The sequence below is a fragment of the Arthrobacter melezitosi genome (genome assembly GCF_054511055.1).
This window is the reverse complement of the sequence record NZ_JBTNDJ010000002.1, coordinates 1-57,671: the sequence shown is the minus strand read 5'-3', so window position 1 is coordinate 57,671 and position 57,671 is coordinate 1. Positions and strand designations below refer to the sequence as shown.

Below are 57,671 nucleotides of genomic sequence, written 5' to 3'. Positions count from 1 at the left end.
CCTGGGCATGAGCCCAGGACACCGATCCGAGCCGAGCCTGCTCAACGGCGAGCGTTTCAATTACCGCGACGGGCGAATCATGTGAATCGATGACAAGCTGACGCGTCCCAACCGCGGGCAGCGGTTCTTCGTCGATTGCGTACTCCATAAGAAGGGACGTCGTAGTGGTTTTCGCGCCGGACAGGATCGCAGCCACAAGTTTGTCCCGGAGCGGCCCAGGGAAGCCAAACTCCGCGGTGGGCAGTGGCGATGAAACGGTCATGGCTCTCACTATGCCAAATGCCTCTATGGCCATGAACAGTGACGCGCAGCCCCGCCTCGGATCAACTTCGCGCTGGTCACCCGGGAGCGGGGTATTCGAGGACTGCGCCAGCCGTTCGCCCGGCCGGTTGATCGGGAAGCAGGTCGGCCCGGATTTTCCCGGTCAGTCGGTCAGGGCCCTCACCTCCATGCCGGAACTGCCGAGGGAGACGGTGAAGCTGCCAAGCCGGTCGGTCCGCGCCGCGTACACGGACTGCCGGCGGAGGCCTGAGAGCACCTGGGGGTGCGGGTGGCCGTAGTCGTTGCCCTCCCCTGCGGAGATGAGGGCAACGCCCGGGCGCAGCGCCTCGACGATCGCGGTGCCCCCATTCCGGGCCCCGTGGTGCGGGACCTTCAGAATGTCCACCCCGTTCCCCGCCAGCCCCGGATATCCGGCGAGCAGCCGCCGTGAGGCGTCCTGTTCAATATCACCGGTGAACAGCGCCGTCACCGGCCGCGTGGGTCCTGGAATCCGCACGAAGAGGACGGCACTGGCGTCGTTTTCGCTGCCGGAGGATGCCGTTCCACCGGCCGGACCGGCACCGGGCGGGCCGGCGGCGTCCATGGGCGGCCACAACGCCTCCCACTGCACTCCCCCGGCCTGCCCGGACGCGCCCGCGGCGATGCGCAGGGGCTCAAGGCCCGCGTTCCGGGCCAGGGCGCCCAGTCCGCGCGGCAGCGAGGGTTCAGCCGATGAATAACGCAGTTCCTTCACCTGCCGGCCCTCGAACACGCCGGCCGCTCCCCCGTAGTGGTCCTCATGGAGGTGGGTGATCACCAGCAGATCCACGACGGTGACAGCCAGGTGCCCAAGGCACTCGTCGACCGCTCCGGGGTCCGGGCCCGCGTCGATGACCACCGCGTGGCCCCGCCCGGTGTTGAGCACGAACGCGTCGCCCTGGCCGACGTCGCATCCCGTGACCACCCAGCCGTCCGCTTCCTCCCGCCGGGTGCTGAGGAGGAACACCGCCGCCACGCCGAGGACGGCTCCGCCTATCAGGCACAGGGCAATTGTCCCGTGCCGGGCCATCACGCGGTGAAGTGCCGGGGAACGATCCTCCGGCTTCCTCACCCCGAACACGATGCCGAGCACGAGCAGCAGGGACAGTGCGGCCGCGAGGATGGCGCCGGGGAGCCCCGGCACCCAGGGCACCTGCCCAAGGGGTGCGGCGCTTCCGGCGCGGGCCACTGTCGCGACCCACCAGGAGCCGACCTGCCCGACCGCCAGGAACGGCTCAACAGCAGGCGGGAACACGGCAAGGGCGGCCACGGCGAGCATGCCCGCCACCGTCACGAACGGCACCACCGGAGCCGCCGCGAGATTGGCAGGCACCGCATACACGGACAGGGAGGGCTGCAGCAGGATCAGGATCGGCGTGCAGGCCAGTTGGGCGGTCACCGGCACGGCGAGCAGCTGGGCCGCCCACACCGGGAGGACCAGCGCGAAGCGCCCGGCAAGGACCGGCCCGAGGAGAATCAGCCCGGCCGTGGCCGCCACGGACAACACGAACGCATAGGAGGAGTGAAGCCAGGGATCGGCGGCAAGCAGCGCGAGCACAGCCAGGAACAGCAGCGGCAGGGACACCCGGCCCCTGCCGCTGAGCACCGCGAAGATCCCGATGGCTCCCATGACGGCGGCACGCAGCACGCTCGGCTCGGGACGGACGAGGAACACAAAGCCACCCAACGCCACGAGGGCCGCACCGGCGGCGACCGGCCTCGGCAACCGGACGGCACGCGCGGCAAGGAACACAAACGCCAACACATACGAGCAGTTCGCACCCGAAACGGCCGTCAGGTGGGTCAACCCGGTGGCCTTCATCGCCTGGTCGAGCCGGGCGTCGAGCACCGTGCGGTCACCGATGGCCATTCCGGGAAGCAGCCCTCCGTCTCCGGCTCCCCGGGCGAGGGCCCGGCTGCTGAATTCTCTCCGGAGATCGCGCGTGTAGTCCTCCGCTCCCGCGGCGCGCTCCACCACCGGCGAAGCGGCCGGAATGAACAGCGCCACCTCCCTGCCGGGGCGGTCCGGGGAACGCAGCGTCCCCACGGCCCGGACGGTATCGCCCCTGCCGATCCGCTTCCACTGCCGGTCTGCGAACACCACGACGGGTGACGCCGCGGTGAAGGACCGGCCTTCCCGCGAACCGGCGGAGACGGTGGCCCGCAGTAGAAAACGTTCCTCCCCGTGGGCGGTGGGAAGAGGTGCCGCATCGGTTGAGGGGTGGAGGATGACGGTCACGGTCTCCCCGCCGCGCGCTGCCTCATCGACCGGGCCGTCGGTGAACGCCGCGAGGCTTCCGGCAGCTGCGAGCGTCACCAGGCACCCCGCCGCCAGCGGCAGGAGAAGCGGCACCAGCAGCGCAGTCCGGTCCCGGAGCGTGAAACAGAACCCGCCTGCTCCGAGTGCAGCGCAGGCAAGCAGGGCACCCCACGCCAAGGCATCGTCTGCCGGCAGGCGTGTGGCCACTGATGCCGCCGTCCATGCCGCGGCAGTGGCCGGAGCCAGCCGGAAATCGGTCGGGCGGGCAGGAGGAGCCTGCGGGTCGATCCGCTGGCCCGAACGGCCTGGGGCCGTAGACGGCCCGCGGTGCAAGGGGTGCACGCCCGATCACCGCACCACCACGAGTGGCAGGAGTGCTTCGAGTAGCGCGGGCCCGATCCCCGGGACCGCGTCGAGATCCTCGGCCTGGGCGAACGGGCCGTGCTCGGTCCGCCACGCAATAATCCGCTCTGCAAGGACCGGCCCTACGCGGGGCAGCGACTCCAGGGTGGGCGCGTCGGCGGTGTTGAGGTTCACCGCGCCAGCCGATGTCCCGGTCCCGGTGGTGTCGGTGCCGGTGATGCCCGCTCCGCCTGTTCCACCGCCCGGTACCCGACCGCCGGCGGCCGGCCCTCCGGAGCCCGCCGGCGGCCCCGGCGCAACCGTTTCCCCCTTCCGCGGCACATGGACCTGGCCCCCGTCCACCACGACCGCCGCGAGGTTTACGGCGGCGAGGTCCGCCTCCGGTGTGGCGCCTCCGGCGAGCTCAAGAACCTGAAAGAGTCTCGAGCCCTGCGGGACCTCTCGGACCCCCGGTGAGGTCACCGCGCCGGTCAGGTGCACGAAGACGCCCCCGGGGTCGGATGGAATGTCAGCCCCCTCAAGGGGCGTCTCCGCCACCCTGCCGGCGGAGGCATCGACTGCGGATCCGGGTGTTTCGGGCGCAGATCCATCGGGCGACACCGGGCCCGGTGCCGCTGATCCCGGTACGGAGCCGGGTGCTGCCTCCCTTCCACGCTCCGTCTCCTCCCCGGAGCCTGACCGGCGGTCCTCGGATGAGAGCTGAATTGTCGCAACAGGAGGTGCGGCCTCGCTGCGGACGAAGAACAGTCCGACTCCCATGGTCACCGCCAGGGCTAGGAACACCAGGGCTGCCCCGCGGGCCACGGCCCACCGGCGGGTCCGCGGGGGCGCCTCCCCGGCGTCGACCTCGGCCGCGCCACCGGGTCCGCCTGACGTGCCGACCGCGCCACCGGTTGCGGTGGCGACGGTATCGACCGGGTCGTCGGATCTGTCGGTGACCGAAGCAGCCACGCCGTTCCACGCCGCCCCCACGGTGTCGGCCGTCGGCCCCAACGCTGCGGTATCAACGTCACCGGTAGCGGTGGGGCGACGCGTGCGGCCTGATGGGAAGGCACCCGCGGCACCACCTCCCCCACCGGCGGGCGGGAGCAGCGGAAGGACGGGAGCGGTCGTGGCCCAGCGGTGTCGTGGCATAGGCCACGGTAGGCAGGAGCCCCACGTCGGGCACGACCGCGCCGGCGTTATGTGGATAACGGGCGGGATGTGCCGCTGTCCGCGGGCCGTTGCCGGCACCATGCCGGTCCGGGAACGGCCCGACCCGACCATCTGGAGGTAGGCAACGACCCGGAGGGCGCCCAGGTGGGTCGATTGCAGGTGACGGGTTCGGCCCGCGGCCGTGACTTTCGGCCCTTGCAGTGGCCGGTCCGGCAGCGGACGCTGAGAGTACGTCAGTCCGGGGCAGCCCTGAGGGGGTAGCGCCGCCGAGACCGGCCCGCGGGAGGAGATCGATGAAAACCCGTTCCATCATCCTGCTCGTGGCGGGCATTCTCCTGACGATGGCCGGGCTCGGCGTGGTCCTGGGCGGCATCGGTGCGATCTGGGTGAGTGCCGCCCAGAACGACGACGGGTACCTCAACTCCCCCCAGGAACGGTTCTCCGTCGATTCGCGCGCCATCACCGCCGGGGAGGTCGACGAGCTCCGGAACGAGGACCTGCCCGACTTACTGCCCTTTGACGTGGGCAGCATCAGGGTGCTGGCGCAGTCCGCCAACCCGGGACAGGAAATTTTCGTCGGTATTGCTCCCCGGGAGGAGGTGGAGCGTTACCTTGCCGACTCCAACTACTCCCAGTTGCTGGAGGTGGACAACCGGCCCTTCCGCGTTGAGTACCGGGAGGTGGAGGGAGCGGCCGAGCCGGAGCCGCCGGCGGAGCAGGATTTTTGGGTGGCCGCCGGCTCGGGGCCCGGCCAGCAGAAGATCGACTGGAACATTCAGCCGGGGTCCTGGACGGTTGTCGTGATGAATGCCGATGCCAGTCCGGGTGTGGCCGCGGATCTGCAGGCAGGTTTCCGTTCCGAATTCTTCGGCCCTCTCGCCGGCGGGTTGCTTATCGCAGGCTCCGCACTGTTCCTCGTCGGCATCCCGCTGCTGATCCTGGGAGCCGTCGGGCTTGGACGGGATGCCGCCCCTCCGGCCGCTCCGGGCGGCTCCGCCGGACCGGCAGGACAAGGGGCGCCACTGCCCGGGTCGGGGCCAGCCCGGCCGGAGGTGGATCGGGCCTTTGGAGCCAGTGCGGCACCTGCCCCGCCCGTCGAGGTTCCCGGCGTGGCCGCCGGAGCCGGGTACTATCCTGCCAGGCTCATCGGACAGCTGGACCCGGTTCTTTCCCGATGGAAGTGGCTGGTCAAGTGGTTCCTGGCCATCCCGCACTTCATCCTGCTGTTCTTCCTCTGGTTCGCGTTCGGAATCACCACGATCGTCGCCGGCTTTTCCATCCTGTTCACCGGCCGCTACCCCCGGCCGCTCTTCTACTTCAATGTGGGGGTGCTGCGCTGGAACTGGCGAGTGGCGTTCTACGCTTATGCGGCTGCGGGAACGGACAGATATCCGCCCTTCACTCTGGCCAGAACGGACTATCCAGCCGACTACGACGTGGAGTACCCGGCGCGGCTCTCGCGCGGCCTGGTGTTGGTCAAGTGGTGGCTGCTGGCCATACCGCACTTGCTGATCGTGGCTGCCTTGACGAGTTCGAACACGACCCGTTGGATTGAGACCGAAGACTGGGGGGTCACGTATGAAACCGGTGCGGGGCCGTCCCTGCTGGGACTGCTTGTCCTCATCGCCGTGATCATCCTGCTGTTTACCGGTCGGTATCACCGGCCCCTGTTTGACTTCATTCTCGGCATCAACCGCTGGGTCTACCGGACGATCACCTACACCGCCCTGATGCGCGACGAGTATCCTCCCTTCCGTCTTGACCAGGGTGCCGACGAGCCGGCGCTCCGCGACGGGGCCGGAGAAGTCGGCCACCGCCCGCCTCCGCGGTGACCCGACCGAGACAGCCGGAGGGTGCGGCTGCCGACCGATGGAATGCCACAGCGGTCCCGCCCTTCACCACCGTGCCCGTCGCTCCGCGCCGCCAGGCAGGGACCGCGGGCGCAAGAGCGCGCTCCGGCGCTATGGAGACAACGGGCGGGGGACGACAGCCACGGCCATCACGCCGAGGCCCGCGTGCGCGGCCAGGACCGCCGGGCACCGGGCAAGCGAGACAGGGGTGCCGGGAAGTCCGGATTCGAGCCGGTCCGCGAACCCGGCGGCCTCGTCGTCGTTCCCGAAGTGGTGGATGGTGATCTCGGTGCCGCCGGATCGGGCAGCGGCTGCGCCTTTCACTAGTTCCAGGAGCCGGTCGAGGGCCTTGTCGGCCGTGCGTACCTTTTCCACCGGAACGACGCGCCCGTCCTGGATCTTCAGGAGCGCCTTGACCGAGAGGACATTGCCCAGCCAGCCCGCCGCGGCGCTGATCCGCCCGCCGCGGCGCAGCTGGTCGAGGCTCGGGACGTAGAAGTAGAGCTCCGAGGTGCGGCAGACGATTGCCGCTTCGGCGGCGCTGCGCTCAAGGCTCGCGCCCTGCCGCAGGGCCTGCAGAGCCGCGACCGCGGCGTAGCCCTGCGGCATGCCGGCGGTGCGGCTGTCGATCACTTCGACGGGGATGCCGACCGAGGAGGCCGCCAGGCGCGCGGCGTCCACTGTTCCGGACAGGGCCCCGGACAGATGGATGGAGATGATCCCGGGGTGGCCTTCGGCCTCGAGGGCCCGGTAGGCGCGCTCGAACTGCCCCGGCGACGGCCGGGAGGTGCGCACCTCCGAGCCCTGCGCCAGGGCGATGGTCAGGGGCTCGACGAGCGAATCCCCGCCGTCGCCGTAGATCTGGCCGGCGATCATCACCGGAAGGGGCACCACAGTGACTCCCCCTGCGCGGCCCTGCCCGTCGAGCCAGCCCGGCGGGAACCCGGCCGCGGAGTCGGTGACGACCGCGGCCGGGAGTGCGTCGCTGGCCATCCTCAGCTGGGCACGATGTTGACCAGCTTGGGCGCCCGCACGATCACCGTGCGGATGCCCCTGCCGTCGAGGATGCGGGTCACCTGCTCACTCCCAAGGGCCAGGGCCCGCAGCTCGTCCTCGGTGATGTCAGGGGAGACAGTGAGCCGGTCCCGGACCTTGCCCTGGACCTGCACGACGGCGACGACGGACTCCTGCGCCAGCAGGGCCTCCTCGGCGGCCGGCAGCGCCGCCATGGCGACTCCGGGGGTGTGGCCCAGCCGCTCCCACAGGTCCTCGGCGGTGTACGGGGCGAACATGCCCAGCAGCACGGCGATGGTCTCGGCAGCCTCGCGGACGGCCGGGTCGCCGCCGCCCGGTCCGGAATCGATTGCCTTCCGGGTGGCGTTGACCAGTTCCATCAGCCGGGCGATGACCACGTTGAATTTGTGAGCGCCCATGAGCTCGGGCACGTCGGCGAGGGTCCGGTGGGTGACCGAGCGCAGGCCCTTATCGCCGGCGGCGAAGTCGACGCCCGGGGCGCTGGTGACGTCGGCCCCCAGCCGCCAGGCGCGGGCCAGGAACTTTGCCGAACCCGACGGCGAAACGTCGGCCCAGTCGACGTCGTCCTCCGGCGGGGAGGCGAAGATCATCGTCAGGCGCACCGCGTCGACCCCGTACTTATCGAGCTGCTCGCCGAGGTCCACCCCGTTGCCCAGGGACTTGCTCATGGCCTTGCCGCCGTTGAGCACCTGCCCCTGGTTCAGCAGCGAAGCGAACGGCTCGGTGAAGTCCACCAGGCCCAGGTCGAAGAGCACCTTGGTGAAGAACCGGCTGTAGAGCAGGTGGAGGATGGCGTGCTCGACGCCTCCGACGTACTGATCGACCGGCATCCACCGGTTGACGGCGTCGGTGTCGAACGGAGCCGTCTCCAGGTCCGGGGTGATGAACCGCAGGAAGTACCAGGAGGAGTCCACGAAGGTGTCCATGGTGTCGGTGTCCCGTTTGGCGGGCCCGCCGCAGGACGGGCAGGCCACGTTGACCCAGTCCTCGACGGCGGCCAGCGGCGACACGCCCCGCGGCTTCAGCTGCGCCCCCTGCAGGCCCTCGGGCAGGGTGACCGGCAGCTGTTCGTCGGGCACCGGGACCTCCCCGCAGGTCGCGCAGTGGATGATGGGGATCGGGGTTCCCCAGTAGCGCTGGCGGGACAGCAGCCAGTCGCGCAGCCGGAAGTTGACCGTCTCCTCCCCGGTGCCCTGGGCGGCGAGCAGCTCGATGGCGCGGGCGATGGCCGCGGCCTTGTCCAGTCCGCTCAGCTCCCCGGAGTTGACCAGGACGCCCTCGCCGGCGGTGGCGGTTCCGGTGACCGCCGGGTCCTCGGCACCGGTGTCGACGACGGTGCGGACCGGCAGTCCGAATGCCCGGGCGAAGTCGAGGTCGCGCTGGTCATGGGCGGGAACCGCCATGATCGCCCCGGTCCCGTAGTCGGCCAGCACGTAGTCGGCGGCCCAGACGGGCAGCTTCTCCCCATTGAGGGGGTTGATGGCGTAGCGGCCGGTGAACACGCCGGTCTTCTCCCGCTCGGTCGACTGCCGCTCGATCTCGGAGAGCTGCTTGACCTGCTCCCGGTATTCCTCGAGGGCAGCCCGGTGCTCGGCGGTGACCAGGTCCAGGGCCAGCTGGGTGTCGGCGGCGACCACGAAGAACGTCGCCCCGTAGAGGGTGTCGGGGCGCGTGGTGAACACGGGCACGTCGTGCGCCGGGCGGTTGTCGGCGGCCTCGATGGCGAAGCGTACGGTGGCGCCTTCGGACCGTCCGATCCAGTTCCGCTGCATCGCCAGCACGCGCTCGGGCCAGGAGCCCTTCAGCTGGTCCATGTCATCGAGCAGGCGGTCGGCGTAGTCGGTGATCTTGAAGTACCACTGGTTCAGGTCCTTCTTGGTGACCATGGTTCCGCAGCGGTCGCAGGCCCCGTTGATGACCTGCTCGTTGGAGAGCACCGTCTGGTCCTTCGGGCACCAGTTCACCGGCGAGTTCTTCCGGTAGGCCAGGCCCTTGTTGAAGAACCGGGTGAACAGCCACTGGGTCCAGCGGTAGTACGAGGGATCGGAGGTGTGGATCCGGCGGGACCAGTCGGCGCTGATCGCATAGCGCTTGAAGGAGTGGGCCTGGGTATCGATGTTGGTGTAGGTCCACTCCGCCGGGTGCGCGTCGCGCTTGATGGCCGCGTTTTCGGCGGGCAGCCCGAAGGAGTCCCACCCGATCGGGTGCAGCACATCGTAGCCCTGCATCCGGGACCAGCGGGCGGCGACATCGCCCATGGCGAAGGCTTCGGCGTGACCCATGTGAAGGTCACCCGAGGGGTAGGGGAACATGTCGAGCACGTACCGGCGCTCGCGTGAGCCGTCGTCGAGCGGCTTGAACAATTCAAGCTCGTCCCACACCGCCGGCCATCGGGCCTCCAGAGCGGCGAAGTCGTAGGTGTTCTCGTCGGGCTGTCCCGCCTCGGAAGGTGTGCTCACTGTCATCGACCCTGTTCTGTCATTCTTCGCGATTGCCTTGTCGTCGCCTGTTCCCCCATGCCGGCCGCCGCGGTTTCCGGCCCGGACACACAAAAGCCCCTCGTCCAGGGAGGGGCCGCCGCACGCTGATCGCGTGCGGCTAGGGAAGAAGTCGCCGAGTTGACATGGAACAACTCTAGCGCAGAACGCCGGGCTTCCCCGGCGATTTCGCTGCGGGAGCACAGAGGCGCCCGTCCACCGGTACCGCTGGTGGACGGGCGCCTGCGCTCCGGAGGGGATCCGGGGCTAGGAAACGTCCTCGTCGACCCAGTCGAAGGTCTTCGTGACGGCCTTCTTCCACAGGCGCAGCTGGCGGTCGCGCTCGGCATCGTCCATTGAAGGATTCCAGCGCTTGTCCTCGGACCAGTTGGTGGCGAGCTCGTCGGTGTCCTTCCAGAAGCCGACGGCGAGGCCCGCGGCATAGGCGGCACCGAGCGCCGTGGTCTCCGTGACCTTCGGCCGGATCACCGGAATGCCGAGGATGTCCGCCTGGAACTGCATCAGGGCGTCATTGGCGACCATGCCGCCGTCGACCCGAAGGTCCTCCATGTTCACCCCGGAGTCGGCGTTGGCCGCATCCAGCACCTCGCGGGTCTGGAACGCCGTCGCCTCGAGCGCCGCACGGGCGATGTGTCCCTTGTTCACGAAGCGGGTCAGGCCGACGATCGCGCCGCGGGCGTCCGCACGCCAGTACGGGGCGAAGAGGCCGGAGAACGCCGGAACGATGTACACGCCGCCGTTGTCCTGAACCGTCATCGCGAGCTGCTCCACTTCGGGGGAGCTCTTGATGAGCCCGAGGTTGTCGCGGAGCCACTGGATGAGGGACCCGGTGACGGCGATCGAACCTTCGAGCGCGTAGACCGGCTTGGCGTCACCGAGGCGGTAGCAGACCGTGGTGAGCAGCCCGTTCTTCGAGTGGACGATCTCCTCGCCGGTGTTCACGATCATGAAATTGCCGGTGCCGTAGGTGTTCTTCGCACCGCCCTTGGCGAAGGCGGCCTGGCCGAAGGTCGCCGCCTGCTGGTCGCCGAGGATGCCGGCCACCGGAACCTCGCGCAGCAGCTGCGAACCGTGGACCTTCCCGTAGACCTCCGACGACGACTTGATCGCGGGCATCATCGACACCGGAACACCGAAGTCCGCGAGGATCGATTCGTCCCAGGCGAGCGTCTCCAGGTCCATGAACAGGGTCCGTGAGGCGTTGGTGACGTCGGTGATGTGCACGCCGCCGTCGGTGCCGCCGGTCAGGTTCCAGGTGACCCAGGAGTCGGTGTTGCCGAAGAGGAGGTCCCCGGCCTCGGCCTTCTCGCGGGCGCCCTCGACGTTGTCGAGGATCCACTTGATCTTGGTCCCGGAGAAGTAGGTGGCCAGCGGCAGGCCGACCTTGGCCTTGTAGCGCTCGACGCCGCCGTTGGAGGCCAGCTCATCGACGATGTTCTGGGTGCGGGTGTCCTGCCAGACGATGGCGTTGTAGACGGCCTTGCCGGTGGTCTTATCCCATACCACCGCGGTCTCACGCTGGTTCGTGATGCCCACGGCGGCGATGTCGTGGCGGGTGAGGTTCGCCTTCGAGAGGGCGCTGCCGATGACCTCGCGGGTGTTGTCCCAGATCTCGGCGGGGTCGTGCTCAACCCAGCCGGCCTTCGGGAAGATCTGCTCGTGTTCCTTCTGGCCCGAGGAGACGATGTCCCCCTTGTGGTCGAACACGATGGCCCGGCTCGACGTCGTGCCTTGGTCGATAGCGATGACGTACTGCGACATGTCTTACTCCTTTGTTGAGATGATGTCGGGTTGTGCCCGGCGCGGACGGCGCCGGGCGGGCAGGTGTCGACCCTACGCCGGGAGGGCGGGGAACTCGACCAGCTGGACGATCAGGCCGGCCAGGACGCCGCCGATGATCGGGCCGACCACCGGCACCCAGGCGTAGCCCCAGTCTGAGCCTCCCTTGCCCTTGATGGGCAGGATGGCGTGGGCGATGCGGGGGCCGAGGTCGCGGTTCGGGTTGATGGCGTAGCCGGTGGGCCCGCCTAGGGAGGCGCCGATGCCTACGACGAGGAGGGCGACGGCCAGCGGGCCAAGCCCGGTCGGCGTCGAACCGAAGGCGATGACGACGAAAACGAGGACGAAGGTGCCGATGATTTCGGTGACGAGGTTCCAGCCGTAGGAACGGATGGCCGGTCCGGTGGAGAAGACGCCGAGCTTGTTGGCGGGGTCCGGCTCGTCATCGAAGTGCTGCTTGTAGGCCAGCCAGGCAATGACGGCGCCGAGGATGGAGCCGATCATCTGGGCGGCGAGGTACCCCAGCGCGTTGCCGAAATTCTTGTCGACGCCGCTGGCGAAGGAGTCGATGTCCCCGTTCACCCATAGGCCCACGGTCACTGCGAAGTTCAGGTGGGCACCGGACAGGGCCGCGACGTAGACGCCGGCGAAGACGGCGAGCCCCCAGCCGAAGTTGACCATCAGGAAACCGCCGTTGTTGCCCTTTGTGCGTGCAAGGGCAACGTTGGCTACGACACCACAGCCGAGCAACAACAACAGCAGGGTGCCGAACATTTCGGCGACAAATACTTCAAGAGACATCTTTGACTCCTAGTGTGTATTTACTTGTGTGCAGGTGCCGCCGCCTGAGCGGCCCCGTTCCCCCGGCAACACCTGCCGTTGGATGGCCCCGCTGCCGGTGGCAGCGGGGCCGATCGCCCGCGGACCTTCCGCTAGGCGATCAAGCTTCGAACCTCGACCCGGTGCGCGTCGGCGAGGACCGCCTCGGCGTGGCGGATCTCGGCGGCCGCTGCCTCCTTGTCCCAACCCAGCAGCGGTGCGAGCACCGCTGCCAGCTCGGCCAGGAGTTCGGCGGTCACCAGACCACGGAAGGCAAGCGAGGTGCGCCGGATCAGGACGTCGATGAGATGACCCACCTGCTCGTTGCGCACCATGTACTCCACCTCCCGGGTACTTAGTTCCTTAGTGGAACTGAACACGGAATCTTGTCCCTGCGCAAGGAACTCGAGCACGTCGGTGGCACGTGTCCCGTAACGCGTGAGCAGAACCTCGACGCGCGCCGCGTCGAAGCCGGGCCGGACCGCCGCGGCGATCCACTTCTTTTCGGCCTGCTCCCCCGCCGGGAAGCCCTTGCCGCCGCCGATCGCGAGGTCCGCCGTCGAGGTCTTCCGGGACGAGCCAAGCACGGCGAGCGTGTCGTTGGCGAGGTGCTCCGAAAGCGCCCTGAACGTCGTCCACTTCCCGCCGACGAGGCTCAGCGTGGTCACCGTGCGGCCCCCGCGGCGCTCCTCGCGCTTTTCGATGCGGTAGTCGCGCGAAACGAACCCGGGCGACGTGTCATCGTGGCGCGGCAGCGGGCGGACCCCCGAGAAGCTGTAGACGATGTCCTCCCGGCCGACCTTGACGGTGGGGAAGACGTGTCCCACCAGGTCGAAGAAGTAGTCGATCTCCTCGTCGGTCGTCACCGCGGGAACGCTCATGTCGGCATCGACGTCCGTGGTGCCGACGAGCACCCGGTCACCCATTGGGTAGATCAGCACGATGCGCCCGTCGGTGTGCTCGAAGAAGATCTCGCGACCGTGGGTGGCCTCGAGCAGCGCCTTGGAGTCGAGCACGATGTGGGAACCCTTGGTGCCGCCCATGAAGGAGCTGGCGGCGCCGAGCGCCGCGTTGGTGCCGTCGACCCAGGCTCCGGTGGCGTTGATGACGACGTCGGCGTCGAAGGTGAACGTGGTGCCGGTGAGCTCGTCGCGCAGGAGCACGCCGTCGTCCGAGGCGCCGATTGCGTTGACGTAGTTCACGGCGCGCGCCTGGGGGTTGGCCACCTGGCCATCGCGCAGGACGTCGAGGGTTAGGCGCTCCGGGTTGTGCACGGATGCGTCAAAGTAGGTGGCCGTGTACTTCACGTCGGGGCGCAGGTCCGGCATGAGGGCCAGGGACTTCTTCCGGCCCACGAACTTGTGGCGGGGCACTGTGCCGCCGTCGCGCGAGAAGGAGTCGTACAGGCTCAGCCCGACCTTGATCAGGAAGGCGCCGCGCTCGGTGGGCTTGCCCTGCTTGTGGGTGAGGAAGCGCATTGGAGCCGCGAGGATGCCCGAGAAGGTGCTGAAGATGGGGATGGTTGTCTGCAGGGGCTTCACGTAATGCGGTGCGACCCGCAGGAGGCGGTTCCGTTCGACGACGGACTCGCGGACCAGCCGGAACTCGCCGTTCTCGAGGTACCGGATACCTCCGTGGATCATGTGCGAGGACGCGCCCGAGGCGCCCTGGGAGTAATCGCCGCGTTCGACGAGGGTGACGTCGACGCCCTGCAGCGCAAGGTCGCGGAAGGTGCCGACCCCGTTGATTCCTCCGCCGATGATGAGCACTGAGGCCCGGGGGCGCTCCTGAAGCTCTTTCACTTGGCTCCGCGTTTCGCTGACATTGCCGGTGGCACTGTTGCTGTCGACGGTATTCATTAAGGCACTACTCCGTAACCTAGGGGTTCTGCTGATGGGAACTGCACGACCCATTCTTCGAATCGTGGGAATACCAGTCAACCGATTTGCACAGATGTGCACGGGAGGTGGGACAATGGAGCCGTGCCACACAGCGAGTACACGTACCGCCGCCGGTCACCGGGCGGCAAGGAGGCCGGCGGATACCGGTCCCGGGACGCGCTGCGCGCGGCCCAGATGTACTACCTCCAGGACCTGACGATGGACACCATCGCGCGGGAACTGCGCACCTCCCGCTCCACCGTCTCCCGCCTGCTGTCCATGGCCCGCCGGACGGGTCTTGTGCAGATCTCGATCAACAACCCCGCCGAACGCGCGCCCGCCCTTGAACAGCAGATCCGCCGCCGCTTCGGCGTCGAGGCGCACGTCGTGCCGGTGGCCGAGAGTGTCAGCGACGCCGAAGCGCTGGACCGCGTGGCCATCCAGGCCGCCCGCACCATCGGCCCGCTGATGGATTCGAACGCGATTATCGGCGTCGCCTGGGGCTCCACCCTCAGTGCCGTGAGCCACCACCTGACCCGCAAGGACGTCCACGACAGCACGGTGGTGCAGTTGAACGGCGCCGGTAACACCCAGACGACCGGCATCACCTACGCCAGTGAGATCCTGCGGCGGTTCGGCCAGGCGTACGGGGCGCGCGTCGAGCAGTTTCCCGTACCGGCCTTTTTCGACCACGCCGAAACCAAGCGCGCAATGTGGAACGAGCGGAGCGTTCGGCGCATCCTCGACCTCCAGCACCGGATGACAGTGGCGATCTTCGGCGTCGGCTCGATCGACGCCGGCATCCCCAGCCACGTGTACAGCGGCGGGTACCTCGACGACGATGATCTGGCCCAGCTCGCCGAAGACGAGGTGGTCGGCGACGTCGCCACCATGTTTTTCCGGGAGGACGGCAGCCACCGCGACATCCTGCTGAACCAGCGCAGCACCGGGCCGGACCTCGACCAGCTCCGGGAGGTCCGGCGCCGGATCTGCGTGGTGTCGGGGGAGACCAAGATCAACGGGCTGCGCGGAACGCTCGCCGCGGGCCTGGCCACGGACCTGATCCTTGATGAGGGCTCCGCCCGCCGGCTGGTTGAGCTCTCGTCCGCCGACGAGCCCGCGGCCGGCGCTCCAGCGCGGTTGCCCGCCGCGGCCGGCCCCGATCGGTAGAGTCGGTTCATGCGACGAGCCCCCAAAGTCCTCCTGAACAACGGCGTCGAGATCGACGCCGTGGGATACGGCGTCTACAAGGTGCCTCCCGCCGACACCGCGGCCCTGTGCTCCCTCGCCCTCGGGGCCGGCTACCGCACCCTCGACACCGCCGCGATGTACGGCAACGAGGCAGGAGTGGGTGAGGCGGCGCGCGGCGCGCTGGCCGGGGGCCTGACGCGCGGCGAAATCTTCGTCACCACGAAGGTGTTCAACCGGGACCAGGGCTACGACTCGACGCTCCGCGCCTTCGACTCCTCGCTGGGGCTCCTCGGCCTCGACCATGTCGACCTTTACCTGATCCACTGGCCCCTGCCCGCCCGGGACCTGTACCTCGAGACCTACCGGGCGCTCGAGCGGCTCTACCGGGACGGCAGGGTGAGGGCGATCGGGGTGTCGAACTTCCAGACGTCCCACCTCCAACGGCTCCTCGACGAGGCCGACGTGGTGCCCGCGCTCAACCAGGTCGAGGTGCACCCCTACCTGCAGCAGCACGAACTCCGGGCCTTCCACGCCGAGCACGGCATCGCCACGCAGGCCTGGAGCCCCCTCGGCCGGGGCCACGTGCTGGAGGACCCGGTCATCGTCCGCATCGCCGGGGAACTCGGGCGAACCCCGGCCCAGGTGGTCCTGAGGTGGCACCTCGACGGCGGCAACCTCGTCATCCCCAAGGCGAGCAGTGCCGCGCGGATCGAGGGCAACCTCGACCTCTTCGACTTCTCCCTCGACCCCGCCCACCGGGCGGCCCTCGACGGGCTGGAGCGGGGCCAGCGGTTCGGCTCACACCCCGACAAGGTCAACTCGTGAGGCGCCGCAGCCCCGGACTCGAGGCGGCACCGGCCGACGCGGAGACGGCCCGCAGCGTGCAGGTGCGCATCGTGCCGTGGGAGGGGAAACTCCAGAGGTACTGGGACTTCGCACCCACGGAGCCCGGCGTCCGGCCGGGCTCCCGCGGGGGTGCGGAGGAGCCGGCGGTCTTCATGGTCCATGGGTTCCGCGGGGACCACCACGGGCTGCTGAGGATCGTGGAGGGGCTGCCCGGGCACCGCATCATCGTGCCGGACCTTCCCGGCTTCGGGGCCTCCGAAGCGCTGGCCGGCCCGCACGACACCGCGGCCTACGCCCGCTTCGTCCGCCACAGCCTCGAGGCACTCGACCTGGGCCCGTCGACGGTCCTGCTGGGACACTCCTTCGGATCGGTCATCGCGGCGCGGTTCGCCGCCGAAAATCCCGGCCGGACCGGCGCCCTGATCCTGGTCAACCCCATCTGCGAGCCCGCCCTCGAAGGATCGAGCCGCCTGGCCTCCCGGGCCGCGGAACTCTACTACGCCGCCGCCGCCCGCCTGCCCGAGCGGCCGGGGATGGCGCTGCTGACCAATCCCGCGATCGTGCGGGCCATGAGCATCTTCATGGCTAAGACCCGGGACCGGCCACTCCGCGCCTACATCCATGACCAGCACGCCCGCTACTTCAGCGCCTTCGCCGAGCGCAGGGTCGTGCTCGAAGCCTTCCGTGCCTCCATCGCCGGCACGGTGCGCGACAGTGCCGCCGCCCTGTCCGGCCCGGTCCTGCTCATCGCCGCGGACCTCGACGACCTCGGGTCCATCGAGGGACAGCGCCGCCTCGCGGCGGGCATCCGCGGGGCGCGGCTGGAAATCCTCGAAGGAACCGGCCATCTTGTGCACTATGAGAAGCCGCTGGAGGCCGCGGCCCTGATCTCGGCCTTTTTGAAGGAGAACGCGCAGTGAAAATCCTCATCGACGCGCGGTTCACGCGGACCGACCAGCATGACGGGATCAGCCGCTACGGGGCCAGCCTGATCGGTGCCGTGGCGAAACTGGCCGAGGTCACCATGCTCATCAGCGACCCCCGCCAGCTCGCGTTGCTCCCCGAGGTGCCGTTCGTGCTGGCCAACAGCCCGCTCTCCCCCGCCGAACTCCTGGTGGCGCGGACGGTGAACCGGTTGGAGCCCGACGTCGTCGTCTGCCCCCTGCAGACGATGGGCACCTGGGGCAGGAAATATCCCCTGATCCTCACACTGCACGACCTGATCTACTACACCAATCCCACGCCCCCGCCGTTCCTTCCGCCGCCGGTGCGGGCCCTGTGGCGCCTCTACCACCTCGCCTACTGGCCGCAGCGGCTGCTGTTGAACCGGGCCGACGTCGTCGCCACCATCTCCGAGACCACCGCCTCCCTGATCCGGCAGCACCGCCTGACCCGGAAGCCGGTGCACATCGTCGGAAATGCCCCGCAGGAGGCCGCCATCGTCCGCGGCCCGGGGCGCGCGCCGGAGAAGACCCTCCTCTACATGGGCTCCTTCATGCCCTACAAGAACGTCGAGACGCTCCTTGCCGGGATGGCGGGGCTGGAGGACTACACCCTGCACCTGCTCAGCCGCATCGGCGCCCAACGCCGGGCCGAGCTTGAGGCCCTGGTGCCGGCCGGGGCCTCCGTCGTGTTCCACAATGGAGTCAGCGACGACGAATACAACCGGCTCCTCGCCTCCGCCACGGCGCTCATCACCCTGTCGAAAGCCGAGGGCTACGGGCTGCCGGTGATCGAGGCGATGGCGGCCGGGACCCCGGTGATCGCGAGCGACATCCCGATCTTCCGGGAGGTCGGCGGAGGCGCCGCCCTGCTCGTCGATCCGGATGACCCGGAAGCCCTGACGGCCGCCGTGCGCACCCTGGGCTCCGCCGAGCGGTGGCGCCGGGCATCCGCGGACGGTCTTGCGCAGGCCGCCGGCTACACCTGGGACCGGTCGGCCCGGCAGCTGATCGACGCGGCCGAAGTGGCCATCAAGGAGCACCGGAGCCGGGCGGCAGGCAGCGGCAAGCGCGTCGGCGCGGACCGGCCGGGCGGCCACCGGTCCTGACGCGCACGGGCCCTAGGTGGACGTGAATCGTCCGGGTTCCACTCCAAAGGCCGCCGTGCGATGTGGAAACGAAAAGGACTCCCACGCCCGCAATTGAATCGAACCTCACCCGTAACTGCGCCTGTTCCTATTCCTTTGGCGGCCCGGGAATTGCTGAAAAATCCGCTCCGCCGGTGCCCGGCACGCCGCCTCCGGTGCCGGCGCGGGGCGTCGAGGGGCCGGCACCCCTGGGTCACCCGGTGCGCCGGGTTCCCGCCAGGAGCTGCACGGGCACCTCCTGGCCGGGCCAGGTGCCGACCAGTGCGATCGGCCCCTCAACCAGCCCGGAAACGTCTGGAACCCTGAACACCGTGAAGTCGACGTCCACTCCGGGAACAGGAGTGTGCATTCGCGCCGCGCCACCGGCCGGGAGGCCGGGACGCGGCTCGGCCGGTCCGCCCAGGACCGTGATGACCGCGGACTGCGGGGACGGTTCGAGGCGGCCGTCGACGTCGAGGAATTCAGCCGCCTGCGCCGGGCCGCCGAGCAGCGCCGCCGACGCCGCCGCGCGGTAGACCGGGTCGACGCAGGCATCGTAGACCCATCGTTTCCCGAGGACCGAGTGGTCCAGGACGCCGACGAACCCTGCCTCCGCTCCGGCAAGGGGTGACCCGCGGTAGGTCAGGGGCACCTGGACAACCTCCCGGTCGGAGGTGACAAGGAGGGTCTCGACGCCCACCTCGCCGTCCGGGTCGTCGAAGCGGAAGGAGCAGACCTTCTGGAGATCCTCCACGCTCGAATTCCTCCACCAGGGCTGTGCGGGAAGCCAGGTGGCGAGAAGTTCCAGCTTGGTGGGACGCAGCGACGCTTTGTGGAGAATGGCCATGGCCCCAGCCTAGGGATTTGCTGAAACAATTACAGGACTTTAACCGGCCGAAATTCTACGAAAGCGGAATTTGGTGCGGGAAATTGTGCCGGGCAAAGGCCCACGGCGCCTCAGCGCAGGAGGCGCTCGATGGCGGCCGCGGCCTCCGAGACGCGGGCGCCGATCTGTTCCACCGTGAAGCCGCTGCTCAGGTAGACGACGGCAAGGGCGGCCGGAAGCTGTCCCTGGACCCGGATGGGGGCACCGACGGAGCTGACACCCGGAATGACCTCGTCGCGGCTGACCGCGAACCCGGTGCGCGCCGCCGTGCGGGACTCCTCGCGGTAGGGCCTGCCCGGTGCCAGTTCGTCCCACTGTGCCGCGGTCAGGGCCGACTGGATCGCGATCCCCGGCGCTCCAGCATCGAAGGAATGCCGGGTTCCCGGGCGCTGCACCAGGGTGCCGTCGCCGGAGGGTGGTTCGACGGCCACGAGCGTCACGCAGTGGCGGCGGTCCCACACGGCGATGAAGGCGGTCATCTGCAGCGCGGCGGACAGAGACGTCAGTTCCGGCAGCGCCGCGGTCTGCAGCTTCCGGGCCACGCCCCTGGCCAGGGCGGCAAGGCCCGGGCCGGACTGGAAACGGCCGGCGGCGTCCCGGAGCACGAGGGAATGATCCTCGAGGGTCCGGAGGATGCGGTAGGCGATCGAGCGGTGGACCCCGAGGGAACCGGCCACCTCGGCGGTGGTCATGCCGCCGGAGGCCTCCGCCAGGACCTCCAGCACCGTGATGCCCCGTGAAAGGGTCTGGGAGGTCGCCGCCGCGGCCGCCCGGGGTCCGGAACCGGCACGGGTTCCCGCCCCCGGGCCCGGCTGGATCACGCCGTCCCGATCCGGCGGGCCAGGAGCTGCGGCGCGAAGAACGCGGCAAGCTCGGAGGTGGCGGTCAGGGGAAGGACGTTCGCCACGTACTGGTCGGGGCGCACGACGACGACGGCACCGGTCCGGTCGATGCCCCGCAGTTCGAAGATGTCGGACGCCGGATCGGTCGCGTAGATCTTCTCGTAGTCGGTGAGCTGGAACGGTCCGACCGAGGGTCGGAAGACGCCCGGCACGCGCCCGATGTCGATCTGCGTGTGCTTCTGCTGGTAGATGACCACCACGTCGAACCACGCATCGGGGTCCGCCCCCTCCGGGGTCGCGGCGAGCGGGGAATCCGGCGCGTTCGCGATCCAGTCCGCGAATCCACCGGCCGCCGAGTCAGCACCCGGTTCGGCGGCGTCGGCGAAGACGTAGATCCGCCACCGCCCGTCCGCCCGCGCCTGGTGGCCGAGGTGCTTGGGAACGCCGTCGCACACCCGCACGACGGGCGCGGACTTGAAGCGTTTTCCGATGGGGAACCCGGGCGCCCGATCCTGGTGCACCGGCTCGGCGACCAGGACCGAGGGTGCGTACTGGGTCATGAAACCCATCGGGAATTCCCCGGTGCGCACGTAGAAGTCCTCGAGCTCGGAGGGGTCCTCGAACTCCTCCGGCCGTCTCGCCATCAGCGCCGACCACTCCTTGTCGAACTCGATGAGGTTCTTCGCCACGACCTGGCGTTCCGCCGAATAGGTCGACAGCAGGCTCTTGGGACTGCGGCCCTCGAGCACGTGCCCGAGTTTCCAGCCGAGGTTGAAGCCGTCCTGCATCGACACGTTCATGCCCTGGCCCGCCTTGGCGCTGTGGGTGTGGCAGGCGTCGCCGGTGATGAACACGCGCGGGGTGCGGGTTCCGACCTCGTCGGGAAGGACGTCGTCGAACCTGTCGCTGAGCCGGTGGCCCACCTCGTACACGCTGTGCCAGGCGACATGCCGCACGTCGAGCGTGTAGGGGCTCAGGATCCGGTTGGCCTTGGCGATGATCTGCTCGAGGGAGGTCCTCCGCACGGCACCGTGATCGTCGGGCGCCACCTCGCCCAGGTCGACGTACATGCGGAAGAGGTGCCCTCCCTCGCGCGGGATCAGCAGGATGCTCCCGCCTTCACCGGACTGGATCGCACACTTCAGGCGGATGTCGGGGAAGTCCGTCACGGCGAGGGCGTCCATCACGCCCCAGGCGTGACGGGCCTGGTCGCCGGCCAGGGTGCATCCGATCGCCTGCCGCACCCTGCTGCGGGCACCGTCCGCGCCGACGACGTACTTCGCCCGCACCGTCCGCTTCGAGCCCGTCCGCTCCCCCGCCGTGTGCGCAAGGGTCACGGTCACCGGGTATTCACCGCCGGTCACCTCAAGGCCCTCGAACTCGAGGCCGTAGTCCGGGGTCATCCGGGTTGGGGAGTTCCTCATGAACTCCGCGAAGTAGTCGAGGACACGGGCCTGGTTGACGATGAGGTGCGGGAACTCACTGATGACCGTCGGGTCGTCCTCGGGGCGGGCCGTGCGGACGATGCGCGACGGATGTGCGGGATCCGGCTTCCAGAACGCCATCTCGACGATGCGGTACGCCTCATCGATGATCCGCTGCGCGAATCCGAAGGCCTGGAAGGTTTCCACGCTGCGGGCCTGGATGCCGTCGGCCTGCCCGATGGCGAGCCTGCCCGCGCGCCGCTCGATGATCCGCGTGGTGATGCCGGGAAACTGGGACAGCTGGGCCGCGGCGATCATGCCGGCGGGCCCTGTGCCCACGATCAGCACATCCACCTCCTCCGGCAGCTCGGCGGGCCGATCGATGCCGACGCCGGCCGCGGGCTGAATGCGGGGGTCGCCGGAGACATATCCGTGGTGGTGGAACTGCACGGCGTTTCCTCACTTCGTTGTGGTGGATGGCTGCCGTCGCCGCCAAATTCGATTATCGAACGGGTCGTTCGATAATCGTACGGCTGATGCTAGCCCTGCGGCCGCCGGGCAGACAAGACCCCGGCCGTGGGCGCCAGCGGGAGCCGGCCGCCTTCCCTTGACGGGCACCCCGCCCCCTCCTAGGCTTCGTATACGATTTCGTACTCGATGAGGAGCGCTTGGTGGATCAGGTCAATGAGCACATCCTGGCTGCGGCCGGCAAGGTGATCGCGGTGCACCTCAACTACCCGAGCAGGGCCGCCCAGCGCGGCCGCACCCCCGCCCAGCCCTCGTACTTCCTCAAACCGTCATCGTCCCTGGCCCTCACCGGCTCCGCCGTCGAGCGCCCGGCCGGCTGCGAGCTCCTCGGCTTCGAAGGCGAGGTCGCCCTGATCATCGGCACGCCGGCACGCCGCGTCGGCACCGAGGACGCGTGGAAGCACGTGGCATGGGTCACCGCCAGCAACGACCTCGGCGTCTATGACCTGCGGTACGCGGACAAGGGCTCAAACCTGAGGTCCAAGGGAGGCGACGGGTTCACCCCCCTCGGCCCCGAACTGATCGCGGCCGGCTCGGTCGATCCCGCCGCGCTGCGCCTCCGCACCTGGCACAACGGGAACCTGGTCCAGGACGACACCACTGCCGACCTGCTGTTCCCCTTCGCCCGGCTCATCGCCGACCTGTCCCAGCTGCTTACCCTGGAGGCCGGCGACATCATCCTTACCGGCACCCCGGCCGGCGCATCGGTTGCCGTGCCCGGCGACGTCGTCGAGGTCGAGGTTTCCACCACGGGAACACCGGAGGGCGGTCCGGGCGCCACCTCCGGTCGGCTGCTCACGAGGGTCGAACAGGGGTCGGTCCCGCTGGCGGACTTCGGCGCACTCCCCCGGGCCGACGACCTCCAGCGGGAGGAAGCATACGGCTCCCGGGAAGCCGCCGGCCTGCCCGCCCCGGAGCCGGGGCTGACACCGGCCCTGAAGGCGAAACTCGAGACTGTCTCCACCGCAACCCTGTCCTCCCAGCTGCGCAGGCGCGGCCTGAACAACGTCAGCATCGACGGGCTCACCTCAACCCGCCCGGAACGGCGGATCGTCGGCCCGGCCCGCACCCTGCGGTATGTCCCCAACCGAGAGGACCTCTTCGCCGCGCACGGCGGGGGCTACAACGCGCAGAAGCGGGCCATCGACTCCGTCGACGAGGGCGAGATCCTGGTGATGGAGGCACGCGGCGAAAAGGGGACGGGGACCGTCGGTGACATCCTGGCCCTCCGCGCCCAGGTCCGGGGTGCCGCGGCCATCATCACCGACGGCGGAGTCCGCGACGTCTCGGCCGTCGCCGCCCTGGACATGCCCACCTACTACGCCAACCCCCATCCCGCCGTCCTCGGCCGCCGGCACATCCCGTGGGACACCGACATCACCATCGCCTGCGGAGGCGCCACCGTCCAGCCCGGAGACATCATCGTCGCGGACTCGGACGGGATCCTGGTGATCCCGCCGGCCCTGGCCGGGGAACTCGCCGAGGACGCCATCGCCCAGGAACGCGAGGAGGCCTTCATCGCGCAGATGGTCGAACAGGGCCACAGCGTCGACGGCCTCTACCCCCTGAATGCCGACTGGCGCGCCCGCTATGAAGCATGGAAGGGCGCGGGGAACCATGCCTGAGGCGGTCCAGGCGTCCGCCGGGCTCCCCGTCCCGGGCAGCAAATCCGAGCAGGCCTACGCACTGGTCAAGACCCGCATTGTCGACGGAACCTACGCCCCCGGACACCGGCTGGTGCTGGCAAGGATCGCCGGGGACCTTGGGGTGAGCGTCGTGCCCGTCCGGGAGGCCATCCGCCGTCTGGAAGCCGAAGGCCTCGTGACCTTCGAACGCAACGTCGGGGCCACGGTGGCGGGGATCGATCCCACCGAGTACCTCTACACCATGCAGACCCTGGGCATCATCGAGGGGGCGGCCACCGCGCTGGCCTCCCCCCTCATCGGCCCGGCGGATCTCGCCCGCGCCCGCAGCGTCAACGACGAGATGCGCGCCTGCCTGCAGGACTTCGACCCCGACCGCTTCACGCGCCTCAACCAGGAATTCCACAGCATCCTGTTCGCACGCTGCCCGAACCCGCACATCCTCGACCTCGTGCACCGGGGCTGGAACCGGCTGGCCTCCCTGCGCTCGTCGACCTTCCGCTTCGTCCCCGGGCGCGCCTCCGCGTCCGTCGAGGAACACGGCGAGCTGCTGCGGCTCATCGAGACGCAGGCCCCCGCAGACGAAATTGAGAAGGCCACCCGTCGCCACCGCAGCGCCACCCTCGATGCCTACCTCGCGCAGTCCAACGCTCCCGACCCCCTGAGGAACCCCCAATGACGACTCCCAGCAGCACCGCGACCGAGCAGTTCGTTCCGGAGGGCCTTCCCTCCTCCATCCGGCACTACATCAACGGGGAATTCGTGGACTCGGCCGGCGGAGAGACCTTCGACGTCCTGGATCCGGTGTTGAACACCACCTACGCCACCGCGGCCGCCGGCCAGAAGGAAGACATCGACCGGGCCGTGGCCGCCGCCCGCGAGGCTTTCCTCAACGGTCCGTGGCCGCGGATGAAGCCGCGCGAGCGGGCCCGGGTGCTCAACCGGATCGCCGACGCCGTCGAGGCCCAGGAAGCGCGGCTGGCCGAACTTGAAACCTTCGACACGGGCCTTCCGATCACCCAGGCCAGGGGCCAGGCGCTGCGGGCGGCGGAGAACTTCCGGTTCTTCGCCGACCTCATCGTGGCCCAGTTCGACGACGCCATGAAGGTGCCCGGGTCACAGCTCAACTACGTGAACCGCAAACCGATCGGCGTCGCCGGACTCATCACGCCGTGGAACACCCCCTTCATGCTGGAGTCCTGGAAACTCGCCCCGGCACTGGCCACCGGCAACACCGTGGTCCTGAAGCCGGCCGAGTTCACCCCGCTGTCCGCCTCGCTGTGGGCGGAGATCTTTAAGGGCGCAGGGCTGCCGGACGGCGTGTTCAACCTCGTCAACGGCCTCGGCGAGGAGGCAGGGGACGCCCTCGTGAAACACCCGGACGTACCCCTGATCTCCTTCACCGGCGAAACCACGACCGGGCAGACCATCTTCCGCAACGCCGCCGCGCACCTCAAGGGCCTGTCGATGGAACTCGGCGGCAAGTCCCCCTGCGTGGTCTTCGCCGACGCCGACCTCGACGCCGCCATCGACTCCGCCCTGTTCGGGGTGTTCTCCCTCAACGGCGAGCGCTGCACGGCCGGTTCCCGGATCCTCGTCGAACGCGCGGTCTACGCGGAGTTCTGCGAGAAGTACGCGGCCCGGGCCAAGAACATCGTGGTCGGCAATCCGCACGATCCCCGGACCGAAGTGGGGGCCCTGGTCCACCCCGAGCATTACGAGAAAGTCGCCTCCTACGTGGAAATCGGGAAGTCCGAAGGCCGGCTCCTCGCCGGTGGCGGGCGCCCGGAGCACCTCCCGGAGGGCAACTACATCGCGCCCACGGTGTTCGCCGACGTCTCCCCGGAGGCGCGAATCTTCCAGGAGGAGATCTTCGGCCCCGTCGTCGCCATCACCCCCTTCGAGGACGACGCCGAGGCCCTCGCCCTGGCGAACAACACGCGCTACGGACTCGCCGCGTACATCTGGACGCAGAATCTGACCCGCGCCCACAACTTCGCCCAGAGCATGGAGGCGGGCATGGTTTGGCTCAACAGCCACAATGTCCGCGACCTGCGCACTCCTTTCGGCGGGGTGAAGGCCTCGGGGCTGGGCCACGAGGGCGGCTACCGCTCCATCGACTTCTACACCGACCAGCAGGCCGTCCACATCACCCTCGGCACCGCCCACACCCCGAAATTCGGCAGCATCAAGGCCGCGGCAGCCAACGAGGGCTGACCCGCGCCGGACCCGACCCGCCTCCAACGAGAGAAGACGCAATGAGCAACGCCATTCCCAAGCCCTCGGTCCCTGCGCCGGACATCGTCCGCTGCGCCTACATGGAGATCGTCGTCACCGACCTCGCGAAGTCCCGTGAGTTCTACGTCGGTGTCCTCGGCCTGCATGTGACCGAAGAGGACGAGAACACCATCTACCTGCGCTCGCTCGAGGAGTTCATCCACCACAACCTCGTGCTGCGGCAGGGGCCGGTCGCCGCCGTCGCCGCCTTCGCCTACCGGGTGAAATCGCCGGCGGAGGTGGACGCCGCCGAGGCCTACTATCGGGAGCTCGGCTGCCGCACCGAGCGGCGCGCGGGAGGGTTCACCAGGGGAATCGGCGACTCCGTGCGCGTCGAGGACCCGCTGGGCTTCCCCTACGAGTTCTTCTACGAAGCCGAACACGTCGAACGCCTGACCCAGCGCTACGACCTCTACTCCGCCGGGGAACTTGTGCGCCTCGACCACTTCAACCAGGTCACCCCGGATGTGCCGCTCGGCCGCCAATACCTTGAAGACCTCGGCTTCCGGGTCTCCGAGGACATCCAGGACTCCGACGGCGTCACCTACGCCGCCTGGCTGCACCGCAAGCAGACAGTGCACGACACCGCCCTGACCGGCGGGGACGGACCGCGGATGCACCACGTCGCCTTCGCCACCCACGAGAAGCACAACATCATCCAGATCTGCGACAAGATGGGCGCCCTGCGCATCAGCGACCGCATCGAACGCGGACCGGGCCGGCACGGGGTCTCCAACGCCTTCTACCTCTACATCCTGGACCCGGACGGGCACCGCATCGAGATCTACACCCAGGACTACTACACCGGTGATCCGGACAACCCCACCGTCACCTGGGACGTCCACGACAACCAGCGCCGCGACTGGTGGGGCAACCCCGTCGTCCCCAGCTGGTACACCGAGGCCTCCCTCGTCCTTGACCTCGACGGCAATCCGCAGCCGGTCGTCAAACGCACCGACGCCTCGGAAATGGCAGTCACGGTGGGCGCCGACGGCTTCTCCTACACCCGCCAGCCCGACGGCGGGGAAAAGGGCTTCAAGGTGGGGGCCCAACTCTGACGTGGCCGACCACCGCGGCGACGACGGCGCCCTCCCCACCTGCTGAATGGAGCACTGGAATGCTTGACCCCTCCACCATCGAATCGATAGCCGACGAACTGCTCGAGGCCGGACGCTCCCGCACCCCGGTTCCCCTGCTGTCCGCACGCCATCCCGGCATGACCGTTGAGGATTCCTACGCGGTCCAGCGGTTGTGGCGGCGGCGCAACGAGGACGCCGGGCGCAGGCTCGTGGGCCGCAAGATCGGCCTGACCTCGAGGGCGATGCAGCAGGCCACGGGCATCACCGAACCCGACTACGGCGCGATCTTCGACGACATGGTGTTCGAAACCGGCTGCGCCGTGGAATGGAAAAGGTACACCCACCCGCGGGTCGAGGTGGAGCTCGCCTTCGTGCTCAAGCGGGACCTTGCGGGCCCGGGCTGTTCCCTCACCGACGTCCTGAATGCCACCGACTACGTGGTGCCCGCCCTGGAGATCCTCGATTCACGGATCGAGATGGAGGGCAGGACGATCGTCGACACCATCGCGGACAACGCCGCGATGGGTGCCATGGTGCTCGGCGGCAGCCCCGTGCGCCCCGACGCGGTCGACCTGCGCTGGGTCGCCGCCATCCTCTACAAGAACCAGACGGTGGAGGAGACGGGCGTGGCCGCCGGGGTGCTGAACCACCCGGCCGCGGGGGTGCACTGGCTCGCCAACAAGATCGCCGCCCACGGCGACGGACTGGTGGCCGGCGACACCATCCTGGCCGGCTCCTTCACCCGGCCGCTGGAGGTCGACCCGGGTGACACCATCCACGCCGACTACGGACCCCTGGGGAGCATCACATGCCGTTTCGAGTAGAACCGGACCCGACCTTCCGGGAGGCGCTTGCGGCGGCCGACCGCCCCCTGGCGGGCATGTGGGTGTGCTCCGGCAGTCCCCTGGTGGCCGAACTCTGTGCCGGGTCCGGCCTGGACTGGCTGCTGGTGGATGCCGAGCACAGCCCCAACGGACTCGAATCGATCCTCGCCCAGCTCCAGGCCATCCACGGCTACCCGGTCAGCACCCTGGTCCGCCCACCGGTCAACGACACAGTGGTCATCAAGCAGTACCTCGACCTCGGCGTGCAGAACCTGCTCGTCCCGATGGTGAACTCGGCGGCGGAGGCCGAGGCCGCCGTCGCCGCGACCCGCTACCCACCGCACGGAGTGCGCGGGGTGGGCTCGGCCCTGGCCCGGGCCGCCCGGTGGAACCGGATTCCCGACTACCTCGCCCGGGCCGGCGAAACGGTCAGCGTCACCGTCCAGATCGAATCCACTGCGGCCGTCGGCGCAGTCGGGGACATCCTCGCGGTCGACGGGGTGGACGCCGTCTTCCTCGGCCCGTCCGACCTCGCGGCCTCCATGGGCCTGTTGGGGCAGCAGGAACATCCTGAGGTGCGCGCCGCCGTCGAAGCCTGCCTGCGCGCGGCCCGGGCCGCCGGCAAGCCCGCCGGCGTCAACGCCTTCAACCCCGCGACGGCCCGCGCCTACCTCGCGGCCGGGGCCTCCTTCGTGCTCGTCGGGGCCGACGTCGCGCTGCTGGCCCGCGGGTCGGAGGCCCTCGCCGCCGAGTACACCACCGGCGGCAACGGCAGCGCTCCCGCCGGCTACTGAAACGGGCAGCCACGCAAGGTGTCATTGCCGCAACCGTGGTCCCCCGGCCTCCCGAAAACCGGGCCGCCAGGTGCAAGGTTGACTGCACGCGGCGGCTCAGGGACGGTCCCGCAGGACGGGGGAACCGTTGGACGGCACAGAGGCAGCACAGGCACCGAGGGAGATTCGGGCCGCGGGAGGCCTTGTCCGCACCGAGCCCCTGGTCGGGATCATTGCCCTGAGCGTGGTGAGCGCCTGGTTCCGGAGGAGGCCTCAGGGCGCAGCGGCGCACGGGCCCTAGTCGAACCTGACGAAGGCGCGGAGGACTCCCCCGGCGTACTCGGTGGTCCAAACGTAGCCAAGGGATTCGTAAAATGCCTTCCGCCCCGGTTCGCCGTCGGTCAGCAGAACCTTCTGGCGGACGTGGGCGTAGGGCCCGAGCGCGGCCTCGGCGAGCCTCCGCCCGATCCCCTTCCCCTGATGGGCGGGGTGGACCAGGAGGTCCTGCAGGTAGCTGATTGAGGCATTGTCCGACACCACCCGCGCCAGCCCGATGAGTTCCGTCCCGTCCCGGGCATGGACCACCGTTGAGGAACCGAGGAGGGCGGCCCGCAGGGTCTCCGGTTTCCGGGTGTACGCCGTCCAGCCCACCGAGTCGTACAGCCCGAGGACATCGGACAGCTCAAGGTCGGCAGGGATTGTTTCCTCAACGGTGATCGTCCATCCGAGCAGTAGGCGGCCGGGCCGGCCGGTCCAGGTCCGGCCTATTACGAACCGGTGGCGAAGGTCCAGCTTGAGCTGGCCGAGGGGTTGCCCGCCAGGTCCCGGATGCCTGTGGTTCCTCCGGTGAGCGTGGCGGTGTACCGGGTGTTCGCCGCCAGGGTGACCCCGGGGTTGAGGATCCACTGGTTGGTCGTTCCGTACCGTGTGACGGTCGCCGACACCGCCGCGCCGGTCGCCGTGTTCTTCAGTCGGAAGGTGGCGGTGGTTGCGCCTTGGATCGGCTCGCTGAAGGTGGCGGTGACATTGGCGCCGCGGCCGACTCCCACGGCGTTGACAGCCGGAGTGCGCCCGGTGACGGTGGGGGCCGGCCCCGTGGTGAAGACCCAGCTCGTCGTCGCCAGCGGGTTCCCGGCGGCGTCGCGGATGGCGGAGGATCCGCCCGTCAGGGTGGCCGTGTACTTCCGGTCGCCGGCCAGGTTCGACGTCGGATCCAGCACCGCGGTGCGGGTGGTGGCGTTGTAGGACACTGCCGCCGGGACCACGGCACCTGCGGCATCCTTGAGCACGAAGGTCGCGGCGCCGACGCCCTGGACACCCTCGCTGAAGGTGGCGCTCACATTGCCCGCCGCCGCGACACCCGCGGCATTGGCCCCGGGGGCGCGGCCCGTGAGAGTGGGAGCCACCTCATCGGGGGCGGGCTCGGAATACAGCAGCCGGTTGGGCGTGCCGGCGGTTGCGCCGGTGATCACACCGGGGGTCGCCCCGCCGACGAGCGAGGCGGAGACCTGGGCGGGGGTCAGTGCCGGGCTGCGGGAGAGCAGCACGGCGGCGGCCCCGGCGGCATGGGGGGCGGCCATCGAGGTGCCGTTGAGGGAGGCGGTGGCCGTGGCCGAGGTGTGCGAGGCGGAGGTGATCCCGACGCCCGGCGCGTACAGGTCGACGCAGGTCCCGTAGTTTGAGAAGTACGCCTGGGCGTCGGCCCGGTCGCTGGCGGCGACGGTCAGGGCGTCCCGGACCCGGGCCGGTGAGGCACCGCAGGCGTCCGCAGCCGAGTTCCCTGCGGCGACCACGGCCGTGACGCCGTCGCTGATGACTCCCTGCAGCGCCGCATCCACTGTTGTGCTGGCTCCTCCGCCGAGGCTTAGGTTGGCCACCGCGGCGGTGCCGGCCGCATGGTGGGAGGCGACCCAGTCAAGTCCAGCGACCACATCGGAGGTGTAACCGGACCCGGCACAGTTCAACACCCGCACCGGAATCACCGTGGCGGCCTTGGCGACCCCGTAGGTGGTCCCGGCCACCGTCCCGGCGACGTGCGCGCCGTGTCCGTTGCAGTCACCGTTTCCCGGTCCGTCCGCCACGGCGCTCCAGCCCGGAGCGACGCGGGCGCCGAAGTCGGCGTGGGAGCCCAGCACGCCGGTGTCGATGACATAGGCGTTCACGCCGGCGACGGTCGCGGCGGCCGAGTACGTGCCGGTCAGCGGCAGCGCGCGCTGGTCGATGCGGTCAAGGCCCCACGGGGCCGAGGACTGCGTCTCGGAGATGCGGACCGGCGCATCGACCTCCACCGCGGTGACGCCGGCCTTCCGCGCCAGGGCGGTGGCCTGACCGGGCGTGGCGGTGACGACGGCGGCGCGCACGGCGCTGGAGAAGGTACGGCCGACGCCGAGGCCGCGGGACCGCAGCTCCCGTGCCTCCGCTGCGACATCCGTGCCGGGGACGAACTGGACGAGGTACCGGCCCCTGGCGTCGGCGCGTTCCGGCAGGGCGGGTTCGGCGTCGGGCACGCGGGCCTCGGCGGTCGCAACAGGGGCGCGGGGCGGCGCCGCAGGCAGCGCCTGGGCGGCCGCTCCCGGGGAGAGCAGTGCCGCCGGGACGATCAGGGCAGCGGTCAGCGCGGAACTGAGGGGTGAAAGGATACGCAAGGATTCTCCATCGGGTACCGGTCGGCAGGCGCATTTCCTGTGACGGGAGTGGGGTGTACTTCTGGCCCGGCCGGACCGGCTTCCTTCGCCGACACCGGAACGGGAAGTCCCTGGCCGTGGCTCATCGGGGACGGCATGTCCGGAACCGGCGCGCATTCACCGGGCTGCAGCGCCACCCCTGTTCCGGACCATGCTCCGGTGGCTCTGCTGGAAGACTCGAACTTCTGCCACATGGTGCTCACTTGTAACACCTGACACAAAAAAGGCCAGGAAGCCGGCGGCACTCTGTCCACCCCCAATGTGCCCAACAATTGGCACTGGACTTTGAGCCGGTTCCGCCCCCGGAAGGCCGCACCGGATCCTTGCCGTTCATGGCAGACTTTGCTGGTGCTCACCTACTCCACACCCCGCCTGGCATTGCGGAACTGGGATGACGACGATGCCGGGTTTGTCCTCGACCTCTATTCGCGGCCGGAGGTGCAACGCTTCATCGGTCCGGCGCCGCGCCTTATGGAGACCATCGGGGAGGCCCGGGAACGCCTCGACGCGTGGCGGCGCCGGGACGACGGGGTGCACGGGATCTGGGCGGTTGAGGAGAAGGAAAGCGGGCACCCGGCCGGAGTGCTGCTGCTGAAACCGATCCCGCTCTCCTCCGGGGTAGCGGATCCCGCCATGGAGACGGAGATCGGCTGGCATTTCCACCCTGCGTTCTGGGGCCGGGGGTATGCGGGCGAGGCCGCGTCGGCCATCCTTCAGCATGCCTTCGCGCAGGGCCTGGACCGGATTGTCGCCGTTACCCATCCGCTGAACCACCCGTCCGGCCGGGTGTGCGGACGGATCGGGATGCGCCATCTTGGCTTGTCCTCGAAGTATTACGACACCGTCTGCGAACTCTACGAAGCCATCCGGTGACGGATAGGATCTGAGAGTTTCATGCCAGAGCTGTCGATGGAAAAGGAAATCATGACGATCACCCGCGTTGAACCACGAGACATCCCGATCCCCGCCGGGGCCGATGAGGAAGTGGCGGCCGCCGTGACCGGGCTGTACACGGAAGGGATCATCGCCAAGAAGGGGGCCTTCTCCCGGGAGTGGGCGCAGCGGATGGGCGAGGATATCGACGTCGCGTTCAAGGAGGCCCTCTCGCGGCCGGGCGGCGCCGTCGGCCGGGGGCCGAACCGCCACTACGTGGAAATCCACCCGGAGCAGATGAGCGGTTGGCTTGAACTCGTCGACCACCCGTGGGTCCGGATGGTGTGCGAATCCGTCCTTGGCCCGGACTACCAGTTCGTTGAGCTCGGCTTCGACATTCCGGGCGCGGGAGCCGTCAACCAGCCGTGGCACCGGGACTTCCCGATGCCGGAGGAGACCCGGGCGAACGGACGCCTCACCTCGCTGGCCTTCAACCTCACCGCCGTGGACACCGAGGAGGACATGGGCCCCTTCGAGGTCGCCCCGACCACCCAGTGGGACCTGCCGGAAGGTTTCGACCACGAAATGTTTCCCCCGAAGTCGGCCTACGGCCGCTACGAGGGGCTCGCCCAGCGGAAGTACCCGAAGATGGGTGACATCTCCGCCCGCTCGGCACTGACCATCCACCGGGGCACCCGGAACCATTCCCAGAAGTCGCGGCCGGTCCTGGTGCTCGGGGTGGACGCCCCCGGTGCGGGAAACGCCGAGCACCACGACATGGCCGTCACCCGCCCGTTCTATGAGTCCCTGCCGCAGCGGGTGCGGGACCACCTGGGCTGCCCGGTCGTCGACGAGCTGACGCCCATCACCCAGAAGCACTCGATCGAAGGCCTTATGATGGGCGATGCATAGGTCCACCCGCCGCCACGCGCCGGCGGGTGGGTGCCGCCCCTAACGTGCGGAACGTCGGGCAGGACCCAAAGCGCCGGGTCCTGCCCGACGGCAGAAGGAGGGCTCCGTGAACACGGGACGTGAACGGGTAGAGGCCGACGCCGCTGCGCGCGGCATTTCCGTCGAGTTCGTCGAGCGCACGCACGCCGAGGTGCTCGGCCTCGACCGGTCCGACTTCGTGAAGTCGATGCTGGTCAAACGCCACGACGGCACGTTCCTGTTCGCCCTGGTGCCCCTGGAGCGGCAGATCGCCTGGCCCAAGCTCCGGGCGGTCGTCGGCGTCAACAAGCTCCTGCTTCCCGATGCGTCGGTGGCCCAGGCCATGACGGGGTACGAACGCGGCACCATCACCCCGCTCGGCAGCACCATGGCCTGGCCCGTGTTTGCCGACGAGCGCATCACCGGGCGGCGCATCGGCATGGGCAGCGGCGAGCACGGGCTGGGCGCCGTGGTGGAGGCCGACCAGCTCATCGCGGGCCTGAAGGCGACGGTCGCGGACATCTCCTCCTGAGCCGGCACGCCCGGGCGGCACCGGCTACAGCAGGTCCAGTGCGTCGCAGCGGATGGACACCGGCTCGGTGGTGCGCCGGGCCGAGAGCACGGCCCGGCGCGTGCGCAGCGCACCGACCGCCGCGGCGGCGCCGCGGTAGGTGAAGAACAGCAGCAGCCGGCTCGCCCCCTCACCCGAGAGGTGGCCCGGGTCGCGCTCGGTGGCCCGCCAGGGCGGCGGCGGTGCCGGCACCGGTCCGACGGTCCGCAGAAACAGGGCCGGGTCGACCCCCTCCATGAAGGCCGCCAATGCCTCCCGGCTGCCCGTCAGGGCGGCGTAGCGGACCGCCGGCGGCAGGCCCAGCTCCTGGCGCAGGGCCGCCTCGCGGGCGGCCGCTCCCATCGGGTCCCAGCGCACGAGGTGCCCGACGGTCGCGTCGTCGTCGGCGGAAACGACCACCAGCCCGCCCTCGCCGGCGGGACGGGCGAGCACGGCCGCCGAGAACCAGCGGCGGAGGGTGTCCTCTCCGGTGCGCATCGACTCCCGGCTGAGCATCGCGGTGCCGTCGAGCAGGATGACGGCGGCGTAGCCCCGCTCGGCGACCGGCTCGGCACCGGGGGTGGCGATGACCACCGCCGGTGCGTCCGGGACGGTGTCGACGATATGCTCACCGGCGGAGGAGACGACGGCGGTTCCGGGGAAGGCCCTGCCCAGTTCCTCGGCGGTGCGGGTGGCGCCGACGAGGGTGGCCCGGATCGCCGTCCCCCCGCAGGCGGGGCAGTGCCAGTTCGGGTCCGGGCGCCCGCACCAGCGGCACCCCAGGATCCCTCCGCGGCTCTGCTGGGCGAGCGGCCCGGTGCACTGCCGGCACCGGGCCGGCTGCCGGCAGGTGGCGCACGCGGTGGCCGGGGAGAACCCGGTCCGGGCCACCTGGAGCAACACCGGGCCACGGGTCAGTCCGTCCTGCGCCGCCCGCCAGGCCGCGGAGGGAATCCTCGCCTGCGCGGCCAGGGGATCGCGTTCGAGCTGGAAGGCATCGGTGGCGTGCTGGACCCGCGGGACCCTGCGGCGGATCTCGGAGCGTTCCGCGTGGATGGACCGGGCCCAGCCGGTTTCCACGAGCCGGTGGGCCTCGGTGCTGCGCGACGCCGAGGCGATCAACGCCGCCGTCCCCTCCTGCTCGGCCCGCAGCAGCAGCACGTCCCGGGCGTGCTGGTAGGGCGCCCGCTGCTCGAAATGGAGGTCGTCGCCGTCGTCCCACAGCACCACCAGCCCGAGGTCCTGCACGGGCGCGTACGCCGCCGAGCGGGTGCCGACGGCCACCCGGGCCCGCCCGTGCAGCAGGCGCAGGAAACTGCGGTAGCGCGGCGTCGGGCCGTCCTCGGCGGTCATGCGCGCCACCGTCTCCTCCCCGAGCCGGCGGACCAGCGCCGCCTCGACGCGGGCGAGGTCGCGCTGGTCGGGCACGACGACGACGGCGCCCCTGCCGCTGGTCACCACCGCGGCCACCGCGTCGGCGATTTCCTCGGGCCAGGCCTGCGGCCCGTACCCGCCGACCGTGGTGAGGACCGCACGCGGGGACTCCCCGGCCGCCAGGTGCAGCAGGAACGCCTCCCCGTGGACGTACCGGCTGTAGCTCCCGGAGCCCGCGGGACGGGGAGCGGCCGGGAACTGCGCCGGCTCCGCCGGCCCGGCCGCTCCGCCTTCGAACTCCTTTTCGACGCGCGCCGCCCGCGGAGGCACCGCAGCCCGCAGGACATCGCTGACGGTCCCGGCGAGCCGCGCCGCAACGGCCCGCGCCAGCTCCAGGACGGCCGGGGTGAGGACCGGGTGGGAGGAGACCACCTTGGCCAGCGGAAGCAGCTTCGCCTTGGCCTCGGAGGACGGGATGCGGGCGGCGATGTACCCGGTGTGCTCGCGCCCGGCGAAGCGGACCTTCACCCGGGCGCCGGGCACCGCCTCGCCGTCGAGTTCCTCCGGAACGTAGTAGTCGAAGACCCGGTCGAGGTGCGGCAGCGGGGACTCGAGGATCACCTGCGCCACGGGGTTGGTCTTTGCCGCACCGGGGCTGCCCGGGGGCAGGCGGGGCGCGCCGAAGCCATGGAGCAGCGACAGCTGCCCGCCCTCGGCGCCCGCGCTGGTGGTCATAGGGAAATTATGCCGCCGATCAGGCGTTGAAGTAGCTCCGCAGCTTGTCGACGCGGTCGGTCAGCTCCCAGTTGAAGCCCTCGCCCTCGCGGCCGAAGTGTCCGTGGGCGGCGGTCTTCTGGTAGATGGGCCGTTTGAGGTCAAGGCCGTTGATGATGCCGAGCGGGCGCAGGTCGAAGATCTCCCGGATGGCCTTTCCGATGGCCAGGGGGTCGACGGTCTCGGTGCCGAAGGTCTCGACGTAGATGCCGACCGGCTGCGCCATCCCGATCGCGTAGGCGATCTGGATTTCCGCGCGGCGGGCCAGCCCGGCGGCGACGACGTTCTTGGCCACCCAGCGCATCGCGTAGGCGGCGGACCGGTCGACTTTTGAGGGGTCCTTGCCGCTGAAGGCTCCCCCGCCGTGGCGGGCGCTGCCGCCGTAGGTGTCGACGATGATCTTGCGCCCGGTCAGGCCGGCGTCGCCGACGGGGCCGCCGATGACGAAGGCGCCGCCCGGGTTGAGGATGTGCCGCACGGAGGAGACGTCGAGGTCGGAGGTCTTGAGGACCGGATCGATGACATGCGTGACCAGGTCGGCGCGCAGTTCCTCGAGGGAGACCTCCGCGGCGTGCTGGGAGGAGATGACCACGGAATCGACGGAGACCGGCCGGTCGCCGTCGTAGCCGATGGTGACCTGGGTCTTGCCGTCGGGCCGCAGGTAGGGAAGCGTGCCGTCCTTGCGGACCGCGGTTAGCTGCTCGGAAAGCCGGTGGGCCAGCCAGATCGGTGCGGGCATGAGCACGGGGGTTTCGTCGCTGGCGTAGCCGAACATGATGCCCTGGTCGCCGGCGCCCTGGGCGTCGTAGGGGTCGAGGCCCTTTCCTTCACGCACTTCGAGCGAGCGGAAGACGCCCGAGGCGATCTCCGGGGACTGCTGGCCGATGGACACCGAGACACCGCACCGGGCGCCGTCGAAGCCGTTGGCCGAGGAGTCGTAGCCGATGCCGAGGATGGTGTTGCGCACAATCTCGGGGATCTCCACGTACGCCTCGGTGGTCACCTCACCGGCCACGTGGACCAGGCCCGTGGTCACCAGGGTTTCCACGGCGACCCGGGCATCAGGGTCCGCCTGGAGCATTGCGTCAAGGATCGCGTCGCTGATCTGGTCGCAGATCTTGTCGGGGTGTCCCTCGGTGACCGATTCGGAGGTGAAAAGCCGCAGCGCGGCGGGATTGGGGCTGGCAGGATTCACGTGCTCACTCTACTTGGTTCGGGTACTGCGGATGCGGGCGGCGTAACAGGGCGCCGCGGGCTCAGGTGTCGAGCAGCGCTGCGGCGCGGGCGAGGACCACCTCGGCCACCTCGCGTTTGGTGCCCTCGACCGGAAGGGCTTCGGTGCCGTCGGCGGCGAGGATGACGGCGGCACTGGTGTCGGCGCCGAAGACCAGGTCCCGGCCCACGACGTTGAGGACCAGCAGGTCGCATCCCTTGCGTTTGAGCTTCAGCTGGGCGTGCGTCAGCGGGTCGGTGTCGGGGTCGCCGGTTTCGGCGGCGAAGCCGACGATCACCGCCGGGCCGGCCGATCCGGCGCGCCGGAGAACGCTTTCGTGGAGGATGTCGGGGTTGCGCACCAGGTGAAGGAGGGGCTCGGCGTCGTCGTCGGTCTTCTTGATCTTCGATCCGGCCATCTCGGCCGGGCGGAAGTCGGCGACGGCCGCGGCCATGATCAGCACGTCCGATTCCGGGAGGGAGTCCAGGACGGCGCTGCGCAGCTCCAGTGCGGTCTCCACCCGGGTGAGCCGCACCCCGGCCGGGGGCGGCACCTCGATGGCGGCCGCGATGAGGTGCACCGCCGCGCCGGCGGCCATCGCCGCCTCGGCCAGCGCCATCCCCTGCTTTCCCGACGAGCGGTTGCCCAGGAAGCGCACCGGGTCCAGCGGCTCGCGGGTGCCGCCGGCGGTGATGGTGACGGTCCGCCCGGTCAGGGGGCCGGGGATCCCGGTGCGGCTGCGGTGGAAAGCCAGTGCGGCCGCGAAGATGTCGGCGGGTTCGGGGAGCCGTCCCGGTCCGGAGTCGGACCCTGTGAGGCGCCCGGTGGCCGGCTCCATCACCTGGACCCCGCGGGAGCGCAGGAGGGCGACGTTGGCGGTGGTTGCGGCGTGCCGCCACATCTCGGTGTGCATGGCGGGGGCCATAAACACCGGCCCGGAGGCCATCAGCAGCGTGCCGGTCAGCAGGTCGTTGGCCAGCCCGGCGGCGGCGCGCGCAAGGATGTCCGCCGTCGCCGGGGCGACGACGATCAGGTCGGCCTCATGCCCGAGCCGCACGTGGTTGACCTTGTCGACGTCGTCGAAGACGCTGTTGCTCACGGGGCGGCCGGACAGGGCCTCCCAGGTCGCCGCGCCGACGAACTTGGTGGCGTTCTCCGTTGGGATGACTGTGACTTCGTGGCCCGCCTCGGTAAAGAGGCGGAGGAGGGATGCGGCCTTGTACGCCGCGATCCCTCCTCCAACGCCGAGGACTATCCTCACGTTCGAATCCTGCCCGTCGAAGCCGTTACTCGGCCTGCTCCATGGGGGCCGCGACGAGCATGCCCTCATCGATCTCGCGCAGGGCGATGGACAGCGGCTTCTCGTTCAGGCGGGTGTCGACCAGGGGGCCGACGTACTCGAAGAGCCCCTCGTGGAGCTGGGAGTAGTAGGCGTTGATCTGGCGTGCGCGCTTGGCACCGTAGATCACCAGGGCGTACTTCGAGTCCGATGCCTCAAGGAGCGAATCGATCGGCGGGTTGATGATGCCTTCGGGCTGTGTTGACACGGAATGACTCCAAAAGATAGGCGTTACTTGAGCTGCTACTTATTCATGGCCTGCGCTTTAGCGCTGCAGGGGGCGCAGTCCCATCAGCGAAACAAGCTCGTCAGCCGCGTGTTCGACACTGTCATTGACCACGGTGTGGTCAAACTCCGGTTCGGCGGCAAGTTCCAGTTTAGCCGTTTCCAACCGATGCTGCTGTTCCTCGGTGGTTTCGGTGCCGCGGCCGATCAGCCGCCGGACCAGTTCCTCCCACGTGGGCGGGGCGAGGAACACGAAATTGGCCTCCGGCATCGTCTCCTTCACCTGCCGGGCACCCTGCAGGTCGATCTCCAGGAGCACGCACCGGCCCTCGTCCAGGGCCTCCTGGACGGTGCTGCGCAGGGTGCCGTACCGGTTGCGGCCGTGGACCACGGCCCACTCGAGCAGCTGGCCGTCCGCCACGAGGCCGTCGAACTCCTCCGGTGAGACGAAGAAGTAGTGGACCCCGTGGACCTCGCCGGGGCGTGGCGGCCGGGTCGTGGCCGAGACCGAAAGCCACACGTCGGGATAGTTGTCCCGGATGTAGGTTGAAACGGTTCCCTTGCCCACGGCCGTTGGCCCGGCCAGTACTGTCAGCCGAGGCTTCGACACGTAGTTCCTCACTTACTGGCAGAGCCAGGGTTTTGATCGTTCAAATGGTCAATGAGCGCTTTGCGCTGGTGGACGCCCAGCCCGCGCACGCGGCGGGTGGGGGCGATGCCGACGGCGCTCATGATGGCCGCCGCCCGTACGTCTCCGACGCCCGGGAGGGCCTTGAGCAGGTCGATCACCTTCAGACGCCCCACGGCTTCGTCATCGGTGCTGCTCTGGATGACTTCCGCTACTGAGACTTTACCTGCTTTGAGCCTTGACTTGATTTCGGCGCGCGCCGCCCGCGCGGCGGTGGCCTTCTTCCGGGCCTGAGTTCGTTCGACGTCCGTCAAAGGCTTCAGGCTCACAAGTGCTCCCTGCAGTAGACGGCAGCCGGAGAAGTGCCGGTCACCGCTGGTCTTGTGGAATGGGCTGGCTTTGAACCTATCGCCTCGCTCGGCCCAAAATCAATCCACTGCCGCGAGCGGATCCAGTTCCCGCCGGGCGGAGCGGGCGGCCTCCCGCAGCCGTGCCGGATCCGGGCCCGCCGCGAGGACGGCCCGGCTTGACGTCGGCAGGACCAGGGACCGGGCGGCGCCGAAGCTCTCCTCGAGTTCCCGCGCCCCGGCGCCCTGCGCGCCCACGCCCGGGGCCAGGATCGGTCCGTTCAGCGCGTCCAGCCCAAGGCCCAGGGACCGGACCGCGTCGCCGACGGTGGCCCCGATGACCAGGCCGACGGACCCGGGGGCACCGGCCGCCTGCGCCGCCCGGTTCTCGGCGGCGGCGGCCGCCACGATCCTGCGCGCCACCGAATCCGACCCGCCGGCGTGCTGCACGGAGGCGCCCTCGGGGTTCGAGGTGAGCGCCAGGACGAACACGCCCCGGCCGGTGGCCGCCGCGAGCTCGAGGGCCGGGCGCAGCGCTTCGAATCCGAGGTACGGATTGAGGGTCACCGAGTCGGCGGCCAGCGGGGAGCCCTCCCCCAGCCAGGCCTCGGCGTAGGCGGTCATCGTTGAGCCGATGTCGCCCCGCTTGGCATCGGCGATGGTGAGCACGTCCTGCTCCGCCGCCCGGGCCAGCAGCGTCTCGAGCACGGCCATGCCCCGGGAGCCGTGCCGCTCGTACAGGGCCACCTGCGGTTTCAGGGCGGCCGCCTCCGGGCCGAGGACCTCCAGGGCCGCCAGGGAGAACCGCTCAAGGCCCGCCGGGCTGTCCGGCAGGTCCCAGGCCGCCAACAGGGCCGGGTGCGGGTCGATCCCGATGCACAGGCCGCCGCGGCGCCGCCGCGCGGCCGCGAGGCGCACCCCGAACGGTTCGCGGGGCGCGCCGGCGGGGCGGGTGCCGGTGCTAGGAGGCATGCTGGGCCTCCGTGGAGGCGCGCAGGTTCGCCGCGTGTTCCTGGAGGCTGGTCACCGACCATTCGAAGGAGCGCATTGCCTCGATCGCCTGCACGGCCGCCCCGACCTCGGGGATGGTGGTGACGACGGGAAGCCCGTACGAGGTGGCCGCCGCACGGATCTCGTAACCGTCGCCGCGCGCCTGCCCGCCGGAGGGGGTGTTGATGATCATGTCGATGCCGCCGCCGGTGATCAGGTCGACCACGGTGCCCGTGCCGTCGGCCCCGGCGCCCTCGGCGACCTTCCGCACCGTGGTGGCGCTGATGCCGTTGCGCCGGAGCACATCGGCGGTGCCGCCGGTGGAGACGATCTGGAAGCCCAGGTCGACGAGGCGCTTGACCGGCAGGATGATCGAGCGCTTGTCCCGGTTCGCCACGGAGACGAAGACCTTGCCCGAGGTCGGCAGGGCCGCGTTCGCCGCGGCCTGGCTCTTGGCGAAGGCCGTGTCGAAGTACCGGTCGATGCCCATGACCTCGCCGGTGGAGCGCATCTCGGGGCCGAGCAGGGAATCGACGACGACCCCTTCGGGGGTGCGGAACCGGCTGAAGGGCAGCACGGCTTCCTTGACCGCCACCGAGGCGTCGAAGGGCAGCGACCCGCCGTCGCCCTGAAGCGGCAGCAGGTGGTGGTCGTTCCGCAGCTCGGCGATGCTGACCCCGACCCCGATCAGGGCCGCCGCCTTGGCGAGCTGCACGCCGGTGGCCTTCGAGACGAACGGCACAGTGCGGGAGGCGCGCGGGTTCGCCTCAAGGACGTAGAGGATGTCGGAGGCCAGGGCGAACTGGATGTTGATCAGCCCGCGCACCCCGACCCCCTCGGCGATGGCCAGCGTCGCCGTCCGCACCCGTTCGAGGACGTCGGCACCCAGGGTGATCGGCGGCAGCACGCAGGCGGAGTCGCCGGAGTGGATGCCGGCCTCCTCGATGTGCTCCATGATCCCGCCCAGGTACATCTCGGTGCCGTCGTAGAGGGCGTCGACGTCGATCTCGATGGCGTCCTCGAGGAACCGGTCGATCAGCACCGGGTGGTCGGGGGTGATCTCGGTGGCATTGGCGATGTAGCGCGAGAGGTTCGGCTCGTCGTACACGATCTCCATGCCGCGGCCGCCGAGCACGTAGGAGGGGCGCACCAGGACGGGGTAGCCGATCTCGTCGGCGATCTTCTTGGAGTCCTCGAAAGAGACGGCGGTGCCGTTTTTCGGGGCGATCAGCCCGCCGGCGTCGAGCACCCGGCTGAACGCACCGCGGTGTTCGGCCAGGTCGATGGCCTCCGGCGAGGTGCCGAGGATCGGGATCCCGGCGTCGGCGAGTTCCTGGGCGAGCTTCAGCGGGGTCTGCCCGCCGAGCTGCACGAACACGCCCATCACTCCCCCGGTGCGCTCCTCGGCGGCGATCACCTCGAGGACGTCCTCGAGGGTGAGCGGCTCGAAGTACAGGCGGGTGGAGATGTCGTAGTCGGTCGAGACCGTCTCGGGGTTGCAGTTGATCATCACCGTCTCGTACCCGGCCTGGCGCAGCGCCATGGAGGCGTGCACGCAGGAGTAGTCGAACTCGATGCCCTGCCCGATCCGGTTGGGACCGGAGCCGAGGATGATCACCGAGGGCTGGGCGTGGTCGGCCACCTCGTCCTCCTCGTCGTAGGAGGAGTAGTGGTACGGGGTGTAGGCGGCGAATTCGGCCGCGCACGTGTCGACGGTCTTGAAGACCGGGCGCACGCCGAGCGCGTGCCGGACCCCGCGCACCACGGCGTCGGGGATGTGCCGCAGGGCGCCGATCTGCTCGTCGGAGAACCCGTGGCGCTTGGCGAGGCGCAGGACGTCCTCACTGAGGTTCGGGGCCGTCCTCACCAGTTCGGCCGTTTCGTTGAGCAGCACCAGCTGGTCGAGGAACCACGGGTCGATCCCCGTGGCCTCGTGCAGCTGCTCGATGGTGGCCCCGCCCAGCAGCGCGCGCTGAACCTGGGCGAGCCGTTCGGTGGTCGGCCGCTTCGCCGCCTCGATCAGGCCGGGGACCTCTTCGGCCGGAACGGGGGCGAAGGAGAGCTGGGAGCCCTTCTGCTCGAGGGAGCGCAGCGCCTTCTGCAGCGCCTCGGTGAAGTTCCGGCCCATGGCCATGGCCTCGCCCACCGATTTCATGGTGGTGGTCAGGGTGGTGTCGGCGGCGGGGAACTTCTCGAAGGCGAAGCGGGGCACCTTCACCACCACGTAGTCGAGGGTCGGCTCGAAGGAGGCCGGCGTCTTCTGCGTGATGTCGTTCGGGATTTCGTCGAGGGTGTAGCCGAGGGAGAGCTTGGTGGCGATCTTGGCGATGGCGAAGCCGGTGGCCTTGGAGGCCAGCGCGGACGACCGCGAGACGCGCGGGTTCATCTCGATCACGACGACGCGCCCGGTGGAGGGTTCGATGGCGAACTGGATGTTGCACCCGCCCGTGTCGACGCCGACCTCGCGGATGACGGCGATGGAGATGTCGCGCAGGCGCTGGTACTCCCGGTCCGTCAGGGTCAGCGCCGGGGCCACGGTGATGGAGTCACCGGTGTGCACCCCGACCGGGTCGAAGTTCTCGATGGAGCAGACCACAACGACGTTGTCGTTCTTGTCCCGCATCATCTCGAGTTCGTACTCCTTCCAGCCCAGGATGCTCTCCTCGAGCAGCACCTCGCTGGTCGGGCTGTACTGGAGGCCCTGCCCGACGATCCGGCGCAGGTCCGCCTCGGTGTAGGCCAGGCCGGAGCCGAGGCCGCCCATGGTGAAGGAGGGCCGCACGACCATGGGGTAGCCGAGGTCCCCGGCCGCGGCGAGGGCCTCCTCGAGGGTGTGGACGATGACCGAGCGGGCCGATTCGGCACCGCAGCGTTCCACGACGCCCTTGAACTTCTCCCGGTCCTCCCCCAGCTCGATCGCGGCGATGTTGGCGCCGATCAGCTCGACGCCGAACTTCTCGAGGATTCCGTTCTTGTCCAGGGCGATGGCGGTGTTCAGCGCGGTCTGCCCGCCGAGGGTGGGAAGGAGCGCGTCGGGGCGTTCCTTCTCGATGATCTTGGCGACCACCTCGGGGGTGATGGGTTCGACGTAGGTGGCGTCGGCGAACTCCGGGTCCGTCATGATGGTCGCCGGGTTGGAGTTGACGAGGATGACCCGCAGGCCCTCCTCCTTGAGCACGCGCAGGGCCTGGGTGCCGGAGTAGTCGAATTCGGCGGCCTGCCCGATCACGATGGGGCCTGAGCCGATGACCAGGACGCTCTTGAGGTCGGTTCTGCGGGGCATCAGTTCTCTTCCTGGGGGGTGCTCGATGAGGTGCGCTGCCCGGCGGCAGCCATCAGGTCGATGAAGCGGTCGAAAAGGTAGGCCGAATCGTGGGGTCCGGCGGCCGCTTCGGGGTGGTACTGGACGGAGAAGGCGGGAAGGTCGAGGCACGCGAGCCCCTCGACCACATTGTCATTGAGGCTGATGTGGCTGACCTCGACGCGGCCGAAGCCGCCGTGCGGGGCCTCGACCGGGCCGTCGAGCGGGGCGTCGACGGCGAAGCCGTGGTTCTGGGAGGTGATTTCGACCCTGCCGGTGCGCCGGTCCAGCACGGGCTGGTTGATGCCGCGGTGGCCGTAGCGGAGCTTGTAGGTGCCGAAGCCGAGGGCCCGCCCGAGGATCTGGTTGCCGAAGCAGATGCCGAAGAACGGGATCCCCCGCTCCAGGACCCTCCGCAGCAGCTCCACCTGGACGTCGGCGGTGGCGGGGTCCCCGGGCCCGTTGGACATGAACACCCCGTCCGGGCCGGCCGCGGTGAGCTCCTCGAAGGAGGTGTCGGCCGGGAAGACGACGGTGCGGACCCCGCGCTGGGCGAAGTGCTTCGGCGTCATGGTCTTGATGCCCAAATCGAGGGCGGCGACGGTGAACCGGGGCTCGCCCTCCCAGCCGTTGTCGGCCGGTTCGACCGTGTACACCGCCTCGGCGCTGACTTCCTCGGCCAGGCGCGCTCCGGCCATCGACTGCTGCGCCTGGACCTGCTCCAGCAGCTGGGCGGCGGGCAGCGCGGCCGCTGGGCCGGAGAAGATCCCTGCCTTCATCGCCCCGCGCTCGCGCAGGTGCCGGGTCACCGCGCGGGTGTCCACGCCCTCGATGCCGACGACGCCCTGGTCGCGGAGCTGGGCATCGAGGCTCAGCTCGGAGCGCCAGTTGGAGGGGCGGCGGGCGGCGTCGCGCACGATGTAGCCGGCGACCCAGATCCGGCGCGATTCGGCGTCGTCGGCGTTGACCCCGGTGTTGCCGATGTGGGGCGCGGTCTGCACGACGAGCTGCCGGGCGTAGGAGGGGTCGGTGATGGTCTCCTGGTAACCGGTCATGCCGGTGGCGAAGACCGCTTCGCCGAGGGCCGTGCCCTCGGCGCCGTAGCTGCGGCCGCGGAAGGACCTGCCGTCCTCGAGGACGAGCACCGCCGCTGACGGGGACGTGGAGGGTTCGTTCACTGAAAGTTCCTGCCTTCGGGATTGTTCGGGGGCGGGGTGCCCGGGGTGAGGGCGGCGACCGCCGCGAGAAGTTGGGCCTTGTCGGTAGCGTGGCGGGTGCGGAACCCGGTGTCGACCCCTTCGCCGTTGAGCCGCCAGGAAAGCACGACCAGGCCGTTCCTCTCGACGAACTTGCCGGTCATGCCCGACTCGAAACGGACGCCGGTGAGGTCGCTGCGGGGCACATACACGTCGGGGGCGCCCCGGCGGGCGAGGAGGACGCCGTCGGGGTGGACGGTGGCGACAGCCTCGGAGCGTACGCCCAGGCCGTGGACGGCGATGCGGTCGAGCCAGTCGCCGGCCGTGGTGGTGGCGACGTACTGGCCCTCCGTGCGGTACAGCACCGGACCGGGATCCTCCGGCGCCGCCGGCGGGGCGGGCACCGCCGACTGCCGGCGCAGCCGGTTGCGCCAGCCCAGCGCCATGAGCGCGAAGACGCCGCCGACAATGAGCAGGGTGAGGCTGAGGGGGGCTAGCCAGTCCACGCAGTTTCCTTTGCAGCCGGGGAAAGCGGCGCGTTGAGGGCGCCGTCGAGGACGGTGGGGTGGCCGCGGTAGAACGTCGCCTGGACCCGGCCGGGCAGTTCAAGCCCGGCGAAGGGGCTGTTGCGCCCCATGGTTGCCATCTTGGCGGGGTCGACCGTCCACCGTGCCGCGGGGTCCACCAGGATGAGGTTGGCCGGCTCGCCCTCCGCCAGCGGCCTGCCCTGGTGGGCCAGCCGTCCGATCTCCGCGGGCCGGGTGGAGGTCACCCGGGCGAAGCCTTCCCAGTCAAGCAGGCCGGTCTCCACCATGGCGTGCTGGACCACCGACAGCGCCGTCTCGAGGCCGGTCATGCCCATGGCGGCCTGGGCCCACTCGCAGTCCTTGTGCTCGCTGGGGTGCGGGGCGTGGTCGGTGCCCACGGCGTCGATCGTGCCGTCGGCGAGGGCGGCCCGCAGGGCCTGTACGTCGTCGGCGGTGCGCAGCGGCGGGTTCACCTTGTAGACGGGGTTGTAGCTGCGCACGAGGTCGTCGGTGAGCAGGAGGTGGTGGGGGGTGACCTCGGCGGTGACGCGGATGCCGCGGGCCTTGGCCCAGCGCAGGATCTCGACCGACCCGGCGGTGGAGACATGGCAGACGTGCAGCCGGGAGTTCACGTGCTGGGCCAGGAGGACGTCGCGGGCGATGATGCTCTCCTCGGCGACGGCCGGCCACCCGGTCAGGCCGAGGACGGCGGAGACGGTCCCCTCGTTCATCTGGGCGCCTTCGGTCAGGCGGGGCTCCTGGGCGTGCTGGGCGATCACCCCGTCGAACGCCTTGACGTACTCGAGGGCGCGGCGCATGAGGACCGGGTCGGAGACGCAGATGCCGTCGTCGGAGAAGACGCGGACCGTGGCGCGGGATTCGGCCATCGCGCCCAGTTCGGCCATCCGTTCGCCGGCCAGGCCGACGGTGACGGCGCCGACGGGGCGGACCTCCACCCAGCCCGAGCGCTCCCCGAGGCTGTACACCTGTTCGACGACGCCGGCGGTGTCCGCCACGGGCGAACTGTTGGCCATGGCGTGCACGGCGGTGAATCCGCCCAGCGCGGCGGCGCGGGATCCGGTCTCGACGGTTTCGGCGTCCTCGCGGCCGGGCTCGCGCAGGTGGGTGTGGAGATCGACCATGCCGGGCAGGGCGATCAGCCCGTCGGCGTCGATCACCGTGGTTCCGGGGCCCCGAAGCGCGCCGGGGCCGACCCCGGCGATGCGTCCGTCCCGGATGAGCAGGTCCTGGCGGGGTCCGCCGAGCGGGGAGGCACGGCGGATCAGGTACCCGTTTCCGGGTGTCGGTTCTGCACCGGTCATGCTGCGGGCTCCTTCGAGGGGGAAAGTAGGAGGTGGTTGGGGGTGGGCGGCTCAGGCGGGTCGCCGTGGTCGCCGCCGGCGAGCAGCAGGTAGAGGGCCGCCATGCGCACCGAGACGCCGTTGCGCACCTGCGCCAGGACGGTGGAGCGGACCGAGTCCGCCGCAGCGGCCGAGATCTCCAGGCCGCGGTTCATGGGTCCGGGGTGCATCACCACGGTGTCCCCGAGTCCGAGGGCGTCGAGCGCCGCGAGGCGTGCGTCGTCGAACCCCCAGCGCCGCGAATACTCGCGGGTGGAGGGGAAGAACGCCGCGTTCATCCGTTCGGCCTGCAGCCGAAGCATCATGACGGCGTCGGGCCGTTCGGCGAGGGCCTCGTCGAGGTTGTACCGCACGGTGCAGGGCCAGGCGTCGACCCCCACCGGAAGGAGGGTGGGCGGGCCCACCAGGGTGACCTCCGCACCGAGCGTCTTCAGGAGCCACACGTTGGAGCGGGCGACGCGCGAGTGGAGGATGTCCCCGACGATCAGGACCCGCATGCCGGTCAGGTCGCTGCCGGGAGAGGCCGTGCCGGCGACCTGGGCCCAGTGGCGGCGGAGCGTGAACGCGTCGAGCAGCGCCTGGGTCGGGTGTTCGTGGGTCCCGTCGCCGGCGTTCAGGACGGCCGCGTCGATCCAGCCCGAGGCGGCCAGGCGGGCGGGGGCGCCGGAGGCGGGGTGGCGGATCACGACGGCGTCGGCACTCATCGCCTCGAGGGTCTGCGCCGTGTCCTTGAGCGATTCGCCCTTGGACACCGAGGAGCCCTTGGCGGCGAAGTTGATCACGTCCGCGGAGAGGCGCTTGGCGGCCGCCTCGAAGGAGATCCGGGTCCTGGTTGAATCCTCGTAGAAGAGGTTCACCACCGTCCGCCCGCGCAGGGCGGGCAGCTTCTTGATTTCGCGCTCGCCGACCGCCGCCATTTCCTCGGCGGTGTCGAGCAGGCGCAGTGCGTGGCGCAGCGGAAGGTCAAGGGTGGAGAGGAGGTGTTTCACGCGCCGCCCTCGATGACCACTTCGTTCACGGGCCGCCCCGCGGCCGTGTCGATCTCCTCGAGGTGCACGCGGACCCGCTCCGCGGAGGAGGTTGGAAGGTTCTTTCCGACGTGGTCGGCGCGGATCGGCAGCTCCCGGTGCCCCCGGTCGACGAGGACGGCGAGGCGCACGATGCGGGGCCGGCCCAGGTCGGCCAGCGCGTCGAGGGCCGCGCGGATGGTCCGCCCCGAGTACAGGACGTCGTCGACGAGGACCACCACCTTGTCGTCGATGCCCGACGGCGGCAGCTGGGTGGCCCGCGGCGGCCTGGTCGGGTTGCGTTGGAGGTCGTCCCGGTACATCGTCACGTCCAGCTGGCCGGTGATGGCCCGGGGGTCCACGGCGGGATCGACGGCGCCGATGCGGCGGGCGAGGCGCTGGGCGAGCGGGTAGCCCCTGCGGGGGATCCCCAGGAGCACAAGGTCGGAGGAGCCTTTGTTCGCTTCGAGGATTTCGTGGGCGATGCGGGTAAGTGCGCGGTCTATATCGGCTTCGGCGAGAACAACGCGCGGTGCGGCTCCGGCATGCGGTGCGGGCACGGTCATATCACGCTTCCTCCTTCCCCGCCTCACAGGACGGCATTTAAAGGTTGGTTGCGTTGTCAAAACTATCACAGGAGGAGGTGCGAATAATGTTGGCGTATGTCGCTCTACGACCCCTCCGGCCCCCGTTCCGGCCGCCCCCGCCTGCAGGGCCCCGGCTGGTGGGAGGCCTCCACCCAGCACCCGGCCCCGCCGGCTCCCCCGTGGGACCGGCCCGCTCCCCCGCCTCCGGTCTGGGACCGCCCGGTGCGGCGTGGGGCGGGTGCCCTCAATGCGGTCCTGCTGCTCATCACGGCCCTGGTGCTCGCCGCGCTCGTCTGGTTCCTCTCACAGTCACTCGGCACGGCGGCGCTGGTTCTCTGCGCGGTCCTGGCGCTGGTGCCGCTCGGAATCTGCGCCCTCGGCCTCGGCTGGATCGACCGCTGGGATCCGGAGCCGCGCGGTGCGCTGCTGTTCGCGTTCCTGTGGGGCGCCGGCATTTCGGTTGTGGTGACCCTGGTGCTCGGGAACTACGTCCTCGGGGTCCTGAGCGTCGCCCTGGACTCCACCCCGACCGACATTCTCGGCCCGGTCCTTCAGGCGCCGGTGGTCGAAGAGTTCGCAAAGGGCCTCGGGGTGCTGGTCCTCGTCTACTCCCGGCGCAGCCACTTCGACGGGCCGGTGGACGGAATCGTCTATGCCGGCACCGTGGCGGCGGGCTTCGCCTTCACGGAGAACATCCTCTACTTCAGCTCGGCGGTCCTGGAGGCGGGGAACGTGGCCGCCGTCGTGGGGGTCTTCGTGCTCCGGGGGCTGTTCTCCCCGTTCGCCCACGTGATGTTCACCGCCGCGCTGGGCTTCGTCGTGGGCGGGGCGGTCAGCCGCGGAGGCGGTTCGGCCCGGGTGCTGCCGGCCTTCGTCGTGGGCCTGGTTCCCGCCATCGCCGGGCACATGCTCTGGAACGGGGGCACGGTGCTGCTGTTCAACGACTTCTTCTCCTTCTACCTGCTGGTGCAGGTGCCCCTGTTCTGCCTGGCGGTCGTCGCGGTCGTGCTGATCCGGCGGGCGGAACGACGGCTGACAGAGTCCCGGCTGGGCGACTACGTGGACGCCGGCTGGTTCACCCCGCAGGAGGTGTCAATGCTGGCCACGCGCCCGGGCCGGACGCAGGCCCTGGCCTGGGCCGGGAGCTTCGGAGCCCGGAGCGAGATGAAGGCATTCATCCAGGCCTCCACCCGGCTCGCGTTCACCCGCCAGCGGATGGTCAACGGCCGCCCCGGCGGCAGGCATGCCGCCGAGGAACGGGCACTCCTGGATTCGGCCGCGCAGCACCGGGCACGGGTGTTCAGTCGAGCCTCCACGGCCCGGCCCTGAGGCCTGACCGGCGGCCCGTCCGGCCCGCCCCCGCGCGTGCCGGACACCCCGTGCTCCCCACCGTTCCGGCCGGTGTGCGGGTGCGCTGCGGAACCGGTCCTTTCGGCCCTAGTACCGGCCTGTGCGGGTGATTAGCATGCTGAACATGCGTTCAGCCGGTGTCCCAATCGGCGCGGACCGGTCCGAGGACCGGACGGCCCGGGCCCGTCTCCGCGATGACGCGGTCCGGCTGTTCGGACGCGACGGGTTCCGGGTGGGGCTGCGCGCCATTGCCCGGGAGACCGGGGTCAGTCCCGCCCTGGTCCTTCACCACTTCGGCTCGAAAAACGGCCTCAGGGAGGCCTGCGACGACTACGTCCTCGAGCAGATCCGCTCCTACAAACGCCACGCCGTGGGCGGGCCGCCGTCGGAGAGCCTCGTGGGCCTGGCCACGGTCGAGGAATCGGCCCACCTCCTCGCCTACGCGATCCGCTGCCTGCAGGAGGGCGGTTCCGCCGCCGGATCCTTCCTCGACCACTTCGCCGAGGAGGTGGAGGCGTGGCTCGCCGAAGGGGTCCAGGCCGGCACGATCCGGCCCTCGCGCAACGAAAGGGCCCGCGCCCGCTGCCTGACGCTGCAGGGGTTCGGCTCGGTGCTGCTCGATCTCAGCGTGCATCCTCCGCAGGACCCCCGGGACTTCCCCGCGATCCTGCGCGGCTATCTGGACCGGCACGCAATGCCGACCCTCGAGCTCTTCGCCCAGGGGCTCACCACCGACCGGTCGATGCTCGAGTCGTACCTGATGTACGTCCCGGATCCTCCGCCGGAAGAATCCGCCAGTTGACCCCGGCCCTTCTTCCCCAAGGAGCATTCCGTGAACCCTGTCATCGATGTGCAGCAATTGAGCAAGAACTTCGGGGCCGTGCGCGCCCTCGACGGACTCGACCTCGCCCTCGAAGCCGGGGAGGTCCACGGCTTCCTCGGCCCGAACGGAGCCGGCAAGTCAACCACGATCCGAGTCCTGCTCGGAGCCGCGAGGGCGGACTCCGGCACGGTGCGGCTCTTCGGCGAGGATCCGTGGAGCCAGGCGGTACGGCTGCACCGGCGGCTTTCCTACGTCCCCGGCGATGTGAACCTTTGGCCGAAGATCACCGGCGGTGAGGCCATCGACCTCCTGCTGAGCCTGCGCGGAGGGGCCGACCGGAGGCGCCGGGACGACCTGCTGCAGCGTTTCGACCTGGACCCGAGCAAGAAGACGCGCACCTATTCGAAGGGAAACCGCCAGAAGGTGGCGCTTGTCGCGGCGCTTGCCAGCGACGTCGAACTCCTCGTCCTCGATGAACCGACCTCCGGCCTGGACCCCCTGATGGAGAGGGTGTTCCAGGACTGCGTCCGGGAGGCGAAGGCGGCCGGACGGACGGTGCTGCTCTCGAGCCACATCCTCGCCGAGGTCGAATCCCTCTGCGACCGGGTGACGATCATCCGTCAGGGCCGGACGGTGCGGTCCGGCGCACTGAGCGAACTGCGGCACCTCGCGCGGGCTGCGGTGTCCGTGGTCTGCGGGAGGGACCCGGCCGGCGTGTCGCTGCTGCCCGGGGTCCACGACGTCCGGCGGGACGGCGAGCGCCTGCTCTTCAGCGTGGAGGACGGCGCCCTGCCCGAGGTGCTGCGGTATCTGCTGCCCCTGGACATCCGCAGCCTCACCACGACGCCGCCGACCCTCGAGGAACTCTTCGTCCACCAGTACAGCCCCGACGCGGAACGGGCCAGGTCGTGACCGCCGCCGCCCCGGTGTCCGCGCCCCCAGGGCTGCGGGCCCGGCCCGCCGGCAGCCCCCTCACCGGAACGGGCAGGCTCTTCCGCTTCGCCCTCCTGCGCGACCGGCTCCGGATCGCCGCCTGGGCGCTGGCCCTCGGGGGGCTTGTCGGGTATTTCGGCGCGGTCATCCCCCTGGCCTACGGCGACCAGGCGGCCCTGCAGAGCCGGGCGGCGATCATGAAGGACCCCTCCGCCGCGCTGCTCTCCGGACCGGGCTACGGGCTGGAGCACTACACGCTGGGGGCCATGCTCGCCCATGAGGTCCTGGGCCTGCTGGCGGTCGCCGCGGCGCTCATGTCGGTGTTCCTCGTGGTCCGCCACACCCGGGCCGAGGAGGAAAGCGGCCGCGCCGAGCTGGTGCGCGCCGGCGTCGTCGGGCGGTACGCACCGCTGACGGCCGCCCTCGGCGCACTGCTGGTGTCCAATCTTGCGGTCGCCGCCGTCCTGGCGGCCGCGATGCTCGGCAACGGTCTTGCCGCTGCAGACTCGGCCGCGCTGGCCCTCGGCGTCGGCGGCGTGGGCGTTGTCTTCGGCACCGTGGCCGCGGCCACCTCCCAGCTCAGCCAGACGGCCCGGACCGCCACCGGGCTGGCGGGCGCGGTTCTCGGGCTCGCGTACCTGCTCCGCGGGATCGGCGACGCCCGGCGGATCGGCGGAAGCGCGTTGTCGTGGCTCTCCCCCATCGGGTGGAGCCAGCAGACCCGGACCTTCGTCGACCTGCGCTGGTGGCCGTTGCTGCTGGAGCCGGCGCTTGCGGCGTTCCTCTGCCTGGGGGCGTACCTGCTGGTGTCCCGCCGGGACCTTGGGGCCGGGCTGCTCGCCGCCCGCGGCGGGCGGAGCCGTGCCACCCGGGTCCTTGCGACGCCCGCGGGGCTGGTGCACAGGGCCGAGCGCGGCAGCATCCTCGGCTGGTGCCTTGGCCTCTTCACGTTTGCCCTGCTCACCGGGTCGATGGGCCAGGCCATCGTCGAGAGCTTCGAGGCCCAGCCCGGGCTCGCCGCGGTCATCGGCGGCCCGTCGGGCGGGGACGTCCTGCGGTCGGCGCTGTCGGCCTTCCTGAAGTATTTCGCGATGGCGGTCGCGGTCCACGCGGTTCTCACGGTTCACCGGCTGCGCTGGGAGGAGGACTCCGGCCGGGCCGGGCTTCTGCTGGCTGCCGGCGCCGGCCGGGTCCGGCTGCTGCTCAACCACCTGGCCGTCACCCTTGGAGCGGACATCGTGCTGTTGCTCGCCGCAGGTTTCGGCCTCGGAGCCGGTGCGGCCTCAACTGTGGGAACCGGGGCCGCGGACCTGCCGCTCCAATTCACCGCGGCGTCCCTCGCCTACCTGCCGCTGGTCTCGGCTTTCGCGGCCCTGGCGGCCCTGGCCTACGGGCTGCGGACGGGCTCGTGGTGGGTCTGGCTGCTCCTGGTCTCCTCGCTCGTGATCGGTCTCTACGGACCGATCCTGCGGCTTCCGGAGTTCCTGCTCGATGCCGAGCCCTTCGGACTCGTACCGGCTGTCCCGTCGGTTCCCCTGGAGGGCGGTCCGCTGCTGTGGATGGGGGCCGTCGCCCTCGTGCTGCTCGCCGCGGCGGCCGCGGCATTCCGCCGCCGCGACCTCAGCGCGTAGGCCCGCGCACCGCCGGGGCCCATGCGGGTGGAGGACCCCACGTTCCCCGCCCACCGGCCCGGTCCGGGGTTCTGCCCGGTGCCCGGGCGGCCCCACGGGAGGACCGCCCGGGCCGGGCAGCCACGCCGGCCCGGATACCCCGGGCCGGCGTGCGGCCTAGCGGGCCGTCGCGGCGTCGGGCGCTGCCGGAACCGGCTGCGGCGCAGGCCTGCTGTAGGAGTCGGCTTCCTCGAACGTACCGCGCGGGGTTTGCAGGCCCCGCAGGCCGGCGGCGTCGCGGCCGAGCCAGAGGTTGTTCCACCAGCCCCACAGCACCCGCCACTTCCGTTCCCAGGTCGGAATCGCCAGCACGTGGTAGCCGCGGTGCATCAGCCAGGCCGGGAACCCCTTCACGACGACCGGGCCGGACTGGAAGACCCCCGAGCCCAGGCCCAGGGTCGCCACGGCGCCGAGGTTGCGGTGGAAGTACTCCTTCGGCTCACCTCCGCGCAGGGTGTGGCGCAGGTTCCGCGCGAGCAGTTTGCCCTGCCGGATGGCGTTCTGCGCATTCGGGACGGTGAAACCGCCGACGCCGCCTCCGGACAGGTCGGGGATGGCCGCGATGTCTCCGGCCGTCCAGGCGTCCGCAACCGGGGCTTCAGCGGTGCCGACCCGCAGGTCGGCGCGCGCCCTGAGGCGTCCGCGTTCGTCGATGGGGAGGTCGGTGTGCCGCGCGACGGCCGGGTTTGCGAGGACCCCTGCGGTCCACACCAGCAGTCCCGTTTCGAACGTCTCCCCGGTGGAGAGGCGGATCGTTCCGTCGACGGCGGAGACGAGCTGGGTGTTCAGGTGGATCTGCGCGTCGCGGGCGGCCAGGTGCTGAAGCACCCACCTGCCGGTCTCCTCGGACACCTCGGGCATGATCCGGCCGGTCGCCTCGATCAGGTGGAAGTGTGTCTCGGCCAGGCTGAGCTCGGGGTAGCGCTTCAGTGTCGCCGTGGCTAGGGCCCGCAGCTCGCCGAAGGATTCGATGCCGGCGTATCCCCCACCGACGAACACGACGGTCAGCAGCTTCTCGCGGGCCGGGCCCGGCGGAAGCGACGCCGCGGTGTCGATATTGCGCAGCAGCGTGTCACGGATGTACACGGCTTCTTCGATGTTCTTCACGCCGATGGCCTGGTCGGCGACGCCGGGGATCGGGAAGGTACGGCTCACAGCGCCGCCGGTGACGACGACGGAGTCGTACGTCTCCTTGCTTTCGTGCCCGTCCGGGAAAAGCAGCGTGGCGGTCTTCGCGGCGTGGTCGAGGTAGCTGACCTTCGCGGTGAGCAGCCGCGTCTTCTTGAGGTGCCGGCGGTGGACGATGACGCTGTGCCGGGCCTCGATCGATCCGGCCAGCACCTCCGGCAGGAACGGCTGGTACGTCATGTAGGGCAGTGGATCGACCATCGTGACCTGCGCCTCGCCGGGTCGGAGGTACTTCTCCAACCGCCAGGCGACATAGAAACCGGCGTAACCGCCACCGATGATGAGGATTTTGCGCATTGTGATGCGCCTCCAATTTTGTTCTGGTACTGCTGAAATGGGCACCTGTAGCGCCGGTGCCCGGGCGGAAGAACCGGCCCCGCCGGATGGCGGGGCCGGAACGCCGGCCTTGCGGGTCGGAGTATCGGACCGGGGAAGTCCCCGGTCCGCGGCGGACGGCGGGGCGCCCAGGCGCACCCGCCGTCAAAGGTTAGGGGTCGACCTGGTAGGCGCTGCTGATGGCAACGCGGTTGTAGCTGTTGATGACCACGGCCACCCACGACACGGCGGACACCTGGCCCGGGGTCAGGTGCGCGGTGGCGGACTCGTAGAGTCCGGTGTTCCGGTAGGAGTCCCGGATGTCGGTCATGTATTCGGCCAGGGCCAGCGCCGACCGTTCCTGCTCGTCGAAGTAACCGCTCTCCCGCCAGGCGGGCAGCACGCTCAGCCGTTCGGCACTCTCGCCCTTCGCCAGGGCGTCCTTGGTGTGGATCCGGAGGCAGAACGCGCATCCGTTGATCTGGGAGACACGGATCTTGATCAGTTCGATCAGCAGGGGCGAAAGGCCTTCTTCGAGTGCGGCCTTATCCGCTGCCTGCGACACCCCCGCCAGTGCCTTGTAGGGCTCCCGGTGTTCCGTTCCGATATTGGTCCGCTGGGGATGTGCCTTGCTGGTCATGGTGTCCGTTCCTTCGGTGCTCAGGTGTTGCGGCGCTTGTGACGCGCGTATCAGCGCGCTGGTCCTACTATCGCGCATGGGCACCTGGGCGGACGAATGGATGGGACGAAGTGGCACCGATCGTTCCATCGAGCCGGCCGATGATCAGCGGAGCCCGCCTAGTGGTGGGTCCGGAAGGCCTCCCGGTAGGCCGGGGTGGCGGTCCCGTCCACCGCGAACCGGGTCAGGGCCCTGAGGAACGGCCCGTCGACGTCCTGCCCGGTGGCGATGAGCCGGTGGTGGAGGGCTCCGTAGACGGCGTCGACCACCACCACCAGGTCGACGTCGTCCCGGACCTGGCCGCGGCGCTGGCCCCAGCCCAGGATGGCCAGGAACCCCTGCCGGCGCTCGCGCAGCAGGGTCTGCCGGAACTGCAGTGCGAACTCCTCGTTGTGGATCGCCTCCGCCAGCAGGTTCGCGACCGTCGAGGCCGCCCCGCCCACCTTGAGGCAGTAGGCGAGGGAGACGAGGTAGGTGTGGAGGTCCCGGCCCACATCGCCGGTGTCCTCGACCGTGGTGAGCAGGTTCGTCTTGTAGGTGAAGGCCTCGAGGACGAGCAGCTGGCGCGACGGCCAGTACCGGTAGAGGGTCGACTTGCTCACGCCCGAGGCCCGGGCAACCGCGTCCACGGTGACGGCGTCGTAGGACAGGCGGTCCACAAGGGCGCTGGCGGCCTTCAGGACGCGTGCGCGCACCTCGGCCTCATGGGAAGCAATCAGCGGGTGGGCCGGATCGGCCCGGCTGCGCTGCGCCACCCGGACACCGGCCGCCCGCGCGCCGGCCGTGGAATCCCTGAATGCACCCATTGGAAAGTCCCGAACCTCTCGATTTCCGTAGCCCTGCACTTTACACCCGCAGGGCGAACCGGCCGCGCGCTCCGCTCGCGCGGAACGGGACCGCCTCCACCGCGGGACCTCCCCGGTGGAGGTCAGGATGCCGCATGCCACGTACCGAGCCTCCCGCGCAGATGCGTGAGGCTCCTCCGGATGTGGCTCTTGACGGTCCCCAACGGGAGGTCGAGCAGCAGCGCGATCTGCTGGTGCGTCAGGTCCTCGTAGAAGGCGAGCCGCAGGATGGAGCTCCGTGGTTCCCCCAGCAACTGGAGTTCCGTGTCCAGGACCACGCGGTCAGTCACCGCGTCGACTTCGCGTGCGGCATTCCATGAGTGCCGCGGCTCGCCGGCCATCCGGAAACGGGCCACCAGGTGGATCTGGCGGTTCCTCGCGGACAGGCTGTCAAGGACGACGTTCCGGCAGATGCCGAGGATCCACCGTGGAACCGAGCCGAACTGCGGGTCGAAGCTGTCCCGGAACCGCCACGCCCGCATGAACACGTCCTGCGTGATGTCGGCGGCCACCGCACGGTCCTCAAGGGATCTCAGCGCGACCTTGTAGACCAGGGGCGCGAACCGCCGATAGGCGGCGGCCAGGGCATCCTCATCACCCGCGGAGAAGTTGGCGTCGAGTTGCGTCGTCCACTCAAAGGCTGGAGGGGTCACGCTTCGCTCCTAGCGCACAGTGCCGGGCCCAGCACCGCGCTGCGGACGGCCCTATCCTCCGCTGCCGTTCCCGACCCTCAAGCCGTCGGGAGTCTCGCTGTTCGGCGGCGGGGACCGCAAGGATGCCGCGTTCAGAGCGGCGAGGCTGTGAGGACTACATTATCCTCGTAATCGCCCTTCTCGGGCAGCCATTTTCCGCCGCACGTGATGACCTTCAGCTGGGCCGGGCCGTCGCGCCGAAAAATCTCGGAACCGTTGAGTGTAGCCTTGGGCACGTTCCGCACATCGGTCACCTCGTACCGCAGTGACCGTCCATCCGCAAGACCTACAGTGATAATGGCGCCAGGCTGCACCTTCCTGAGTTGGGCGAAGGGCAGCACTTCGGTCTGGCTGTCAACGTGGGCGGCGATGACGGCGTTACCGGTGTCCGAGCCGGGCGCTGGCCCGTAGCGGTACCAGCCGGCCTCCCAGAAGCTGTCCGGGATCTCCATAGCGTCGTTCCTGTCAACGCCCACGCCGACCACGCCGACGGAGATGTCGGTGTTGGCGATGGCAAGGGAGACCGGGGGCACGGGCGCCGGCTCGCCGGCGGGGTCGGCCGGTCGGACGGGGATCTCGCCTGGGGGAGGCAGCACGGGGGCGGGGGGCGCCGGCGGCGCCGCGTCCACCGGCTTCCGCGTGGGATTTGCCTCGGGCCTAACGGGCGGGGACGCCGGGCCCGCGGCCTGCCCCGTAAGCGCCGCCGCGGGCCCGGCAACGGAGGCCTGCTGCGGCGCAGCCGGGGAGGACCATACACTCACCGAACACGCGATGGTGAGGACGCCGGCCGCGATCGACGCCGCGGTCAGTGCGAGGGATTTTCGTTGTTGGTGCACGGGTTGGGTTCCTCGGTGGTGCGCTGGGCGGGGGGGGGGGGTGTTTCGGGGACCCCCCCCCCCCACCCCCCCCCCCCCCCCCCCCCAGTTTCCCTCCCCCTCCCCCCCCCCCCC

The 57,671-nt window shown here is 70.1% G+C and carries 49 protein-coding genes (1 of these 49 running past the window's edge); 18 read left to right on the top strand and 31 right to left on the bottom strand.

Annotated features, from left to right (window positions below; all coding sequences use genetic code 11):
• The 3 genes from ACX80W_RS02950 to ACX80W_RS02940 form a co-directional block, all read right to left on the bottom strand.
• Positions 1-262, bottom strand: partial view of an ASCH domain-containing protein gene (locus tag ACX80W_RS02950; RefSeq protein WP_459280299.1) — the 5' portion only. Its footprint begins 239 nt before the window's first position; the window shows 262 of its 501 coding nt (coding positions 1-262); it begins with the start codon at positions 260-262; the stop codon falls past the left edge of the window.
• Between the two features lie 162 nt (positions 263-424).
• Complete coding sequence (locus tag ACX80W_RS02945; protein WP_459280297.1) at positions 425-2,767, bottom strand: ComEC/Rec2 family competence protein; 2,343 nt, start codon at positions 2,765-2,767, stop codon at positions 425-427.
• Positions 2,768-2,908: 141 nt separating this feature from the next.
• Positions 2,909-3,874, bottom strand: coding sequence for a ComEA family DNA-binding protein (locus ACX80W_RS02940; protein ID WP_459280295.1), 966 nt, complete (start codon positions 3,872-3,874; stop codon positions 2,909-2,911).
• A 497-nt stretch (positions 3,875-4,371) separates the two neighbouring features.
• Between ACX80W_RS02940 and ACX80W_RS02935 the strand changes: the two genes are divergently transcribed.
• Positions 4,372-5,910, top strand: a complete 1,539-nt coding sequence (locus tag ACX80W_RS02935; RefSeq protein ID WP_459280293.1) for a DUF4389 domain-containing protein — start codon at positions 4,372-4,374, stop codon at positions 5,908-5,910.
• Positions 5,911-6,039: 129 nt separating this feature from the next.
• Here the strand turns inward: ACX80W_RS02935 and ACX80W_RS02930 are convergent, their stop codons facing one another.
• From ACX80W_RS02930 to ACX80W_RS02910, 5 genes are all read right to left on the bottom strand, one after another.
• Positions 6,040-6,921: a DegV family protein gene (locus tag ACX80W_RS02930; RefSeq protein ID WP_459280291.1), complete on the bottom strand. Its 882-nt coding sequence runs from the start codon at positions 6,919-6,921 to the stop codon at positions 6,040-6,042.
• A 2-nt stretch (positions 6,922-6,923) separates the two neighbouring features.
• Positions 6,924-9,428, bottom strand: a complete 2,505-nt coding sequence (gene leuS, locus ACX80W_RS02925) for a leucine--tRNA ligase (protein WP_459280289.1) — start codon at positions 9,426-9,428, stop codon at positions 6,924-6,926.
• Between the two features lie 279 nt (positions 9,429-9,707).
• Positions 9,708-11,222 carry a glycerol kinase GlpK gene (gene glpK / locus ACX80W_RS02920; protein ID WP_459280287.1) on the bottom strand — a complete coding sequence of 505 codons (1,515 nt, stop codon included), beginning with the start codon at positions 11,220-11,222 and terminating at the stop codon, positions 9,708-9,710.
• Between the two features lie 72 nt (positions 11,223-11,294).
• Complete coding sequence (locus ACX80W_RS02915) at positions 11,295-12,041, bottom strand: MIP/aquaporin family protein (RefSeq protein WP_459280285.1); 747 nt, start codon at positions 12,039-12,041, stop codon at positions 11,295-11,297.
• Between the two features lie 131 nt (positions 12,042-12,172).
• Positions 12,173-13,918 (bottom strand): glycerol-3-phosphate dehydrogenase/oxidase, encoded by a 1,746-nt coding sequence (locus tag ACX80W_RS02910; RefSeq protein WP_459280283.1) that lies wholly within the window; start codon positions 13,916-13,918, stop codon positions 12,173-12,175.
• Positions 13,919-14,134: 216 nt separating this feature from the next.
• On the opposite strand from ACX80W_RS02910, the gene ACX80W_RS02905 reads away from it, so the two are divergent.
• From ACX80W_RS02905 to ACX80W_RS02890, 4 genes are read left to right on the top strand one after another with little or no spacing between them, the layout of a single operon-like run.
• Positions 14,135-15,109 (top strand): sugar-binding transcriptional regulator, encoded by a 975-nt coding sequence (locus ACX80W_RS02905; protein WP_459280853.1) that lies wholly within the window; start codon positions 14,135-14,137, stop codon positions 15,107-15,109.
• Between the two features lie 9 nt (positions 15,110-15,118).
• Positions 15,119-15,955, top strand: coding sequence for an aldo/keto reductase (locus tag ACX80W_RS02900; RefSeq protein ID WP_459280281.1), 837 nt, complete (start codon positions 15,119-15,121; stop codon positions 15,953-15,955).
• On the top strand, positions 15,952-16,896 hold the full coding sequence (locus tag ACX80W_RS02895) for an alpha/beta fold hydrolase (protein ID WP_459280279.1): 945 nt from the start codon (positions 15,952-15,954) through the stop codon (positions 16,894-16,896). The genes ACX80W_RS02900 and ACX80W_RS02895 overlap by 4 nt, the downstream gene beginning before the upstream one ends.
• Positions 16,893-18,026: a glycosyltransferase family 4 protein gene (locus ACX80W_RS02890; RefSeq protein ID WP_459280277.1), complete on the top strand. Its 1,134-nt coding sequence runs from the start codon at positions 16,893-16,895 to the stop codon at positions 18,024-18,026. Before ACX80W_RS02895 ends, ACX80W_RS02890 begins: the two co-directional genes overlap by 4 nt.
• Positions 18,027-18,258: 232 nt before the next feature.
• Here the strand turns inward: ACX80W_RS02890 and ACX80W_RS02885 are convergent, their stop codons facing one another.
• The 3 genes from ACX80W_RS02885 to ACX80W_RS02875 all read right to left on the bottom strand — a co-directional run bounded on the left by ACX80W_RS02885 (position 18,259) and on the right by ACX80W_RS02875 (position 21,646).
• Positions 18,259-18,891: a CG0192-related protein gene (locus tag ACX80W_RS02885; RefSeq protein ID WP_459280275.1), complete on the bottom strand. Its 633-nt coding sequence runs from the start codon at positions 18,889-18,891 to the stop codon at positions 18,259-18,261.
• 110 nt (positions 18,892-19,001) lie between these two features.
• On the bottom strand, positions 19,002-19,748 hold the full coding sequence (locus tag ACX80W_RS02880; protein WP_459280851.1) for an IclR family transcriptional regulator: 747 nt from the start codon (positions 19,746-19,748) through the stop codon (positions 19,002-19,004).
• On the bottom strand, positions 19,748-21,646 hold the full coding sequence (locus tag ACX80W_RS02875) for an FAD-binding monooxygenase (RefSeq protein ID WP_459280273.1): 1,899 nt from the start codon (positions 21,644-21,646) through the stop codon (positions 19,748-19,750). Before ACX80W_RS02875 ends, ACX80W_RS02880 begins: the two co-directional genes overlap by 1 nt.
• A gap of 221 nt (positions 21,647-21,867) precedes the next feature.
• On the opposite strand from ACX80W_RS02875, the gene ACX80W_RS02870 reads away from it, so the two are divergent.
• From ACX80W_RS02870 to ACX80W_RS02845, 6 genes are read left to right on the top strand one after another with little or no spacing between them, the layout of a single operon-like run.
• Positions 21,868-23,349: a fumarylacetoacetate hydrolase family protein gene (locus tag ACX80W_RS02870; RefSeq protein ID WP_459280271.1), complete on the top strand. Its 1,482-nt coding sequence runs from the start codon at positions 21,868-21,870 to the stop codon at positions 23,347-23,349.
• Positions 23,342-24,046: a GntR family transcriptional regulator gene (locus ACX80W_RS02865; protein ID WP_459280269.1), complete on the top strand. Its 705-nt coding sequence runs from the start codon at positions 23,342-23,344 to the stop codon at positions 24,044-24,046. The genes ACX80W_RS02870 and ACX80W_RS02865 overlap by 8 nt, the downstream gene beginning before the upstream one ends.
• Entirely contained in the window at positions 24,043-25,584 is a 1,542-nt protein-coding gene (gene hpaE, locus ACX80W_RS02860; protein WP_459280267.1) for a 5-carboxymethyl-2-hydroxymuconate semialdehyde dehydrogenase, read from the top strand. Before ACX80W_RS02865 ends, hpaE begins: the two co-directional genes overlap by 4 nt.
• Positions 25,585-25,625: 41 nt before the next feature.
• Positions 25,626-26,702, top strand: a complete 1,077-nt coding sequence (hpaD, locus tag ACX80W_RS02855; RefSeq protein WP_459280265.1) for a 3,4-dihydroxyphenylacetate 2,3-dioxygenase — start codon at positions 25,626-25,628, stop codon at positions 26,700-26,702.
• A gap of 59 nt (positions 26,703-26,761) precedes the next feature.
• Positions 26,762-27,547: a 2-oxo-hept-4-ene-1,7-dioate hydratase gene (gene hpaH, locus ACX80W_RS02850; RefSeq protein ID WP_459280263.1), complete on the top strand. Its 786-nt coding sequence runs from the start codon at positions 26,762-26,764 to the stop codon at positions 27,545-27,547.
• The gene (locus ACX80W_RS02845) at positions 27,532-28,341 is read left to right on the top strand and encodes an HpcH/HpaI aldolase family protein (RefSeq protein ID WP_459280261.1); all 810 of its coding nucleotides are present in this window, start codon (positions 27,532-27,534) and stop codon (positions 28,339-28,341) included. Before hpaH ends, ACX80W_RS02845 begins: the two co-directional genes overlap by 16 nt.
• A 276-nt stretch (positions 28,342-28,617) precedes the next feature.
• On the opposite strand, the gene ACX80W_RS02840 is transcribed toward ACX80W_RS02845, so the two are convergent.
• A complete protein-coding gene (locus ACX80W_RS02840) occupies positions 28,618-28,971 on the bottom strand; it encodes a GNAT family N-acetyltransferase (RefSeq protein ID WP_459280259.1) in 354 nt (117 codons plus the stop codon).
• A 116-nt stretch (positions 28,972-29,087) separates the two neighbouring features.
• Entirely contained in the window at positions 29,088-30,965 is a 1,878-nt protein-coding gene (locus ACX80W_RS02835; protein WP_459280257.1) for a S8 family serine peptidase, read from the bottom strand.
• Between the two features lie 387 nt (positions 30,966-31,352).
• On the opposite strand from ACX80W_RS02835, the gene ACX80W_RS02830 reads away from it, so the two are divergent.
• From ACX80W_RS02830 to ACX80W_RS02820, 3 genes are all read left to right on the top strand, one after another.
• A complete protein-coding gene (locus ACX80W_RS02830) occupies positions 31,353-31,877 on the top strand; it encodes a GNAT family N-acetyltransferase (protein WP_459280255.1) in 525 nt (174 codons plus the stop codon).
• A gap of 21 nt (positions 31,878-31,898) precedes the next feature.
• Positions 31,899-32,789, top strand: a complete 891-nt coding sequence (locus ACX80W_RS02825; RefSeq protein ID WP_459280253.1) for a phytanoyl-CoA dioxygenase family protein — start codon at positions 31,899-31,901, stop codon at positions 32,787-32,789.
• A gap of 106 nt (positions 32,790-32,895) precedes the next feature.
• Positions 32,896-33,339 (top strand): aminoacyl-tRNA deacylase, encoded by a 444-nt coding sequence (locus ACX80W_RS02820; RefSeq protein ID WP_459280251.1) that lies wholly within the window; start codon positions 32,896-32,898, stop codon positions 33,337-33,339.
• Between the two features lie 24 nt (positions 33,340-33,363).
• Here the strand turns inward: ACX80W_RS02820 and ACX80W_RS02815 are convergent, their stop codons facing one another.
• The 13 genes from ACX80W_RS02815 to pyrR all read right to left on the bottom strand — a co-directional run bounded on the left by ACX80W_RS02815 (position 33,364) and on the right by pyrR (position 48,205).
• Positions 33,364-35,466, bottom strand: coding sequence for a primosomal protein N' (locus tag ACX80W_RS02815; RefSeq protein ID WP_459280249.1), 2,103 nt, complete (start codon positions 35,464-35,466; stop codon positions 33,364-33,366).
• Between the two features lie 19 nt (positions 35,467-35,485).
• Positions 35,486-36,700 carry a methionine adenosyltransferase gene (gene metK / locus ACX80W_RS02810; RefSeq protein ID WP_459280247.1) on the bottom strand — a complete coding sequence of 405 codons (1,215 nt, stop codon included), beginning with the start codon at positions 36,698-36,700 and terminating at the stop codon, positions 35,486-35,488.
• Between the two features lie 61 nt (positions 36,701-36,761).
• Complete coding sequence (gene coaBC / locus ACX80W_RS02805) at positions 36,762-37,979, bottom strand: bifunctional phosphopantothenoylcysteine decarboxylase/phosphopantothenate--cysteine ligase CoaBC (RefSeq protein ID WP_459280245.1); 1,218 nt, start codon at positions 37,977-37,979, stop codon at positions 36,762-36,764.
• 25 nt (positions 37,980-38,004) lie between these two features.
• Positions 38,005-38,265: a DNA-directed RNA polymerase subunit omega gene (gene rpoZ, locus ACX80W_RS02800; protein WP_120165450.1), complete on the bottom strand. Its 261-nt coding sequence runs from the start codon at positions 38,263-38,265 to the stop codon at positions 38,005-38,007.
• Positions 38,266-38,322: 57 nt separating this feature from the next.
• Positions 38,323-38,892 carry a guanylate kinase gene (gmk, locus tag ACX80W_RS02795; protein WP_459280242.1) on the bottom strand — a complete coding sequence of 190 codons (570 nt, stop codon included), beginning with the start codon at positions 38,890-38,892 and terminating at the stop codon, positions 38,323-38,325.
• An 8-nt stretch (positions 38,893-38,900) separates the two neighbouring features.
• Positions 38,901-39,239 (bottom strand): integration host factor, actinobacterial type, encoded by a 339-nt coding sequence (gene mihF / locus ACX80W_RS02790; RefSeq protein ID WP_459280240.1) that lies wholly within the window; start codon positions 39,237-39,239, stop codon positions 38,901-38,903.
• 99 nt (positions 39,240-39,338) lie between these two features.
• Positions 39,339-40,229: an orotidine-5'-phosphate decarboxylase gene (gene pyrF, locus ACX80W_RS02785; protein ID WP_459280238.1), complete on the bottom strand. Its 891-nt coding sequence runs from the start codon at positions 40,227-40,229 to the stop codon at positions 39,339-39,341.
• Positions 40,219-43,530 carry a carbamoyl-phosphate synthase large subunit gene (gene carB / locus ACX80W_RS02780; RefSeq protein ID WP_459280236.1) on the bottom strand — a complete coding sequence of 1,104 codons (3,312 nt, stop codon included), beginning with the start codon at positions 43,528-43,530 and terminating at the stop codon, positions 40,219-40,221. Before carB ends, pyrF begins: the two co-directional genes overlap by 11 nt.
• Entirely contained in the window at positions 43,530-44,726 is a 1,197-nt protein-coding gene (carA, locus tag ACX80W_RS02775) for a glutamine-hydrolyzing carbamoyl-phosphate synthase small subunit (protein WP_459280234.1), read from the bottom strand. The genes carB and carA overlap by 1 nt, the downstream gene beginning before the upstream one ends.
• Positions 44,723-45,250, bottom strand: coding sequence for a PH-like domain-containing protein (locus ACX80W_RS02770; RefSeq protein ID WP_459280232.1), 528 nt, complete (start codon positions 45,248-45,250; stop codon positions 44,723-44,725). The genes carA and ACX80W_RS02770 overlap by 4 nt, the downstream gene beginning before the upstream one ends.
• Positions 45,238-46,593: a dihydroorotase gene (locus ACX80W_RS02765; protein WP_459280230.1), complete on the bottom strand. Its 1,356-nt coding sequence runs from the start codon at positions 46,591-46,593 to the stop codon at positions 45,238-45,240. The genes ACX80W_RS02770 and ACX80W_RS02765 overlap by 13 nt, the downstream gene beginning before the upstream one ends.
• Positions 46,590-47,621 carry an aspartate carbamoyltransferase catalytic subunit gene (locus ACX80W_RS02760; RefSeq protein ID WP_459280228.1) on the bottom strand — a complete coding sequence of 344 codons (1,032 nt, stop codon included), beginning with the start codon at positions 47,619-47,621 and terminating at the stop codon, positions 46,590-46,592. Before ACX80W_RS02760 ends, ACX80W_RS02765 begins: the two co-directional genes overlap by 4 nt.
• The gene (gene pyrR / locus ACX80W_RS02755) at positions 47,618-48,205 is read right to left on the bottom strand and encodes a bifunctional pyr operon transcriptional regulator/uracil phosphoribosyltransferase PyrR (protein WP_459280226.1); all 588 of its coding nucleotides are present in this window, start codon (positions 48,203-48,205) and stop codon (positions 47,618-47,620) included. Before pyrR ends, ACX80W_RS02760 begins: the two co-directional genes overlap by 4 nt.
• 96 nt (positions 48,206-48,301) lie before the next feature.
• Between pyrR and ACX80W_RS02750 the strand changes: the two genes are divergently transcribed.
• The 4 genes from ACX80W_RS02750 (at position 48,302) to ACX80W_RS02735 (ending at position 52,963) form a co-directional block, all read left to right on the top strand.
• Positions 48,302-49,555, top strand: coding sequence for a PrsW family intramembrane metalloprotease (locus ACX80W_RS02750; protein WP_459280224.1), 1,254 nt, complete (start codon positions 48,302-48,304; stop codon positions 49,553-49,555).
• Positions 49,556-49,700: 145 nt separating this feature from the next.
• Entirely contained in the window at positions 49,701-50,378 is a 678-nt protein-coding gene (locus ACX80W_RS02745) for a TetR/AcrR family transcriptional regulator (RefSeq protein ID WP_459280222.1), read from the top strand.
• A 30-nt stretch (positions 50,379-50,408) separates the two neighbouring features.
• A complete protein-coding gene (locus ACX80W_RS02740) occupies positions 50,409-51,311 on the top strand; it encodes an ABC transporter ATP-binding protein (RefSeq protein WP_459280220.1) in 903 nt (300 codons plus the stop codon).
• On the top strand, positions 51,308-52,963 hold the full coding sequence (locus ACX80W_RS02735) for an ABC transporter permease (RefSeq protein ID WP_459280218.1): 1,656 nt from the start codon (positions 51,308-51,310) through the stop codon (positions 52,961-52,963). The genes ACX80W_RS02740 and ACX80W_RS02735 overlap by 4 nt, the downstream gene beginning before the upstream one ends.
• Positions 52,964-53,119: 156 nt before the next feature.
• On the opposite strand, the gene ACX80W_RS02730 is transcribed toward ACX80W_RS02735, so the two are convergent.
• From ACX80W_RS02730 to ACX80W_RS02710, 5 genes are all read right to left on the bottom strand, one after another.
• Positions 53,120-54,487 (bottom strand): NAD(P)/FAD-dependent oxidoreductase, encoded by a 1,368-nt coding sequence (locus ACX80W_RS02730; RefSeq protein ID WP_459280216.1) that lies wholly within the window; start codon positions 54,485-54,487, stop codon positions 53,120-53,122.
• Positions 54,488-54,677: 190 nt separating this feature from the next.
• Positions 54,678-55,145 carry a carboxymuconolactone decarboxylase family protein gene (locus ACX80W_RS02725; protein ID WP_459280214.1) on the bottom strand — a complete coding sequence of 156 codons (468 nt, stop codon included), beginning with the start codon at positions 55,143-55,145 and terminating at the stop codon, positions 54,678-54,680.
• A gap of 158 nt (positions 55,146-55,303) precedes the next feature.
• Positions 55,304-55,990 (bottom strand): TetR/AcrR family transcriptional regulator, encoded by a 687-nt coding sequence (locus ACX80W_RS02720; protein WP_459280212.1) that lies wholly within the window; start codon positions 55,988-55,990, stop codon positions 55,304-55,306.
• A 122-nt stretch (positions 55,991-56,112) separates the two neighbouring features.
• Positions 56,113-56,682, bottom strand: coding sequence for an RNA polymerase sigma factor (locus tag ACX80W_RS02715; protein ID WP_459280210.1), 570 nt, complete (start codon positions 56,680-56,682; stop codon positions 56,113-56,115).
• Positions 56,683-56,813: 131 nt separating this feature from the next.
• Positions 56,814-57,557, bottom strand: coding sequence for a class F sortase (locus ACX80W_RS02710; protein WP_459280208.1), 744 nt, complete (start codon positions 57,555-57,557; stop codon positions 56,814-56,816).
• Positions 57,558-57,671 lie beyond the last annotated feature (114 nt).

Coding starts and splice junctions, on each gene's coding strand:
- ACX80W_RS02930 (WP_459280291.1), bottom strand. CDS start 6,921: ATGGCCAGCGACGCACTCCCGGCCGCGGTCGTCACCGACTCCGCGGCC.
- hpaH (WP_459280263.1), top strand. CDS start 26,762: ATGCTTGACCCCTCCACCATCGAATCGATAGCCGACGAACTGCTCGAG.
- ACX80W_RS02845 (WP_459280261.1), top strand. CDS start 27,532: ATGCCGTTTCGAGTAGAACCGGACCCGACCTTCCGGGAGGCGCTTGCG.
- hpaE (WP_459280267.1), top strand. CDS start 24,043: ATGACGACTCCCAGCAGCACCGCGACCGAGCAGTTCGTTCCGGAGGGC.
- ACX80W_RS02910 (WP_459280283.1), bottom strand. CDS start 13,918: ATGAATACCGTCGACAGCAACAGTGCCACCGGCAATGTCAGCGAAACG.
- ACX80W_RS02765 (WP_459280230.1), bottom strand. CDS start 46,593: ATGACCGGTGCAGAACCGACACCCGGAAACGGGTACCTGATCCGCCGT.
- ACX80W_RS02915 (WP_459280285.1), bottom strand. CDS start 12,041: ATGTCTCTTGAAGTATTTGTCGCCGAAATGTTCGGCACCCTGCTGTTG.
- carB (WP_459280236.1), bottom strand. CDS start 43,530: ATGCCCCGCAGAACCGACCTCAAGAGCGTCCTGGTCATCGGCTCAGGC.
- ACX80W_RS02730 (WP_459280216.1), bottom strand. CDS start 54,487: ATGCGCAAAATCCTCATCATCGGTGGCGGTTACGCCGGTTTCTATGTC.
- leuS (WP_459280289.1), bottom strand. CDS start 9,428: ATGACAGTGAGCACACCTTCCGAGGCGGGACAGCCCGACGAGAACACC.
- ACX80W_RS02720 (WP_459280212.1), bottom strand. CDS start 55,990: ATGGGTGCATTCAGGGATTCCACGGCCGGCGCGCGGGCGGCCGGTGTC.
- glpK (WP_459280287.1), bottom strand. CDS start 11,222: ATGTCGCAGTACGTCATCGCTATCGACCAAGGCACGACGTCGAGCCGG.
- ACX80W_RS02825 (WP_459280253.1), top strand. CDS start 31,899: ATGCCAGAGCTGTCGATGGAAAAGGAAATCATGACGATCACCCGCGTT.
- pyrF (WP_459280238.1), bottom strand. CDS start 40,229: ATGCCTCCTAGCACCGGCACCCGCCCCGCCGGCGCGCCCCGCGAACCG.
- ACX80W_RS02725 (WP_459280214.1), bottom strand. CDS start 55,145: ATGACCAGCAAGGCACATCCCCAGCGGACCAATATCGGAACGGAACAC.
- ACX80W_RS02865 (WP_459280269.1), top strand. CDS start 23,342: ATGCCTGAGGCGGTCCAGGCGTCCGCCGGGCTCCCCGTCCCGGGCAGC.
- ACX80W_RS02745 (WP_459280222.1), top strand. CDS start 49,701: ATGCGTTCAGCCGGTGTCCCAATCGGCGCGGACCGGTCCGAGGACCGG.
- ACX80W_RS02815 (WP_459280249.1), bottom strand. CDS start 35,466: ATGACCACCAGCGCGGGCGCCGAGGGCGGGCAGCTGTCGCTGCTCCAT.
- ACX80W_RS02750 (WP_459280224.1), top strand. CDS start 48,302: ATGTCGCTCTACGACCCCTCCGGCCCCCGTTCCGGCCGCCCCCGCCTG.
- ACX80W_RS02905 (WP_459280853.1), top strand. CDS start 14,135: ATGTACTACCTCCAGGACCTGACGATGGACACCATCGCGCGGGAACTG.
- hpaD (WP_459280265.1), top strand. CDS start 25,626: ATGAGCAACGCCATTCCCAAGCCCTCGGTCCCTGCGCCGGACATCGTC.
- ACX80W_RS02935 (WP_459280293.1), top strand. CDS start 4,372: ATGAAAACCCGTTCCATCATCCTGCTCGTGGCGGGCATTCTCCTGACG.
- ACX80W_RS02885 (WP_459280275.1), bottom strand. CDS start 18,891: ATGGCCATTCTCCACAAAGCGTCGCTGCGTCCCACCAAGCTGGAACTT.
- ACX80W_RS02900 (WP_459280281.1), top strand. CDS start 15,119: ATGCGACGAGCCCCCAAAGTCCTCCTGAACAACGGCGTCGAGATCGAC.
- pyrR (WP_459280226.1), bottom strand. CDS start 48,205: ATGACCGTGCCCGCACCGCATGCCGGAGCCGCACCGCGCGTTGTTCTC.